Origin of the sequence: Mesorhizobium sp. AR07, from assembly GCF_024746815.1 — a bacterium.
Taxonomy (GTDB): Bacteria; Pseudomonadota; Alphaproteobacteria; order Rhizobiales; family Rhizobiaceae; genus Mesorhizobium.
Window position 1 is genome coordinate 115,344 of sequence record NZ_CP080527.1, and the last position, 55,791, is coordinate 171,134.

54 protein-coding genes and 9 pseudogenes (2 of these 63 running past the window's edge) are annotated in these 55,791 nt (G+C 59.3%); 37 read left to right on the forward strand and 26 right to left on the reverse strand.

The features are described from left to right. Together BPNPMPFG_RS35015 and BPNPMPFG_RS35020 are read right to left on the reverse strand one after the other, a co-directional pair. A protein-coding gene (locus BPNPMPFG_RS35015; protein ID WP_258598117.1) for an LbetaH domain-containing protein crosses the window boundary here: on the reverse strand, window positions 1-71 show its beginning. It extends 805 nt beyond the left edge of the window; 71 of the gene's 876 nt are visible here — the first part of the coding sequence; its start codon is at window positions 69-71; its stop codon lies beyond the left edge, outside the window. An 8-nt stretch (window positions 72-79) separates the two neighbouring features. Further along, on the reverse strand, window positions 80-1,171 hold the full coding sequence (locus tag BPNPMPFG_RS35020) for an N-acetylneuraminate synthase family protein (RefSeq protein WP_258598119.1): 1,092 nt from the start codon (window positions 1,169-1,171) through the stop codon (window positions 80-82). Window positions 1,172-1,486: 315 nt separating this feature from the next. Between BPNPMPFG_RS35020 and BPNPMPFG_RS35025 the strand changes: the two genes are divergently transcribed. The 3 genes from BPNPMPFG_RS35025 (at window position 1,487) to BPNPMPFG_RS35035 (ending at window position 6,038) form a co-directional block, all read left to right on the forward strand. Continuing rightward, complete coding sequence (locus tag BPNPMPFG_RS35025; protein WP_258598120.1) at window positions 1,487-2,296, forward strand: hypothetical protein; 810 nt, start codon at window positions 1,487-1,489, stop codon at window positions 2,294-2,296. Continuing rightward, complete coding sequence (locus BPNPMPFG_RS35030; RefSeq protein WP_258598121.1) at window positions 2,293-3,300, forward strand: hypothetical protein; 1,008 nt, start codon at window positions 2,293-2,295, stop codon at window positions 3,298-3,300. The genes BPNPMPFG_RS35025 and BPNPMPFG_RS35030 overlap by 4 nt, the downstream gene beginning before the upstream one ends. A 338-nt stretch (window positions 3,301-3,638) precedes the next feature. After that, entirely contained in the window at window positions 3,639-6,038 is a 2,400-nt protein-coding gene (locus BPNPMPFG_RS35035; RefSeq protein ID WP_258598122.1) for a CDP-glycerol glycerophosphotransferase family protein, read from the forward strand. Window positions 6,039-6,363: 325 nt separating this feature from the next. Here BPNPMPFG_RS35035 and BPNPMPFG_RS35040 read toward each other — a convergent pair whose 3' ends face one another. The 4 genes from BPNPMPFG_RS35040 to BPNPMPFG_RS35055 form a co-directional block, all read right to left on the reverse strand. Then, window positions 6,364-7,509 (reverse strand): capsular polysaccharide export protein, LipB/KpsS family, encoded by a 1,146-nt coding sequence (locus BPNPMPFG_RS35040; RefSeq protein WP_258598124.1) that lies wholly within the window; start codon window positions 7,507-7,509, stop codon window positions 6,364-6,366. 109 nt (window positions 7,510-7,618) lie between these two features. Next, window positions 7,619-8,734 carry a KpsE/RkpR family capsule polysaccharide export protein gene (locus BPNPMPFG_RS35045; protein WP_258598125.1) on the reverse strand — a complete coding sequence of 372 codons (1,116 nt, stop codon included), beginning with the start codon at window positions 8,732-8,734 and terminating at the stop codon, window positions 7,619-7,621. Between the two features lie 120 nt (window positions 8,735-8,854). Continuing rightward, window positions 8,855-10,009, reverse strand: a complete 1,155-nt coding sequence (locus tag BPNPMPFG_RS35050) for a Gfo/Idh/MocA family protein (RefSeq protein WP_319946028.1) — start codon at window positions 10,007-10,009, stop codon at window positions 8,855-8,857. Beyond that, on the reverse strand, window positions 10,006-10,950 hold the full coding sequence (locus BPNPMPFG_RS35055) for a Gfo/Idh/MocA family oxidoreductase (protein WP_258598126.1): 945 nt from the start codon (window positions 10,948-10,950) through the stop codon (window positions 10,006-10,008). Before BPNPMPFG_RS35055 ends, BPNPMPFG_RS35050 begins: the two co-directional genes overlap by 4 nt. Window positions 10,951-11,780: 830 nt before the next feature. Here BPNPMPFG_RS35055 and BPNPMPFG_RS35060 point away from each other — a divergent pair. After that, a pseudogene (locus tag BPNPMPFG_RS35060) lies at window positions 11,781-12,929 on the forward strand (IS701 family transposase); the annotation flags it as partial. Window positions 12,930-13,586: 657 nt separating this feature from the next. Here the strand turns inward: BPNPMPFG_RS35060 and BPNPMPFG_RS35065 are convergent. Next, window positions 13,587-14,020, reverse strand: a pseudogene (locus BPNPMPFG_RS35065) (carbohydrate kinase family protein); the annotation flags it as partial. A 599-nt stretch (window positions 14,021-14,619) separates the two neighbouring features. Here BPNPMPFG_RS35065 and BPNPMPFG_RS35070 point away from each other — a divergent pair. Then, entirely contained in the window at window positions 14,620-14,982 is a 363-nt protein-coding gene (locus BPNPMPFG_RS35070; protein ID WP_258598130.1) for an exopolysaccharide production repressor protein, read from the forward strand. Window positions 14,983-15,048: 66 nt separating this feature from the next. After that, window positions 15,049-15,294 (forward strand): hypothetical protein, encoded by a 246-nt coding sequence (locus BPNPMPFG_RS35075; RefSeq protein ID WP_258598132.1) that lies wholly within the window; start codon window positions 15,049-15,051, stop codon window positions 15,292-15,294. A 580-nt stretch (window positions 15,295-15,874) separates the two neighbouring features. On the opposite strand, the gene BPNPMPFG_RS35080 is transcribed toward BPNPMPFG_RS35075, so the two are convergent. Both BPNPMPFG_RS35080 and BPNPMPFG_RS35085 read right to left on the reverse strand, forming a co-directional pair. Beyond that, window positions 15,875-16,396 (reverse strand): hypothetical protein, encoded by a 522-nt coding sequence (locus BPNPMPFG_RS35080; protein WP_258598133.1) that lies wholly within the window; start codon window positions 16,394-16,396, stop codon window positions 15,875-15,877. Then, window positions 16,338-16,739, reverse strand: coding sequence for a DUF6946 family protein (locus BPNPMPFG_RS35085; protein ID WP_258598134.1), 402 nt, complete (start codon window positions 16,737-16,739; stop codon window positions 16,338-16,340). Before BPNPMPFG_RS35085 ends, BPNPMPFG_RS35080 begins: the two co-directional genes overlap by 59 nt. A gap of 74 nt (window positions 16,740-16,813) precedes the next feature. Here BPNPMPFG_RS35085 and BPNPMPFG_RS35090 point away from each other — a divergent pair. The 6 genes and pseudogenes from BPNPMPFG_RS35090 to istB all read left to right on the forward strand — a co-directional run. Next, a pseudogene (locus tag BPNPMPFG_RS35090) lies at window positions 16,814-17,452 on the forward strand (IS21 family transposase); the annotation flags it as partial. Window positions 17,453-17,615: 163 nt separating this feature from the next. After that, a complete protein-coding gene (locus BPNPMPFG_RS35095) occupies window positions 17,616-18,881 on the forward strand; it encodes a site-specific integrase (RefSeq protein ID WP_258598135.1) in 1,266 nt (421 codons plus the stop codon). Continuing rightward, window positions 18,878-19,867 carry a tyrosine-type recombinase/integrase gene (locus tag BPNPMPFG_RS35100; protein WP_258598137.1) on the forward strand — a complete coding sequence of 330 codons (990 nt, stop codon included), beginning with the start codon at window positions 18,878-18,880 and terminating at the stop codon, window positions 19,865-19,867. The genes BPNPMPFG_RS35095 and BPNPMPFG_RS35100 overlap by 4 nt, the downstream gene beginning before the upstream one ends. Next, window positions 19,864-20,868, forward strand: a complete 1,005-nt coding sequence (locus BPNPMPFG_RS35105; protein WP_258598138.1) for a tyrosine-type recombinase/integrase — start codon at window positions 19,864-19,866, stop codon at window positions 20,866-20,868. Before BPNPMPFG_RS35100 ends, BPNPMPFG_RS35105 begins: the two co-directional genes overlap by 4 nt. Before the next feature lie 79 nt (window positions 20,869-20,947). Next, a pseudogene (locus BPNPMPFG_RS35110) lies at window positions 20,948-21,850 on the forward strand (Mu transposase domain-containing protein); the annotation flags it as partial. A gap of 15 nt (window positions 21,851-21,865) precedes the next feature. Further along, entirely contained in the window at window positions 21,866-22,630 is a 765-nt protein-coding gene (gene istB / locus BPNPMPFG_RS35115) for an IS21-like element helper ATPase IstB (RefSeq protein WP_167458560.1), read from the forward strand. Here the strand turns inward: istB and BPNPMPFG_RS35120 are convergent. Together BPNPMPFG_RS35120 and BPNPMPFG_RS35125 are read right to left on the reverse strand one after the other, a co-directional pair. Next, window positions 22,565-23,086 (reverse strand): DUF6946 family protein, encoded by a 522-nt coding sequence (locus tag BPNPMPFG_RS35120; RefSeq protein WP_258598140.1) that lies wholly within the window; start codon window positions 23,084-23,086, stop codon window positions 22,565-22,567. The genes istB and BPNPMPFG_RS35120 overlap by 66 nt on opposite strands. Window positions 23,087-23,246: 160 nt before the next feature. Then, window positions 23,247-23,503, reverse strand: a pseudogene (locus BPNPMPFG_RS35125) (transposase); the annotation flags it as partial. A gap of 131 nt (window positions 23,504-23,634) precedes the next feature. Here BPNPMPFG_RS35125 and BPNPMPFG_RS35130 point away from each other — a divergent pair. The 3 genes from BPNPMPFG_RS35130 to BPNPMPFG_RS35140 all read left to right on the forward strand — a co-directional run bounded on the left by BPNPMPFG_RS35130 (window position 23,635) and on the right by BPNPMPFG_RS35140 (window position 26,109). Beyond that, a complete protein-coding gene (locus BPNPMPFG_RS35130) occupies window positions 23,635-24,096 on the forward strand; it encodes a phasin (RefSeq protein WP_258598143.1) in 462 nt (153 codons plus the stop codon). Window positions 24,097-24,993: 897 nt separating this feature from the next. Further along, window positions 24,994-25,455, forward strand: a complete 462-nt coding sequence (locus BPNPMPFG_RS35135; RefSeq protein WP_258598146.1) for a hypothetical protein — start codon at window positions 24,994-24,996, stop codon at window positions 25,453-25,455. Between the two features lie 252 nt (window positions 25,456-25,707). Beyond that, on the forward strand, window positions 25,708-26,109 hold the full coding sequence (locus tag BPNPMPFG_RS35140; RefSeq protein ID WP_258598147.1) for a hypothetical protein: 402 nt from the start codon (window positions 25,708-25,710) through the stop codon (window positions 26,107-26,109). Between the two features lie 6 nt (window positions 26,110-26,115). Here BPNPMPFG_RS35140 and BPNPMPFG_RS35145 read toward each other — a convergent pair whose 3' ends face one another. From BPNPMPFG_RS35145 to BPNPMPFG_RS35160, 4 genes are all read right to left on the reverse strand, one after another. Further along, window positions 26,116-26,436 (reverse strand): hypothetical protein, encoded by a 321-nt coding sequence (locus tag BPNPMPFG_RS35145; protein WP_258598202.1) that lies wholly within the window; start codon window positions 26,434-26,436, stop codon window positions 26,116-26,118. Between the two features lie 360 nt (window positions 26,437-26,796). Then, window positions 26,797-27,045, reverse strand: coding sequence for a cold-shock protein (locus BPNPMPFG_RS35150; protein WP_258598149.1), 249 nt, complete (start codon window positions 27,043-27,045; stop codon window positions 26,797-26,799). Then, window positions 26,939-27,403, reverse strand: coding sequence for a cold-shock protein (locus BPNPMPFG_RS43315; RefSeq protein WP_413776913.1), 465 nt, complete (start codon window positions 27,401-27,403; stop codon window positions 26,939-26,941). The genes BPNPMPFG_RS35150 and BPNPMPFG_RS43315 overlap by 107 nt, the downstream gene beginning before the upstream one ends. 66 nt (window positions 27,404-27,469) lie before the next feature. Continuing rightward, a complete protein-coding gene (locus BPNPMPFG_RS35160) occupies window positions 27,470-27,715 on the reverse strand; it encodes a hypothetical protein (protein ID WP_258598152.1) in 246 nt (81 codons plus the stop codon). 225 nt (window positions 27,716-27,940) lie between these two features. Between BPNPMPFG_RS35160 and BPNPMPFG_RS35165 the strand changes: the two genes are divergently transcribed. From BPNPMPFG_RS35165 to panD, 10 genes and pseudogenes are all read left to right on the forward strand, one after another. Then, window positions 27,941-28,900, forward strand: coding sequence for an NUDIX hydrolase (locus tag BPNPMPFG_RS35165; RefSeq protein WP_258598153.1), 960 nt, complete (start codon window positions 27,941-27,943; stop codon window positions 28,898-28,900). A 66-nt stretch (window positions 28,901-28,966) separates the two neighbouring features. Next, complete coding sequence (gene nadA / locus BPNPMPFG_RS35170) at window positions 28,967-29,941, forward strand: quinolinate synthase NadA (protein WP_258598155.1); 975 nt, start codon at window positions 28,967-28,969, stop codon at window positions 29,939-29,941. Continuing rightward, a complete protein-coding gene (locus BPNPMPFG_RS35175) occupies window positions 29,938-31,482 on the forward strand; it encodes an L-aspartate oxidase (protein WP_258598157.1) in 1,545 nt (514 codons plus the stop codon). Before nadA ends, BPNPMPFG_RS35175 begins: the two co-directional genes overlap by 4 nt. After that, on the forward strand, window positions 31,479-32,333 hold the full coding sequence (gene nadC, locus BPNPMPFG_RS35180; RefSeq protein WP_258598158.1) for a carboxylating nicotinate-nucleotide diphosphorylase: 855 nt from the start codon (window positions 31,479-31,481) through the stop codon (window positions 32,331-32,333). Before BPNPMPFG_RS35175 ends, nadC begins: the two co-directional genes overlap by 4 nt. A 157-nt stretch (window positions 32,334-32,490) precedes the next feature. Further along, entirely contained in the window at window positions 32,491-33,432 is a 942-nt protein-coding gene (gene bioB / locus BPNPMPFG_RS35185; RefSeq protein ID WP_258598159.1) for a biotin synthase BioB, read from the forward strand. Next, window positions 33,429-33,662: pseudogene (locus BPNPMPFG_RS35190) on the forward strand (8-amino-7-oxononanoate synthase); the annotation flags it as partial. The gene bioB and the pseudogene BPNPMPFG_RS35190, both read left to right, overlap by 4 nt. Window positions 33,663-33,730: 68 nt before the next feature. Then, on the forward strand, window positions 33,731-34,366 hold the full coding sequence (bioD, locus tag BPNPMPFG_RS35195; protein WP_258598160.1) for a dethiobiotin synthase: 636 nt from the start codon (window positions 33,731-33,733) through the stop codon (window positions 34,364-34,366). Continuing rightward, window positions 34,366-35,625, forward strand: a complete 1,260-nt coding sequence (locus tag BPNPMPFG_RS35200; RefSeq protein WP_258598162.1) for an adenosylmethionine--8-amino-7-oxononanoate transaminase — start codon at window positions 34,366-34,368, stop codon at window positions 35,623-35,625. The genes bioD and BPNPMPFG_RS35200 overlap by 1 nt, the downstream gene beginning before the upstream one ends. Beyond that, complete coding sequence (gene bioZ / locus BPNPMPFG_RS35205) at window positions 35,622-36,605, forward strand: 3-oxopimeloyl-[acyl-carrier-protein] synthase BioZ (protein WP_258598163.1); 984 nt, start codon at window positions 35,622-35,624, stop codon at window positions 36,603-36,605. The genes BPNPMPFG_RS35200 and bioZ overlap by 4 nt, the downstream gene beginning before the upstream one ends. Window positions 36,606-36,675: 70 nt before the next feature. Beyond that, window positions 36,676-37,128: an aspartate 1-decarboxylase gene (panD, locus tag BPNPMPFG_RS35210; RefSeq protein ID WP_258598164.1), complete on the forward strand. Its 453-nt coding sequence runs from the start codon at window positions 36,676-36,678 to the stop codon at window positions 37,126-37,128. 431 nt (window positions 37,129-37,559) lie between these two features. On the opposite strand, the gene BPNPMPFG_RS35215 is transcribed toward panD, so the two are convergent. Beyond that, a complete protein-coding gene (locus BPNPMPFG_RS35215) occupies window positions 37,560-37,745 on the reverse strand; it encodes a hypothetical protein (RefSeq protein WP_258598165.1) in 186 nt (61 codons plus the stop codon). Between the two features lie 732 nt (window positions 37,746-38,477). Here BPNPMPFG_RS35215 and ald point away from each other — a divergent pair. Both ald and BPNPMPFG_RS35225 read left to right on the forward strand, forming a co-directional pair. Next, the gene (ald, locus tag BPNPMPFG_RS35220; protein ID WP_258598166.1) at window positions 38,478-39,593 is read left to right on the forward strand and encodes an alanine dehydrogenase; all 1,116 of its coding nucleotides are present in this window, start codon (window positions 38,478-38,480) and stop codon (window positions 39,591-39,593) included. Between the two features lie 606 nt (window positions 39,594-40,199). Continuing rightward, window positions 40,200-40,658: a Ros/MucR family transcriptional regulator gene (locus BPNPMPFG_RS35225; protein ID WP_258598168.1), complete on the forward strand. Its 459-nt coding sequence runs from the start codon at window positions 40,200-40,202 to the stop codon at window positions 40,656-40,658. Window positions 40,659-40,907: 249 nt separating this feature from the next. Here BPNPMPFG_RS35225 and BPNPMPFG_RS35230 read toward each other — a convergent pair whose 3' ends face one another. The 4 genes and pseudogenes from BPNPMPFG_RS35230 to BPNPMPFG_RS35245 form a co-directional block, all read right to left on the reverse strand. Continuing rightward, window positions 40,908-41,120 carry a cold-shock protein gene (locus BPNPMPFG_RS35230; RefSeq protein ID WP_258598170.1) on the reverse strand — a complete coding sequence of 71 codons (213 nt, stop codon included), beginning with the start codon at window positions 41,118-41,120 and terminating at the stop codon, window positions 40,908-40,910. Window positions 41,121-41,756: 636 nt separating this feature from the next. Beyond that, the gene (locus BPNPMPFG_RS35235) at window positions 41,757-42,143 is read right to left on the reverse strand and encodes a hypothetical protein (RefSeq protein WP_413776914.1); all 387 of its coding nucleotides are present in this window, start codon (window positions 42,141-42,143) and stop codon (window positions 41,757-41,759) included. Window positions 42,144-42,317: 174 nt separating this feature from the next. Then, a complete protein-coding gene (locus BPNPMPFG_RS35240) occupies window positions 42,318-42,656 on the reverse strand; it encodes a hypothetical protein (protein WP_258598173.1) in 339 nt (112 codons plus the stop codon). Between the two features lie 231 nt (window positions 42,657-42,887). Then, window positions 42,888-43,022 (reverse strand): annotated as a pseudogene (locus tag BPNPMPFG_RS35245) (phospholipid N-methyltransferase PmtA); the annotation flags it as partial. 587 nt (window positions 43,023-43,609) lie between these two features. On the opposite strand from BPNPMPFG_RS35245, the gene BPNPMPFG_RS35250 reads away from it, so the two are divergent. Further along, window positions 43,610-43,864 carry a WGR domain-containing protein gene (locus BPNPMPFG_RS35250; protein ID WP_258598203.1) on the forward strand — a complete coding sequence of 85 codons (255 nt, stop codon included), beginning with the start codon at window positions 43,610-43,612 and terminating at the stop codon, window positions 43,862-43,864. 202 nt (window positions 43,865-44,066) lie between these two features. After that, the gene (locus BPNPMPFG_RS35255) at window positions 44,067-44,363 is read left to right on the forward strand and encodes a hypothetical protein (RefSeq protein ID WP_258598174.1); all 297 of its coding nucleotides are present in this window, start codon (window positions 44,067-44,069) and stop codon (window positions 44,361-44,363) included. 728 nt (window positions 44,364-45,091) lie between these two features. Here BPNPMPFG_RS35255 and BPNPMPFG_RS35260 read toward each other — a convergent pair. From BPNPMPFG_RS35260 to BPNPMPFG_RS35270, 3 genes are all read right to left on the reverse strand, one after another. Beyond that, complete coding sequence (locus tag BPNPMPFG_RS35260; RefSeq protein ID WP_258598176.1) at window positions 45,092-45,349, reverse strand: hypothetical protein; 258 nt, start codon at window positions 45,347-45,349, stop codon at window positions 45,092-45,094. Window positions 45,350-45,949: 600 nt separating this feature from the next. Next, a complete protein-coding gene (locus BPNPMPFG_RS35265; protein WP_258598177.1) occupies window positions 45,950-46,150 on the reverse strand; it encodes a hypothetical protein in 201 nt (66 codons plus the stop codon). A gap of 61 nt (window positions 46,151-46,211) precedes the next feature. Continuing rightward, window positions 46,212-46,412, reverse strand: a complete 201-nt coding sequence (locus tag BPNPMPFG_RS35270) for a hypothetical protein (RefSeq protein WP_258598180.1) — start codon at window positions 46,410-46,412, stop codon at window positions 46,212-46,214. Window positions 46,413-46,802: 390 nt separating this feature from the next. Between BPNPMPFG_RS35270 and BPNPMPFG_RS35275 the strand changes: the two genes are divergently transcribed. Further along, complete coding sequence (locus BPNPMPFG_RS35275) at window positions 46,803-48,464, forward strand: MFS transporter (protein ID WP_258598205.1); 1,662 nt, start codon at window positions 46,803-46,805, stop codon at window positions 48,462-48,464. A gap of 100 nt (window positions 48,465-48,564) precedes the next feature. Here the strand turns inward: BPNPMPFG_RS35275 and BPNPMPFG_RS35280 are convergent. The 3 genes and pseudogenes from BPNPMPFG_RS35280 to BPNPMPFG_RS35290 form a co-directional block, all read right to left on the reverse strand. Further along, window positions 48,565-48,722, reverse strand: a pseudogene (locus tag BPNPMPFG_RS35280) (integrase core domain-containing protein); the annotation flags it as partial. 15 nt (window positions 48,723-48,737) lie between these two features. Then, window positions 48,738-48,833: pseudogene (locus BPNPMPFG_RS35285) on the reverse strand (IS6 family transposase); the annotation flags it as partial. A gap of 231 nt (window positions 48,834-49,064) precedes the next feature. Further along, window positions 49,065-49,436 carry an XRE family transcriptional regulator gene (locus tag BPNPMPFG_RS35290; protein ID WP_258598181.1) on the reverse strand — a complete coding sequence of 124 codons (372 nt, stop codon included), beginning with the start codon at window positions 49,434-49,436 and terminating at the stop codon, window positions 49,065-49,067. A gap of 746 nt (window positions 49,437-50,182) precedes the next feature. Here BPNPMPFG_RS35290 and BPNPMPFG_RS35295 point away from each other — a divergent pair. From BPNPMPFG_RS35295 to BPNPMPFG_RS35325, 7 genes are all read left to right on the forward strand, one after another. Further along, the gene (locus BPNPMPFG_RS35295; protein WP_258598183.1) at window positions 50,183-50,566 is read left to right on the forward strand and encodes a hypothetical protein; all 384 of its coding nucleotides are present in this window, start codon (window positions 50,183-50,185) and stop codon (window positions 50,564-50,566) included. A 52-nt stretch (window positions 50,567-50,618) separates the two neighbouring features. Next, window positions 50,619-51,176 (forward strand): FMN reductase, encoded by a 558-nt coding sequence (msuE, locus tag BPNPMPFG_RS35300; RefSeq protein WP_258598185.1) that lies wholly within the window; start codon window positions 50,619-50,621, stop codon window positions 51,174-51,176. A gap of 174 nt (window positions 51,177-51,350) precedes the next feature. Continuing rightward, window positions 51,351-52,676, forward strand: a complete 1,326-nt coding sequence (locus tag BPNPMPFG_RS35305) for an LLM class flavin-dependent oxidoreductase (protein WP_258598207.1) — start codon at window positions 51,351-51,353, stop codon at window positions 52,674-52,676. 70 nt (window positions 52,677-52,746) lie between these two features. Then, the gene (locus BPNPMPFG_RS35310) at window positions 52,747-53,676 is read left to right on the forward strand and encodes a TauD/TfdA dioxygenase family protein (protein ID WP_258598186.1); all 930 of its coding nucleotides are present in this window, start codon (window positions 52,747-52,749) and stop codon (window positions 53,674-53,676) included. 28 nt (window positions 53,677-53,704) lie between these two features. Then, window positions 53,705-54,796: an ABC transporter substrate-binding protein gene (locus tag BPNPMPFG_RS35315; RefSeq protein WP_258598187.1), complete on the forward strand. Its 1,092-nt coding sequence runs from the start codon at window positions 53,705-53,707 to the stop codon at window positions 54,794-54,796. A gap of 166 nt (window positions 54,797-54,962) precedes the next feature. Next, a complete protein-coding gene (locus tag BPNPMPFG_RS35320) occupies window positions 54,963-55,640 on the forward strand; it encodes an ABC transporter permease (RefSeq protein WP_258598188.1) in 678 nt (225 codons plus the stop codon). Next, window positions 55,637-55,791 carry the 5' portion of an ABC transporter permease gene (locus tag BPNPMPFG_RS35325; RefSeq protein ID WP_258598189.1) on the forward strand. Its footprint extends 670 nt past the window's final position, so the window shows 155 of its 825 coding nt (coding positions 1-155); it begins with the start codon at window positions 55,637-55,639; its stop codon lies off the right edge, out of view. The genes BPNPMPFG_RS35320 and BPNPMPFG_RS35325 overlap by 4 nt, the downstream gene beginning before the upstream one ends.

Consider the following 55,791-nt stretch of genomic DNA (forward strand, 5'->3'; position numbering starts at 1 on the left):
AAAATGCGGCTAACGACGCGCGCATGCCCCCCGGCCCCGAGGAATACCAAGTGATAGCTGGCCTCGCTCATCTAACTTCTTATGTACTGATTGCATCGTCAATGTTGACGTCGTCAGTCGCGGCACGACCAATGACGTCAAAGATATCCCCTGCCGGGCGTCCCTCGGATGAGCGTTTGAGCGCTATATCCTTGTGCGTAAGGATCTGACCAGCCCTGATCGGGCGCGCTGCAACGATACGCTTGCGCGCAACGCCACGCAGAGCCAATTCGTTGTCAGATGGATTCTTCTGCCCGCTCCCCAGCGCATTAGCAGTAGCTTTGATACGATCCATCATGCGCGCGAATTCCCGTTCGTCAAGCGATGCACCGTGATCGGGGCCTTCGGCCAATTTGTCATATGTGATGTGGCGCTCGATCACAGTTGCCCCGAGAGTGGTCGCCATTATTGCGGCAACGTCGTCCGTTGAGTGGTCCGAGAATCCGATTGAAACGGGGTGAAATACTTCCCTAAGTAAGACGATTGCCGACATATTCAGCGTCGGGTGATGTGCGGGATACTCACTCGTGCAATGTAGGAGGGTAAGAAAGGCCGCTAGCGTGCCATCTTCTTGCAAAGACCTGCCCGCTTCCGTGATCATGTCAATGGTGGGAAAACCCGACGCAAAGGGATCGGAGCCGCGTCTGTAGCAGAGCTGCCCATAAGCGATTGCGTCAACCGATCGGCGGATTTCATCTACGGTCGCCATCCCGGTGGAGACAATCATCTCGACACCCTTCGACGCGACAAGCAGCAGTAGCGGGAGATTGTCCATATCGCCAGAGCCGACCTTGATCGTACGGCAACCGAGATCATCTATGAGGAAACAGGCGCTATCCTCGTCAAAAGGCGTGGCTAGAAATGCAATGCCGATTTCGTCGCAATATGCCTTGAGGGTGCGAAAGTCGTCGTAGCTGAGTTGCAGGGATTTTAGCATATCAAACTGCGAACCGGCGCCGACGGTTTGTGTTTGGTACGTGGCGCGGCGCGCACTGGCGGTCACCAGCTTGGCGGCATCAAAAATCTGAAATTTAGCGTAGTCAGCTCCGAGACGCTTGCACGCATCAACCATTTTGAGCGCAATATTGACGTCGCCATCGTGATTGACGCCGATCTCGGCGATGACTTTCATGCTTACGCCCTTTCGAAATAGCCGCACCCTCCCATGCCTGCCTCCAGTAACAAAGACAACAGCAGATGCACGCCGCAACTAGCGTACCCTAGGGACACTGTGATATAGGCCAAATCCGCACTAACAGTCCACCGACATTCACATCGCTCCTATTATCATTCCCCGGCAAGGTAGTGGCCGATGCCGTTGTCCGCGTACAGGATTCTGTCGTTGAGCCTCTTAGCCGTCATTGTTAGCGCGCCTGCGCCCGCGACCGTGCAAGGCTCCCGGGGAGTGTTCAATTTCCCCCTGCGAATGCTCAACGGAATGGAGACAATGCGGCTCGATGCCGACCGGATCGGTGCCTATCGTGGCTCGGCAACCGACAATAGCGGCAGATTCCTCCTCTACACCGAGCGCTCGATTATCGCCGACATTCTCAAGGTTGGTCCAGGCGGTCGCGACAATGCTCTGACGCGGGAGGATCTCGCCCAGCACGAAAATGAGACCGACGGCTTGAACGCCGTCTACACCGTCGGCCAGAGGTTCTCGGGTCTTCCGCTCGCCGGCTGGTATACGCCGGTGTATATCGGTAAGTCCAAAGAGGGGAAAAACGGGCTTGACGCCACGGCCCAACTGATCCTAACCCGGCATCAGTCTTCGCAACGAATCAACAGGCCAGATTCGCTCAATATCGACCCAACATTCGATGCGCGCCGGAGCGCGCCTATCGCGTATTACTTCGATCCTGCGACGGGATTCAGGCCGATGATTTGCAAGGGTTGGCCACAACCCTTTTGCATTTGGACACGGACAAACTACGGCCCACTTTATGTTGCGCGAGAGATCGTCGGTGACGACACACTCCTCGATATCGATGCGACAGACATGGTGCCCCCCACGGGTCGCCTATTGCGGCTCCAGGTATCCGCCACGTCGACCGGCGGAACGGGTGATGTGATGATCATGACGCTGCCACGAGAATCGTCGGGGCTCAATGTCGTTACGGTTGCGCGTCAAGGAGATGTGGTGCGCGCGGAGATAGAGTTTAGTGTCAACTCTCAGCGTCACTTTACGATGCGCGTGCCGCGTGGCGTGCGCGTCGATCTAATTGCACTGGGGTTCTCAATGCTCCAGCCGACATGATTCGGAAAAACAAAGACCAACTGCGACGGTTCATCACCTCCTTCGTCCGTGATCAAGCGCGTGCGGGAGCGCTGCCGAAGCCGTTCCAGGGCGCCCTGCGCGCTATTACAACCTTTCCTTCGTCAGCCAACACCGACATTCGTCCCATTGGTGTTGTTCTAGGTGTGGAACGGTTGATTTGGCATACGGTTGAGCACGCTTATCCGGAATGGGACTTGCTTTTTGCAAGCAATCAAACCGATCCCGATGGATGCGTGAGCGAGATCATCCGCCTAGGAGCAACCGCGATCGTCGGACCGTCCGCTCGCCGCCGCCATGTGGTCGCGTTGCGCGACAGCGGAATCAACATTCTGCGTCTGTCGCCTGCACCGTTGCCGCGGCTTACCTATCAGGGCCGGCATGCCTATGGGTACGTTCTGGAACCGTCAACATCTTGGATGTCGGCCCGTCGCTTAAGCGAGATGGAAGTCGTACTTACGAATGGCTTAGGCCTTATGACATCCGCGATGAGGGCCGACGCCGCCTTTGTCGCGGCTCGAATCGCACTCCCGGATCCCATAACGCCGACCACTCTGGTTATAAACACGCCTGATACGCCGCAGCTTTCCGACCAGGGTCATATCCCTATTGACTATGAGGCTATTGGAGCGGGAGCCCCCATAGAAACATTCCAGGTTAGTCGAAACAGTTACTGGTCGGACGACTCCCTCGACCGTTTTGACTCAGCTCTCTGCCGAGCTTCTACCGTCATGACTAATAATCATCCCCTTGCCGTAGCTGCGCTACTTAGAGGATTTCGGCCGCTGGTATCCCGGCGCATCTTTATGTCAAGGCTAAATGTTTATACAAATCCGTTGATGGAGCGACGAATTTCCATAGACGATCTGTCGCTCGTGAGCCAAGAAGAACTCGTTGCTGTATGCGTTCTTTGGGCAGCTCGTTACATATGTGAGGGAACTCTAATTGATCCTGTCGATTTTTTCATAGAAAAGCCCGCGACGTGAAAAGCCCTGCTATCCGCCCATCGGGTGAAGACGGCGGCGCCGCTAGCATACGAGCCGATGTCCCTTTGCATAGGCTCGTTCATCGCGCCGCTGTCTTTGACTACGCCGTAGTAGCTCGCGACCGGGCTGCCATAAAGGCAATTGGCGAGAAACGGAAGGACAAAGGGGGTTTGTTCCTGAATTCGCCGTCACCTATTGCGCTTGAGTCGGCCGAACTTGTGTTTACTCGACGCCTCGGTCGCCTAAAGCACGATCCCAGTACAGCTTCGGCGGTTTCACCCCATCCCGCCATCGCAACTTTTCCCGCTTTGTCAGCGAACTCGGTTCAACGGAAAAGATTGGACGAAGAGTTTCCGCTATCCTCCCGGAAGCGCGTGGAAGGCGGCGGTACTCATCGCGTCGCGATGGAGAACGGTACTCTCGACGGCCAATTTCCCATTGCTTTTGCTCAGCTTTTCAATCCGTCGGCTGGCGCGGTTGACCCCTCCGAATACGACGGAATAGTCTTAGCTCCAGTCATACGTGTAGATCAATTGATCGACACTCTGATGAACGTCGAAGACTGGGAGGCGAGGCTAGCTTTTGTCGCGGCTTCCCTTCTCCCCCAGGATCCGGCCGATCGTTTCGCTCGCGCCCGACGTATCCGTGCGGATCGCATAATCGCCCGTCTCCGACTTAACGAGGGCCATCTGCAAACGCTGCGTGCCATGGCTGATGCTTGTTATTATTCGGAGGACCAGCGCAGCGAATTCCTAATCCTGCAGATATTGGTAATCGCGGGTGATCTGGGGTTCGTCGCCGAGCGCTATTTGCGGCTAGAAATCCAGGCGATGATGTCGCTTGTCGCGATGACACCTGAATGCTTCAATTGGAGCGAGGGCCGCATAGTCGCAGTCGACTGGAAGCCTCTTGATGCTGATTTCCTGATAGTCGACGGCCCCCTGCCTCAGGCTTTGGGGGCATCTCTTCCGATTGACACATTATTTGCTCCGCGCAGTCTGCGCGATGCGCCAGGCCTCGCTGAACGCGCGTCTCTTGTCGCCACAGTCGCCGGTCCTTATTCGGAAGCTGAGGAATTGCTGTCGGCTGAGACAGCACGGCTGTCTAAGACAATTATGGAGCGGTATACTGCAATTCTTCAGGGGACGCCTCTCGCCCCTCTCGCGGATCTCATGCGTGAAGCTGCGATACGCGTCGATGATGTTTTGTTCTCCTCTATGATTCCTGTCTGGGCGGCGCAGCAAGCCATCCTTGCACGCAGTCCTAAGCACATCACCATCGTAACCGATTCGATTCCTTTCGCGGTGTGCGTGGCGAAAATTGCGCAAAATATCGATCCCGGCATCGCCATCGATATCCGCATGACGAAACCTGTCGAGACAGACTATGACGACGTCGACATTGCTCCGACCCATCCTGCGGAATCGGCTGCGTCTGACGCCGTCAGATGGATCTCGGACCTAGGCCTTCTAGGTGAGGCTTCGGATACCCGTCCGATATCGTCCTCGAGTGCAACTCTTTTCGCAGGCCGCCCGTTTGATCGAAACTACATTGTCGATCTCAAGGCGCTAATGCCGCTCGCTCTCAACAGTGGCCCTGTGCATCTTGTAAACACAACATCTTCTCGAACACAGGCTGGCAAGGCTCCTATCTCAGTTGCAGATGTTCTTCCTTTCTCCCGTAAGATTACCCACTGGGAAGAGCCGGAGCGTCAGGCCAGATTAATCGCCGGGGATAAAATCCCTGAAAGCCTAAAGAACCACGGATCAAATATTATTTCCTTCCTACTTGAGGGATATGATGAAAATCTGCGCCCCTATATTATCTTTTCTGAGCCGCAATTGCGACGTCTACTTGAACGAGTTCTACCTGCCACACTCATCTCAGCAGCACATGTGAGAAGTATTGTTCGCATTACCGCCCCAGGTCGACTCATCTGCTTGCCAGGACGCGACTGGCTTTCTCGTATGCTCGCCGCCGACATCCGAGCACGAATGCCATCCAGTGTGAACAGCTTCGATGTCCAGACTGTCTTTATTGGGCCAAGGCGACGCTACAAGCCAACGAACTGCGACGTACAAGTCGTGATCGACACTCATTCGGCGCAGCTCATGAGGGCGTTCTTCGGGCTACCGCCGGAACGAATCTTGATCGGAGGATCACCGCGTTACAGCGCTTCGCTCAAAGCGGCCCGGGCTGAGAAGCCAGGACCGGGACGCTACCGCATTCTGTTTACGGCCTCTCCGATTATGGATCGGTGCCTGCCCGTAATCGCTGCGCTGTGCAAAATCATGGAAGTGCACCGGGACGCCCAGCTTATCATTCGCACTCACCCTAGCTCAGGACCCGCAGATATCACACGTATGTCCACACTCACCGCTGCTCTCGGATCGAGCGCCGAGATCGAGAAGGATGGATCGCTCGCAGCATCGCTTGCTTCTGCGGACATTGTCGTGACGCGCTATTCTAATACTGGCCTTGAGGCAGCAATGCTCGGTAAGCCGGTTATAGCCTCCGACTTTCACCAGGAGCGACCACCGATCCCGCTCGACGAGATGGGCGTGGCTATTAAGGCAGCAACACCGGACGCCTTGCGCGATGCGATCTTCGATATACGCAATGGCGGACCTGCCGCAATGCAGTTCTACCGTACCTGTCAAGAATACTTCAGGATGAACCCTCAGATGCTTGATGAAGACTCAGAAATATCCCTGTGGAAGGCAATCTCTCTGCCATAGTGTATGATTATGGTAATCGAAATTTGTCTTGATTGTTGACGGCCTACGTCGTTCCGAGCGACGGTGTATTCATTCATCCATTCGGCGCATGTGCCGGAATGAGGAGCCGCCCCCGGTCGCCTCCTTGGTCCATGGCTCTCGTGTGGTCAAAATGAAAGCAAAGCTATCGGTTAGCGCTGGTTGATTCTTGCAGGCGGCAACCGGGATCAACTGAGGTGAAACTCTATCGCGACCGCTGTTTTCAATGAAGGCGAATATCGAAGTGCGATCGATGGCGACGAACGCGTGCAGTTCGCCTATAAAGATCCGACATGATTTGGGTGCTCTATGAACTCTTGTTGGGGCTGAACTCCTGGTTCAAAGCTTCTCTGTCCATGATTGACGGCCGCGGCAGGCCGGTCGTCAAGCGACTCGCTACGCGCCAAGCGAGACGCTCCATAGCGCCGGCGCCATAAAATGAGCCGGGGATGACAGCGTGCGTGTAGATGCGCATTCGTAGGGTTGCGACGCTACGCGGATCGGGGGAATGAGGGGATGTCCAAATCTTCATGAGATCGCGGCAGTGCCGGGCGAGTCCGTTGCCTTCGTAGAAGGCCTGCCCAAGGATATCTGTCTGAACGCCGTGATGGAGACCCGAGAGGCCCGAAGTCGAATTGATGGTGATAAGTCCGCTAGACGCCTTTACGGCTTCCCCCAACGGCACGTCGCAAACGACATGCACTCGCTTGGCATTGACGTGGCAGCTTAAACTATTAGCCACGATGGAACGATGGTCCAGATGCCCCGCGTCTAAGGGATGAATCTTGAAAAGCAGATGCTCCTCAGGTGGCGCGTGGTGAGAGAAGGCTGCCAAGAGCTCTTTGATCATTGTCTCGACACGCCATCCCTCCCCGTTGGCTACTAGATTGGCATCGTCGTGAACTTGAAGTGCCACCACGCGATAAGGCGTGCCAGCCTTGACGAGCTCCCTCAAAACACGCGCGTCCGAACGCCGATGGAGAGCCCGTCGCATCCATCCAAGCGGCCAGCACAAGGCCTCTTTCGCAAGCCTTCGTTTGCGGTGCCAGGTTCCGCCCATGATGGGAATGAACGCACGGAGCCATAGGATTTGCGCAATGGCGAACAACGTCTGACGTAAGCCATGGCAGCACCCTTCGTCCGGCTCCATAACGTCAGAAAGATCTAGATGATCTCTTCTCTCGACATTTGGACTCATGCGAAGAGGAGAATGGTGATGAGAACCGTTCCATTCGCATGTCACGAAACCGGGCCGGATGTATCCCTCTTCCAGACAAAGCACGGGAACATTTCTGGCGCGGAGAGCATCAAAGAAGATCTTGTGTCTGTAACGATCAACACCAAAGACGACTGCGGCATGCCAGGGCGGAACTCCTAGTTGTGCCTCGACGTCGCCTGGTGACAATGCCAGCGCGCCGCCGAGGCCGAACAGGTGATCGCCTGGGTTGAACATGCAACGCTCAACCACAAACCCGCGGCCACGCAAAACTCGGGCGAGATTCGCGAAGAAGGGCCCGACAGGCCCTCCGAGAAGAAGGATTGAACAGGCGGATACCGCAGCGTTAGCGGCTGTCACGGTAGTCACGCGCCAGAGACAAAAGGAAAATCAGCACAAGATAAATACCGATCCCCGAGGCGGCAACAATCGCCGGATGAAATATTGGGCGCGGGAAAGACGGGTCTTGTGGGAGTGAGGGATCTGCGGTGACGACGATGTACTTCTGCTTTTGCGTAGCCTCTTGCTGCGCCGCCCTGAGCGACTCGAGCGCTGTCGCATAGGACTTCTCGGCCAGGTCACGCTCGATCTGGAGTCGCTCGAATTCAGACAGCATCGTAGCCATTGCTGAATTCTTGCCGGTGATCTTTGCCCGCTCCTCTTCTATCTGTTTGGCCAGAGCTTGCTCGCGCAGCCGCATCAGCCGCATGCGCGCCTGAACATCGGTCGTCATGTTCTCCATCTGAGAGATGTCAGCTCGCGTCTTCGCCAAGTCGGTCTCGAGCCCGCTGATGATAGTGAGTTGAGACTCAACCGCCTTCTCGGGATCCACCTGGAGATTAGCATTGCGCCATTGCATAATATCAAGACGAGTTCGGCTAACACGATCTTCAGCTTTCCTCACCTCGCTTTCCGCGAAGGCTACGAAATCGAGCTTGGCGCGCTCGTTCAGTTTGTTTACGAACTCGTCAGTGCGAAGGATTAGGGTCGTCGCCAATGTCCTCGCATCCTCCGGCGAGAACGCCTCTGCACGGATGGTCACAATTTGCTCGACGTTGGAGATTTTCACTTGAACCATAGAAAGATAGTAGGCTAATTTCTCTTCGGTCGAAGCATTGTCTGGCAGACGAACGATCCAATCGCGATCATGTTTTGCAGCACCGGTGCTGAAACCTGTTGCGGCGTCTATCTTTTCAAACAGGCCCGTCGACTGCAAATAACTGCGGACTGCATAAATATCGTTCGATCCAGCTAGTCCGACACCGAGGTTACCCGCAAGTGCTCCAAGTCCTGAGATTGAGGACTGCCCATCTCGTGAGCGTATCGCGAATGAAACCTCTGAAGCATAAATCGGCGAGGCTGCGATTTGTGAGTAGATAACGGCTGCTAAGGTGGGCGCTACCGCAACTGTCAGGAAAAGAATAAGCCGTCCCCATGCGAATTGCTTATGTTGGCTGGACATCGTTCCCGACCGAGTGTGGCTGTCAGGCTCAATATAGGTCGAAGGGTCTCGAGGCTCTCCCACCCCGTTTCTGACTTGCAATGACATACACGATGTCCAATTTTCACAGGGAGGAACACATTAGGGAATGGAAAAACGAGCTGCCAGAGAGGCCGGATCAATAGTATCAATGCAGACCGAATTGCAGCTAACGTGGGAGGCTCGAGCCGCCGCGTAAATACGCATCGTTTGAATGGCAGCGTCGATTCCCGAAATCGGAGGATGATCCCCCAACGCATCGTCCATCGCGCTCTGGGCATAGCCAAGAACAGCCTGTTCGCCATTATGCCGCCAGAGAATATCGTTTGGATCTAGTGCAGTGGCACTGGGGGAGAAAGGAGATGCAAACAACGGCGTTCCGTAACGAGCAAGCGGGCGGTCCAAATCTGCTCCGCGACGTCGGCGAAGTGTCCAAGGACCGAACTCTTCGGTCCAAGTCAGTTCGCCCTTTGAGAAAGAAATCGCTGCTCCCCCCATAAACCCAACATCATCACGGGTGTCAATAAAAGCAGACGCTCCATTTTCATAAACAATCATTAAACTTGCGCCCGGATCATTAAAACGCATCCCACGCGGATTGTCGGCGGGCTGGGTTTCGGTAGCAAAGACATGGGTCGCTCTTGCATCGATCAGCGTGTTCGCCAGATCTATCCAATGGGTGCCGACGCAGCCCAGTGCCCCCCCGCCAAATCGTAACGTAACAGTTTTAATATCGCCCATCTCCTCCTTCAGATGACGTACGCGCGCGTAGGCGTCGCAATAGCGTCTCCCATGATTGACTATGACGCGAACGCCTTTGTCCTCCGATCGGAGCTTGATATCGATTGCTTCATCAACGGATTGAGAGACAGGCTTCTCAATTACGATGCGCCTGAAGCCAAGGCCGATTGCCTCTATCGCGAGCCTATGATGAAGGTCTGCCGTAGTGGCAATGACGAGGAGATCCACATTATCGGACGGAAGCTCTGCGAGACTGTCGCAGCGAAGCGAAGCAAGATCAGGATTCAACTGGATTGCATGCGGCTTGGCGGAGGGATCAACAAGTCCCACGATAGTGCACCTACGACGTAGCGCTGCAGTGACGTGGCGCGCGCCCATCAGACCGAGCCCAACCACCGCCACTCGTGCACCCTCTACCACCGGGGGACTGCCGACCCGGCGGTGGTCAGGGCCACCTATTCCTGCGAGAACTGAAGAGTGCGATGCAACGTCTATTTTTAGGATCTGAGAGGTCACAGGGGATATCCAAAGACTGTTGCGAGATGACGAAGGTGCCAAGCTTGATATGCAGCTGTGGCCAAGCGGGCTGCAGGGTCGCCTGAGAGGAAAGCCTCAACCTGTCCCTTGAGACCAGGTTTGAGATTGGAGTCATCCCTATACAATAACGGCACATCTTGCTCGGCGACTGACGGCCCTTCGACCATCTTCAAAGTCTCAAGCGGCATCAGTATGTACCGTCGCCGAGGAACACTCATCGCAATGCGCCAGCGTCCCACCGAGGCGTAGTTGCCGTGGTATACATAACGTGTTCCTGTTGATGTAAGACCGCTTCCCACGAATACCGAGTGCCCTGGATGCCATGCAATCGCAGGATCCACCGGCTGGGACGCGACGGTGTGTAGCTCGACGGAACGGCCACAGAGATAGAAGAGAAGATCGAAGACATGAGAGGCATTGGCATAGCCCCAGCGCGCCTTAATTGCTGCGTTGGTGTCAAGCGATTCGATTCGCGGAACCGGTTCGTCGAATTCAATGCTTGCGGAGAGAACCGATCCTTCTTCGGCCAATCGATTGCGGAGCGTATTTACGCTCGCCAAAAAACGGCGATTGTAACCAACGAAGACGGAGGTCACTCCGCTAGCTATACGCGGATGCCGAAATATTGCCTCCATCTCAGCCGCCTCAAGCGCGCCCGGCTTTTCCACGAGAATCTGAGGACATATATCAGCGAGAAGCGCCGTAAGCGGGGCAAGGGTATCAACGGGGGTCGCGACAATGGCAAAGCTAGGCATAGCAACTTCGCCACGGAATGCTATGCGTACGGCGTGGCCCACTCCATCCGAGATACCATCGCAACCGAAGTCGCGCGCAAAGACCGCAGTTCGCTCAACGTCCCTTCCGACAACAGTAAACGGTATATCTATATTTTTAAGGACCAAGGCGTAATCGCGCGCCATGGGACCAGTTCCGACAAGCCAAAGCATGGATTAATTACGCCACTTTTCAAGTGACCCTTTTCTTGCCCATCGCTGCATTTATGAAAGGCTTTCTGACCCGCGCGCCATGCGGTACGGCGCCGACGGCCTGACGTCGAAGAGTCCGGCCGAGCAATCGGCGGCATGAAGGTGGGTCATGCTCATCCGTCGATCAAAATACGCCGCCGCAAGCGTGAGCTTCCCGAAAAAGTCTCCCACGCGTCGACCATAAATCTTCGTAAGCGGCACACTATCCAGCTGGTCATCCCAGTTCTCCCCCCTGGTTTCGAAGTACTGATCCGTAACCCGTTTGGTGCATTCGAGCAGAAATCGGCTGCACTGAGATACGCATACGTCTACGCGTTCCGATCGGCGTCCTGTCCCATTCGTGCTCCCATCCGACAACACAAGAGAACGTCGTGGGCCATAGAGTTGGGAAACTGCTAGTCGCGACTACTCACGGACAATACTTCGAACATGTCGGATTCATGTAAAGAATACACGAAGTCCTGACTCACAGATAACCAACGCTTATTACGTGTAGCTAATGTTGTTACGTGATACCCAAAGCCATTCTCGCGTCGATGCTTACACTTTCGATTGCGCCGGGGTTATGGCAATCAAGATTTGCTAAGTCAAGCTTGTTTCGAACAAGATAATATGAGATTTGTGTGCCGCCTAAATTGCCGCCATGTCCTTACTGCTATCGGCAAAAAGCAATCGAGAAAGAGATAAGTATTACAATTGCATTTCATGGGTGAAGTACTTATTTCTTCGATTCCGTGACGGGCGGCCAAAAGGGGTTATTGGCGATGGTTCAATCGATTGAAACGACATTCGAGATATGGGCCTCGTCACTACGCGAGGTGAAGGCCCGGATCAGCGGGCTTTTCCCTCAGGAACGCGTGGCGATTTCGGCAGGACTGTTCCTAGAAGGCCTGCTCCGGGACGAGCATCGCAAGACCGGTTGGATGCGAGCCGAGGCTGCGGGTGACCCCGGGCCGTGGCGCCAACAGGCCATTCTCGGAAGGGCAAAATGGGACGCAGACGCCTTACGCGACATCGTGCGCGAATACGCGCTTGAAACGCTGGCCGACAACGAAGCGGTCCTCGTGATCGACGAGACGGGTTTCATCAAGCAAGGCAACACTTCGTGCGGAGTAGCGCGGCAGGTCGACGGCTCGACTGGCAAGATAGCCAACTGCCAGATCGGCGTGTTTGCGGCCTATGCATCCAGGCACGGGCATGCTTTCGTTGATCGCGCGCTGTATCTTCCGAGGGCCTGGACGGATGACCCTGCCCGCTTGGCGCGGACCCAGGTGCCTGCCGGCAAGACTTTCGCAACAAAGTCCCGCCTGGCACTGGATATGATCGCACGCACCGTCGCTGCCGACGTACCCTTAAGCTGGGTAGCCACTGACCGCATCTACGCTAGCGTCGACATCGAAATGACCCTGCGAGGCCGGTGCAAGGGCTATGTGCTCGCCGTTAACGCTAACCATCATTTCGCTTCCCGAAATCGCTTCTTCCCATTAGGCGGCACGGCCGAAGATATCGCAGGGAATCTCGACCCCTCCCTCTGGCGGAGCTTGCCCCAAGGAGAGGCGCTCCAGGGCTCGGAATCATGGGCTTACTGCCCGTTCACTGACTTGGACGTCGCGGAATACGATAAAACGCGCTCCGGGCTCTGGACGCCAGGGCTCTTGATCCGACGCGATGCGAACCACGCTCTCTGCTACTTTTCAACCTGGTCTCCAGCGGGAACCGAGATCGAAACACTGGTCGCAGTGCAGCAATGTTGCAGGATTATCGAGGAAGGCCTTCGCACGGCGAAGAACGAACTGGGCCTCGACCATAACGAAACCCGCTCTTGGCACGGATGGCATCGCCACGTCTCGATGGTCATGCTCGCATTCGCGATGGTGTCGACCGTTCGTCACAAGGCAAGCCACGAGTCCCCGGGAGCGGTCGGAAGGCTCATGGGGACTAGTCGCCGATTCGAACGCCTGCTGAGGACTCCCAGGAAGCCGAAACCGGGATCGCTCGGGGCCGTCGCCGCCCTCCCACGGCAAGATCATTCCAGTGAATGTCGCCGCAAGCCCTTCCCGCCGGTCGAAAAGCAATAGTAACGTGAGGTTCAAACCTGAAATTATCCGTGAAAAGGAGCTCTCAGCCGCCATTCGAATCGAGGCCGGAAGGCCGGATTCGCCTGGATCGGCAGAAATGAAGAGATGGTCATGCGACAAAATGCCGTAACCGGTGTGCCCCAGTTCACGATAACGACCTGGCCGAGGGCGACGCTACTAAACGCTCGCGGAGTCGGGTTTGTGACTTGGGCGACGTTCGGTCATCCTTTGGGAGCAAACCGTTTGGGGCTGGGATTCCAGTGAAACAGTCCAGAAAGTTCGAGAACTTCACTACAGCTGAGCTTAGCGTCGAGCCTTCCTTAGCTGAATCAAAAGCAACCACCGTGCACCGGACGAAAACGCACGTGCCTGCCTTTTCGAGCTCAAACACACTGAGAGCCTGCGAAGGCTGGGCCGCGAACCTGCCGTTTACCTCAGACAGCCTTCAGCACCCCTGCTTGCTCGGTCTCGCGGCAGCGGTAGCTGTCGTGCGGGCGGGTCCCACAGATAACCCACGAAATGGGTGATCTTGGTGATCTTGGCGCCCGAAGCCTTGTCGGCCTCGCCATCCCACGGTCCGGGCTCGAGGCAAGCGCCCAGATATGTGTTCATCGAGCGCGCCGTCGGAGGCTCGCCCTTGAGTGTTTTGGGGTCGAAAGCGACGCCCTGGGCATGGATGTCGTGTGCACAGATTTCGCCGAGCAGATCGTTGGAGACCTTGCCGAAGCTGGCGACGTCTGCCGCCGTGTTACCGCGCTGCCGCGGGAGGCTTTGATCGCCGGGCCCAAGCGGCTGTAGAGCAGTTCGGCGCGCTCCGTGTCGATCAGGTTCATGATGATGCCGTTGGTCTCGAGGAATTCCTCGTCGGACTGGGCGATGACGTCGACAATGGCATTGCTGATGCAAGGCACGTCATAATCCGGCATCAATGTCTCCGCCAAAAACCAGCGGGCTTCTTACCCCGCCGGCCAGGAATGGGTCTAGCGATTCGTTGGGTTCTCGTTCACGAAAGATGCGGTCCATGGAGTTCTTTCGTTTCGGAATTTTGGTAATTGGTCCTAGCGAGGAAAGCAGGGCGATGGAAAGTTTCAAGGTCGAAAAGATGGACGGCACGAAGATCATCCGTAGCGTGTCTGTCGAGGCACAGAGCCATGTTCACGCAGTGGTGAAAGCGATCCCGCGACCGCTCAAGCCTGGTCGAGTACCCGGTAGGCCGTGGATACGCGTTACCGACTCTGATCGTATGTCCAGAGAGTTTTCCAGCGGAGACTAGACCGAGCCATGTTGCTCCCCTCGCTCATGAGCTTATCGATATTGTTGCTATTGTCGTGTGGAATGCTGACGCTTGGAGGAAAGCGCGGTTACGATTTGTTCGACGATGGGAAATCGGGCCGAAGCGGAGATGAGACGTGTGTGTTCTGGATCGTCATAACAGTCTTCGCGATAGGATTTGCCACTTGGTGGAGAGTCTAGTATCCTCAGAACGTAGCAGTCATTTTACTTTTTCGAATGATATACCATCCCATTGGAGAAATATTCTCTGACCATCTTGCCGCCGACTGGAAAAGATGAGACGATAGGCAATGAGATTGGGGCAAGCAGACCATTTTTGGGCAGGAGTTTGGAGGGGAAAATGTATTTTCCAAGGTTTTTAGTTAGCGCGACAGTTGTATTGGCAGGTCTTCTGATTTGGACATATTATGTGACCGGATCGTGTTGGTACTCATTGATTTGGACTGCACTCGGCGCTTTGGTGCTGCAACTTGGATACTTTCTGGCTGTTGGTTTCCTCATTTTTCGCAGCGGCGCGGCAAAACTGGAACAATTATCTGCAAGAGACGAAGAACGCGTCAACCTATTTGACGGGACGGGATCGTTGTTCCATTAAATTGAAAATCCGATGTCACACCTGATCTTCCGGGAAATCCACCCACTCGATCCAGGAGTTACGATCATGCGCAACTACGTGCTCGGAGTGAGCCTGCTTGGCCTGACCGCCTTGGCCGGTCTTGCGGCGGTACAGACCGCAGTGCCACAGGCCATCAATGTCACGGCCCAATGCACCACCGACGCCACCGGTCTCAATGGCCGTCGAGCCGCGTGCGACAGCCAGGTGCAGAGGATCACGGCCCCGCACGGCTATGTACTTGCCAAGGAGACGGCAAAGGGCGGCCTGAGCTCTGGCAACGACTCGGAATAGGAATGTCGCGTCCGGTTCACCGAACAATATCGAGGTGATCCCCGGCCTGCCGCAGCCGCGGAGTATCGAATTGCAGATGCATGCCCGTTCGCCGAGTGGCCACGCTTCCGACTGGGGCTGGGCGGTCTGCTCCTACAGCGTGAACATGATCCCGCTACCGCCCAAGGCAGCCAGCTAACCCCCTGCTCGCGGGGCAAGGGGCGCTGCCTACGGGACGGAGTGTCGGCTGCGCTCCGTCCCACAATCATTAGTTCCTGATCAGACGTACCACGACCTAAATCATACATTTGCGCTCGATCTGCTACTCTACCGGACCGTCTAAGAAGTACGGCGTGCTGCAGAATGCGGCCACAGTTCCATCGCATCAGCTGTTCCCTCTGGAGGTTTTAACCTTCACACCTAAAAGGGCCTCGGTTTTCCGCCTTCGTCACTGTCTGCAACGCGGCGCGATCGCCGCTTCAGCCAACATCAATGCCCCCGACCGGGCTCAAGGCTGCCACCACCACGCCGGCGGCACACTCCCTCTTGGCCGCTCCGCAATCGCGGAGCGGGTTAGTCCAAGGTTTCTCATCTTACGGCACTACGCTGCCACAAGGTCTCGCCCGACAGGGTTGAGAACGAAGTTGTTGCGATATTTTTCAAACAAACTCTCAACTTGATCGACCCGGAAATAGCGCTCGTCAGCCGTCTTGCTGGTTGGTTTATCCCTGCGCGCGAGGGCGTCGGAAACGTCTCTCGGGATCAGGTAAATTGCCCTGCCATTTGTTACATCTGGCAGAAGGATAACGATTGCAAGCCAATCGAACTGATCGAAGTCGTCGTAGGTGACGTAGGACGGCCCGTGTTTGAACGTTCGAGATTTTACAGACACCCTTTGCGGGGAATGCCCGACTGGCTGAGCGATGACATCATAGCCAGGCCAGTTGTCAGGAACTTTGAGAGCCGGCACTCCGGCAAGGGTCAATTCAGCGGCGACCACCATCTCGCAGGCGTCACCCATCTGCTTTGACGTGTACAGTCTCGTTTGCAAGATGATGGAGCCTTCAATGTGAGAGATGTTCTGGATTTCCGGTCGCCCAACCCAACCGAAGGCGTCGGCCACTTTTCAAAACGATGATGATTGGTTGGTCTGGTCGAGCCGACATGCCGAAAAGGCTGGCAAACCGCTCGAAGTCAGCGAACCACATCCGGGAGACGGAGAAGGAATGTACGATCATCGCCGCTTCGTCCGTCTTGAACCGCTTCGCATCCAACAATGCTAATGAGGTTCGATGCAGCAGTTGGTAGCGCACGTCCGATGGAGGTACGGCGTCTAAACCCAGCAGATCGCGGATTTGAAGCATGCGAAGTTGCTTGCCAACTGAGGGTTCTGCGTGTTTCGGGTGATGGCGGGCAGTGATTTCGGAGGATGATGGGCGCGCGTTTCGCGCGATGATGGGCAGCATTTTTGCGGGCTCGTAGGCGGGTCTGGTCGGCAGACTAACGATAGAAGCCCCTTCTGGAATGAGGGAGGGGCGAGATGCCGACGGAACGACTGACCATGCGCCGAATACGGGATGTTTTGCGATTGAAGTTTGGCCAAGGGCTGAGCGAGCGGGCGATTGCCGCGTCTCTCGGTCTCGGCAAGGGAAGCGTCGGCGCCTATGTCCTGCGGGCGCGGCAGGCCGGACTGGGCTGGCCCTTGCCGGGCGGTCTTGACGACGACGGTCTGGAGCTCCTTCTGTTTCCGGCGTCGCCGACGGTGCCGGATCCGGATCGCCCGATCCCGGATTGGGCAATGATCGATCGAGAACTGCGGCGCCCCGGGGTAACCCGGATGCTGTTGTGGGAAGAATACCGGGCGGCCCATCCCAACGGCTTTGCCTATACCTGGTTCTGCGTCCACTTCGATGCCTGGAAGGGCCGCGTCCGCCCGACGATGCGGCAGACGCATGTGGGTGGCGAGAAGGTCTTCGTCGACTTCGCCGGGGACACGATCGACGTGATCGACCCGGTGACTGGCGAGGCGCGGGCGATGAAGCTGTACGTTGCGGCGATGGGGGCCTCGAACCACACCTATGCCGAGGCCGTCGCCACCGAGGGGCTGGAGGACTGGATCGGCGCCCATGTCCGGATGTTCGCCTTCCTCGGCGGCGTGCCGAAGGTGGTGGTGCCCGATTACGTGCCCGGGCACGTAATCGGGCTTTTGTGTCCCGCGCGATTATGTTCCCTGCCGCCGACAAGACGTTGCTTTTGAACAGTATTGTCGACCTGCACGACACATAGCGTGAAGGAAGCCCAGAGCGCATCTTCTGTTTCCCGTAACTGGAATGGAGGTTGCCATGTTGGAACGCTTTTTCGTCAAGCCGCAGACGGTCGATCGGATCAAGGATTGCTGGCTTGGACCGCAAATCGAGCTGTATGTGACCGCACTGTGTGAGCGGGGATATGCCGCCCGCACCATCTATCGGCGGGTTCCGATATTGACGGCGTTCGCGGATTTCACCGCGATCCGCAGCATCGAGCAGATCGAGCAGGCGGAAGCCCTCATTGATGCATTCGTTGCCGACTGGCTATCCGCTCGGCGCGCGGGCCGATCCGCTGATGCATGTCGACGCGACCGCAACCTCGCTCGTGTTACTGTGCGGCATTTCTTCAGCCTGGCCATATCGAAGACCGAGTACCACCCTGACAGGACTGCACTGGACAACCCATTCGCAAGGCGGGTGCCCGGCTTCTTCGATTATCTCAGTGACGAGCGCGGCCTGCGCCCCGGTTCCCTTCGTCACTACCGGCACTATCTGCGCCGATTCGAAGTGTATCTCGACCAGATTGGATGCTACGACCTTGGAGCACTGTCATTGCCCGTGGTCACGGGATACGTCACGACGATGGCCCAACAGTTCGGGCCAAGGTCGATGATCAACCTGGCTGGCACGCTGCGGGTTTTCCTGCGATTCGCACACAGAGAGGGTGTTCTGCCGCGGGACATCAGCAAGCTGGTCGAGATACCCCAGCATTATCGGCTGGCTGACATCCCCCGATCGATCGGCTGGGATTCCGTCCAGAAGATGCTCGATCAGGTCGATCGCCGCACCGTCGTTGGCCGACGCGATTACGCCATGCTGTTGCTGATGATCTCCTATGGCCTGCGCGCCCGCGAGGTCGCGATGTTGACGCTCGACGACCTCGATTGGAAGCGAGACCGGCTGCATGTGCGCGAGCGCAAGGCCGAGCACAGCACGACCTATCCGCTGGCGCCCGTGGTCGGCGAAGCGATCGTAGACTATCTCAGGAACGGGCGCCCCGAGGTGCCAGGCAGGCAGCTTTTCTGGCGCCACCTGGCCCCACGATCGCCGCTGACACAGTCAGCGGTGTCGTGCATGGCCACTAAATATTTGCATAGAGCAGGCATCCCTGTATCTCGCCCTGGTTCCCATACGCTCCGACATGCGTGCGTTCAACGGTTGGTGGATAGTGGCTTTCCGCTCAAGACCATCGGCGATTATGTCGGGCATCGCGCTGCCTCCTCGACCATGATTTACGCGAAGGTCCAGGTCGATGGCTTGCGTGAAGTAGCTCTGGGTGACGGGGAGGATCTGCAATGAGCCCGCGTCTTCCCGAGCCCTCAAGCCCGATCGCGCGCCATATCGTCGCTTTCGTTCGCCACAAGCGCGCGCTCAACCGGCGCTACGACGTCGAAGACAAGGTGCTGCGGATGCTCGACGGCTATCTGAACGTTCAAGGGGTGACGAGCATGACCGAGATCACGCCGGCGCTCCTCGATGCTTTTTTCCTGAGCCGTCCGCGCTCGCGGCCGAGAAGCTTCAACCATCTTATCGGCGTCGTCGGCCGGCTGTTCGAGTGGATGGTCGAACATGACGTTATCGATCGCTCTCCTGTGACGATGAAGCCACGCCGGCGAGGTAATCCAAGACCTCCCTGCATCCTGGATCTGCGGACCGCTCAACAGCTCATCGATCGCGCCGCCGAGCTGCCGGATCAGAACAACGCCCCGCTTCGCGGTCGCGCCTATGCCACCATCTTCAGCCTACTGTTCGGGCTTGGTCTGCGCGTAGGCGAAGTTGCGCGCCTGCGCTGGCGGGATGTCGATCAGGGTCGTAACGTCCTAACTATCCGTGAGACGAAGTTTTCCAAGTCGAGGCTCATTCCCATCGGGCCGCACCTGGCGCAGCGCCTCTATGCGTTCATGGCATTGCGATCACAGCACCTGGTTGCGGTGACTGCCGACACACCGTTGTTCTCTTTCCTGCGAGGTCGGCCTGTGAACCCGGGCACGATCAGTATCATTTTCCGCTCGCTGGCCGATCAACTGGACATAGCGATCCCGCCAGGAGGAACTCCGGCTCACGTGCATGATCTTCGGCATAGCTTTGCCGTCGGGCGGCTTCTGCGATGGTATCGCGACGGAAGCAATGCCAACGACAAGCTGGTCAAGCTGTCGACTTTCATGGGGCACGTCGATCCCGCCTCCACCGCGGTCTACCTCACCATTACCGCCGATCTATTGGAAGCCGCCGGTCAGCGCTTCGAGCGCTTTGCTGCGCCGCTATCGCGTGGAGGTCGGCCATGAAGACCGTCGGCAGTCTCATTTACCAGTTTTTTGAACACCATCTCAAAGCCGAGAAAGGTTTGGCGCCGACCTCGATCCGGAGCTATCGCGATGGGATCCGACTGTTCCTTCTCTTCCTGGCCACGAAGAACCGACGCCCCATCAGCAAGCTCGAATTGACCGATCTCAACGCCGACAATGTGCGGGCCTTTCTAGCCCATCTTGAAGCCGAGCGCGGCAACAACATCCGATCACGGAACCACCGGCTCGCAATGTTGCATGGTTTCTTTGCTTATGCCGCGGGCCAGGAACCAATGGTGCTGCCGGAGGCCGAACGCGTCGCCGCCATTCCGAGGAAGCGTACGCAGCCAGCGGCCACTTATTACATCGAGCGCGACGAGGTCGAACGACTCTTTGACGGACTGCCGCGCGACGGGAAGTTGGCCACCCGTGACAAGGCGCTGCTCATGTTCATGTACAATACCGGAGCTCGCGCAACAGAAGTCATCGGACTGACCGTCAATCAGTTGGCTTTGACCTCCTCGCCGCGGGTGAACCTGCACGGCAAGGGCGACAAATGGCGGGCCTGCCCACTATGGCCCGAGACCGCCCGCCTGCTTGGCAAGATGCTGCGTGACCTACGCCAGCCGGCCACGCCGGAAAGTTCGGTCTTCCTCAATAACGTCGGCAAACCGCTGACGCGATTCGGCCTGTACAAGCTCGTCCGGCGTCATGGTTCGGACATTCGCATCGGTAACGGGCAGAGGTCCATTTCTCCGCACGTCTGGAGACACACGACAGCCGTCCATTTACTCGAATCCGGTGTCGACGTGAACGTCATAAGAGGTTGGCTTGGCCACGTCAGCCTGGATACGACCAACCGATATGCCGAGATCAACATCAAGATGAAGCAGGAGGCGCTTGAGGCTTGCCAGGTGCCTTCAACTTCTTCGGTGGGACCGCCCCGAAGACCAGTCTGGCAAAGCGAGCCAAAACTTCTCGAATGGCTCGCCGGCCTCTGATCGTTATGTGCCCCGCCGTCGGCGAGAACACTGGATCAGCAGGCGGCAGGGCACATAACCGCGCGGGACACAAAACCCTGACAACCTCAAGGCGGCGGTGGTCAAGGCCGACCGCTTCGATCCCGGGCTGAACCGCACCTATGCCGAGATGGCGGCGCATTACGGAACGGCGATCCTACCCGCCCGACCACGTCGGCCCAAGGATAAAGCCAAGGTCGAGGTTGCGGTCCAGGTGGCTCAGCGCTGGATCCTCGCCCGGCTGCGCAATCGCCAGTTCTTCTCGCTGACCGAACTGAACGCGGCGATCCGGCGGCTGCTGGACGAGTTGAACATGCGCGTCATGCGCGGCTACGGCGCCAGCCGCGCTGATCTCTTCGCCACGCTGGATCGGCCGCATCTGCAACCGCTGCCTGGGGCCCCCTATGTGTTTGCGCGCTGGAAGCGCTGCCGCGTCGCGCCTGATTACCACGTCGAGGTGGACAGTTCGTGGTATTCCGTCCCCTTCGGTCTTATCCGGCAGGAGGTGGATGTCCGGGTCTGCGGGGCCATCGTCGAGATATTCCATGGCGGCCGCCGGGTGGCCAGCCATCCCCGCTGCCCCGGACGGCGCAGCCATGTGACGCTGCCCGAGCACATGCCCTCGGCGCATCGCCGTCATGCCGAATGGACCCCGGCCCGGGTACTGGCGACAGCCGCAAGACTTGGCCCGTCCGTCATGGCCTTCTGCGAGACGGTGATGGCTGATCGTCCTCACCCGGAGCAAGGCTTCCGCACCTGCCTTGGTGTTCTGGCCCTGACCAGGAGCTATGATGTGGCGCGCCTCGATGCCGCCTGCCGGCGGGGGCTGTCGATCCGCGCGCGCTCCGTCGCTTCGATCCGCTCGATCCTTCAGACCGGTCTCGACCGGGCCTTCCTGGACGAGGCCCCCGAGGAGCGCCCTCTGCAACACGCCAATATCCGTGGCCAAGGTTACTATCATTAAAAGGAGACTGACCCTTTGCTGACTCACCCCACCTCCGAGCAACTGATGACGCTCGGCCTGACTGGCATGGCCAAGGCGCTGGATGAACAGCGTCAGGCCCAGACCACCTTCGAGCCGCTCGGCTTCGAAGACCGGCTCGGCCTCCTGGTCGACCGTGAAGCCGCGGACCGCGACGCCAAGCGCCTGATCGCTCGGCTGAAGTTCGCAGCCCTCCGGCAGTCGGCCTGCGTCGAGGATCTCGATTTGCGCACCGCGCGCGGCATTGACCGCGCCGTTATGGCCCATCTGATCGATGGCAGCTGGATCCAGCGCCACGAGAACTTGCTCATCACCGGCCCGACCGGCCTCGGCAAAAGCTGGATCGCCTGCGCGCTCGGCCACAAGGCCTGCCGCGATGGCCGCTCCGCCGCCTACCATCGCGTGCCGCGCCTGTTCGAGGCGCTCGCCATCGCCAGGGGCGACGGGCGGCATGCCCGCATGCTGAAGGCCATCGCCCGCGTGGAGGTGCTGATCCTGGACGATTGGGGGCTATCGGTCCTGACCGCCACGGAACGACGCGACCTGCTGGAAATCCTCGAAGACCGCCATGAACGCGGCTCGACTATTGTCACCAGCCAGTTGCCCGTCGATCACTGGCACGAAGCCATCGGCGACCCGACCCTCGCCGATGCCATCCTCGACCGGCTCGTCCACAATGCCCACCGCCTCACCCTCTCAGGTGAAAGCCTGCGGCGGCGCGGGGCAATCACGAAACCACTTGACCAAACCGGCCAGGCCTGACTCCATGCAAGGGTCGACCAGCCTTGCCCGCGACCGCGAAATGGCTGCCCACGATGGCGTGAAACACCTGCCCGAGATCGCGTGAAATCGCCGCCCACATTCCGCGAAATGCGCAGGTTCTGCAAACCACTCGCCGACTGTTGGCCCGAATGGTTCCTTGACCTTGCCTTCAATGGTAGCCGCGCACGTCTCTTCGCCAAAGCGGATCAAAGCGAAGACATCGCTTTGGCTATCACGGCCCCCACCGGCCAACGGCACCTTGTGCTCAGGAAACGCAGCCAATAGCTCAGCTGGTTTGTCGAACATTGCGGCGATTTCGGACGGCAGACCCTTCGCCTTTTCCCAGCTGTGCGCGAGCGTTCGAGCCGAATAGCCCATTCGCCAATGCTTGGCGGGATCAGCCAAGAACGCCTGCCAGCTATCCGGCCCTGAGCTGGGAACATAAATTTGCGACATGCCGTCAAGCCTCTCGAACTATGCGGGCCATGGCTATCATAATCAGATCATAACTCAGTTGATGTGATTGTTAGAATTGGAAGGTTTGGCTTCACGAAAACCAGGGCTAGAACAATCAAGCTCTTGCGAGCCCGCGGGGTGAGCAGAGAATGCGCGCGACTTACATCCAGGCATCTGCGGAAGCGAGGGATTTCTCCCAGTGCCTGGCGAGCCTGCGGCACGCCCCAGCCGTGCGAATGTGCGCTCCGCGACCGAGCGGCGCGGCAGGATCCCGAAGCCTCTGGCTTTATCCGTCCGCGTGACGATCTCCAGGGTGAACGTGCCAACCTTTTGCATCGCGCCCTTAAGCTTCGGTCCGACATGGCCGCCGTCGGCGAAGACGTGTCGCAGCCACGGCCAGCGTTCGAGAAGGTTCTTGGGGGTATTTGTGTAGCGCCAGGCACAGCCGCTCGCGCAAATTCATGGCAGCTTCATAAATCCGTTGCGGCGATTTCGTACATGAAGGAGACGGCTTTGTTTTGAGGCCGCCCCTGGAAAAGGATGGAACAATGTCCAAGATCATCGGGAATACCGAAACGATCGAAAACGCCGGCTCCCCTGCCTTCGACCCCTCCAAGTCTGTCGAGCAAATCCGCGCTGTCGCCGAACAGGGCATTGAGCGGTCGAAGGAGGCATTTTCCAAATTGAGCTCGGACGTCGAAACGACTCAAAGGGCTTTCGACTCCACCTTTGAAATGGCTAAGATCACCAGCAACGAGATGCTCCTGAAGACGATTGCCGCTCTGCAAGCCAATGCCGAAGCCGGCTTCACGCACCTCGAAGCACTGGTTGCCGTGAAGTCGCCGTCCGAGTTTTTCGAACTGCAGACCGCATTCCTGCGCAAACAGATCGAGAAGTCCGCCGAGCAGTCCAAGGCCCTCCAGGCATTGATGTTGAGAGCTACCGAGGACGTATCCAAGCCGATCAAGGATGCCTTTGAGAAAGCTTTGAAGGAACGCAAGGCCGCCTGATTCTTTCAGGCAACCCGAGACCGAAAGTCAGTACCTCGTCTACTGGGGCACCTCGCGCTGGTCTTCTTCCATTTGGTCGGTCGGCTTTGTCTGCCCGACCTCATCGCAGTGACGTCGTCCTCACGGTTTTCGGCGCTTCTTGGTTCTCCCCGCTGTAGGCGGACAAGCCGTGCGATTTTTTCATGCAATGAGGTGGTGCGCGGCAAGTTGGGGAATGCCCCGCTTGTCGCCGTCTCGACAATCGCGCTGCGCACCGCTTCGGGGTCTCTGCCAATGCACCAAGGTCGACAGCGACGTGTTCCCGCCTGGAAGCTAGGGTACATTGCCGCGACTACCCTTCGCGAACAAGAGCGGCTAGCCTCAACAAGCCCGGAGCACGCCGGGGGACGGCCCAGCGCCGGCCCTGCTGTTCGACATACCGGCGTCGATGAGCACAGGGTTGCCGAGATTAGCGTGATAGGCATTGACGAGGATGCGGTTATGCGGGCTTGCCGGCCGTCCCTCCGGACCAGGTCGACACTTTGCTGATCACTCATGCATCCCGACCATATCAACGGCGTGCTGACCTTCTGCCAGAAGGCGTAGTCGGTAGCGGCGACGACGAGCTCTGCATCGGGAAATAGCACCTCGCCGGATCGCACTCTGGGCAACGGTAGGAGGAATTGCGCTTGTGGAGTACCTCGTCGATCGATGTAGGATCCATCGACTTTCATAGATTGGCCACCTGTCAGCAACCAACATAAGCATTGCCGCGCGCCCTATGGATTCGCGAAATGATGATCGCTCGTCGGCCTCGGCGTCAAGCAAACATGTGCGGGTACGAACGGAACCATTCACCTTGCGGAACAGCAGCAGTTGAGCAATGCTCGCCACTAGAGCATACCGTGGGGGCAGTAGATGGCCGAAGGGGCTTACCCAGGCGAAGGCGCCGACACAGCGCAGATCATTCGGCTGGCAAGTGAGTATCGTGAGGCTGCGCACAGTCTCCTCGCCCGTAAACTGAATGGGCTATCCTTGGCGCCGTGCCGGCTTGTCGCTGTTCATGCCATTGAACTCTATTTAAACGTTTTTCTTCGGGAAGCCGGCGTTCATGCTGCCGAAATACGTGGCTTCCAGCACGACCTTTCCAAGCGCGTGGAACGTGCGAAGAAGTCCGGTCTGGTTCTGCGCAAGCGCACGCAGCAGCATCTCGAGCAGATGACATCCGCACGGGAGTATGTAGTCACCCGGTACGGTCCGGAGATGACGAACACGTTGTCCCAAGTGAATCGTCTGATGGCGACTTTGGATGAACTGGACAAGAGGATTTCGTCCCTTGTTAGGTCAAAACGCGGCGATGGCTCGACCTCGAAGAATTAGCAACGTTCGCCGGCCCTATGCTTGGATCTTTGTCGGTGCCTTGGAGGACACGGGGATTGGAAATTGCTTATGGCAGAAACTCATCCGATCTGGTGATCGCGGTAAGCGCAATCGGCTCATCCGCCGGCTGCAACATCAAGAGCAACATCAAATGGCATCGCGACCGGTCATGATCTGGTACCTGCCAGCATTCTGCCAGTTCCTTTAGCGATTACTAATATGCTATATGCAAAAATGTGAGGGGTTAATTCCATGGGGCAGTCGCAAAGGCATATTGCACTGGTGTGGCTCATCCTGGCTGGCGATGCGGAGGCCCACGATTGGTACACCGGCAAGACTGATCCCATTCTTCATTATAACTGCTGCGGCAACAAAGACTGTCACCCAATCGATTCCAGCGACGTCAGGGCGACCAAAGACGGCTATTACGTCAGGCTAACTCGTCCCACCTACATGAATGAGCCACAAGGAGGGGAGTGGTTTATCCCCAGAGAGCGCGTCCAGGCGGCGCCGGATGATCGATACCATATCTGCGAGCGTTTGATGACGTTCTATCGGACGGTCACTCCACATATGAACTACGAGACCTTTCACAGGTTCAGATGGACGTGCTTCTTCGCACCAATGGGCACAGGTTCGATCGACGGGATGTAACCGAGCCTACATCGCGTTTGCAGGTGCGAAGAAGCAGTTTTCGTGCTCCTCGGTCGGATGCAGGCAGATGTGGAAATTGTCGTCGCCGGACGGAATGACCACGTCGTATGGCACGAAGTAGCGATTCTGATGAGTGACTTTCCGATGGTCGCCTGGTCGCAAGATGATCTCATAGCCATCGGGTCGCGGTGTTACTGTTTTGCTGGGAATCTTACCGCACTCTCCGGTCACCGGGTCGCCGTGACAGCAGGCCGGTGGATAGGTCCAGCTATCAGCGCTATGCGCAAACGCAGAGACATCCTTGAGCGCGGCAGCCGCGACGATCACGCCTGCCAAGCCCGCTATGCGTCGTGTTCCGACCGCATTCACCAATGGTCCCCTAAGCGGCGGCTAAGGTCGTCACAGCCTTTATACATCATAAGGCGGCACTAATGTAGGCCGGAAGCGTCTATGCTAAGACCGGCAAGGGACCGGGTGCGTGACACTCAAATGCCAAGCCAACGGCATAGTTCACAGTACTGGGGAAGATCCAAATGCGAAGCTGCTGGACCATTCTTGCTGCTCTGTTTGTCGCTCGTACCGCCTTCGCCTTTCAGTGTGAGAGCATAGCGGCCGTTGCGCCCCAGCCCAGCCAAAGTCTCGGTGAGACTTGGCCGATATCGGCATCTTAATCGGGCTCAATTTTTACTAGGCGAGGCGAATGCTCTGGACTTCCAAGCCTTTCTTGCCTTGCCCGCATGCGACAACCACCTTCTGTCCCTCCACCAGCGCACTGAGCCCTGAACGGGTCAGCGTGCTGGCATGAACGAAGACGTCCTTCTCACCGTTGTCAGGAGCTATGAAGCCGAAGCCCTTTTCGGGTTTGTACCACTTGACCGTGCCTCCGCTCTCTGGCTGCGCGCCCGTCTCGACGATGGTCGCTCCAGCGACGCGCATATGTGACGGAGTTTTCGCGATCTGATCGCCGATCTCCAGCACCTGCGCGACTTGATGACCTTTTGGACTTTTTTTCGACCGTGACCTTCAGAAGCGTCCCCTCGGCAACATCTCGGCTTCCGGCCGCCTCCAACACTCGGACGTGCAGATAGGCCTCCGTGCCGTCCGACAGTTTGACGAAGCCAAAACCCTTGGCGGCTGTGAACCACAACACCTCGGCGTCGACAGGGTGCGCGGTCACGGTCGCCGGGCGCTGAAAATAGCTTGGCTCGGAGGTCCGTTCCGAAAAGGAAACGGGGTCATCGTCGTGGCGATGCCCGCGTGGCTCGCGATGGTTTCGATATTTGCCCATGATCATCTCGACTGGCTTGGATGGCGAACTACGCTACCGTCAAGATAATCTCAATCGGGCGACGCGTTTATGTCAAATGGCCATGATGGCCGCAGCTGTGCCCGGCCTATCGGTCGACTTTGAAACTAGATTCATTTCATCTGAAACAATAGGGCCGGCGAGTCGATTTGTTGACTCGTACAGGTTGTGCTCGAATGCATTGATGGCGGCGCGGGCGAACTGGATAAGAATGTCGCAATGTCGATCGACGAGCTTTGCAATCGGCGTGGTATAGGCGGTCAGCAGACGAGCGTCGTCCCGCCTTTTTCGAACGAACATCTGGCGGCGTGATCGCGTTGGAGTTAGCAACCGCACTCGATGGACGCTTCCTTCCCCAACGTTACCAACCACGGCTGTCGCATTTGGCACATTTTTGTGTAGCCGCCAAAAGCCAAAAATCGCCACGACGCGTGGTGTTGACGGGCCGACAATTATCGTACAAATACCGAATTAAATCGGTTCAGCCGCCTACGCGGCAATGCTTGCCCAACCACTTCGGGGACCATGGACGATCGCGCAAAAGGCATCAGGAAAGGCAAGGCCTCAGTTAAGGCCAACGACGTCAAAGCCGACCTGATCGCCGTCGTTGTGGCAATGAACGGTGGGGGACCTTGTGTTCTCACCGTTGGACAGGAAGCCGCGCTGCCCTCGGGGCCATTCGAGCTTGCTCATCGTTCGCCGCAGTCGGGCCTCAGGGGATGGGTGGAACAACAGACAGGCCAGCCGCTCGGTTATATCGAACAGCTCTACACCTTCGCCGATCGCGACCGGATCGGCGGTGAACAGCGCGTGATTTCGATCAGCTACCTCGCGCTCACCCATCCAGACAAGGCTGGCGGCTCGGCCGGGCGCCACTGGGGAAGCTGGTACGACTATTTCCCGTGGGAGGATCACCGCTCCGGCACACCCGCGGTCGTGGACGAATTGCGGCTGCGCCTCATCGAATGGGCAGACGGCGCTGACGACGGCGCGACGCGCCTCGACCGGCGACGGCGGGCAGCGATCGCCTTCGGCTTCGACGACCGCCATTGGAACGAGGAACTTACGCTTCAACGCTATGAGCTGCTCTACGAGGCCGCCCTGGTGGAGGAAGCGATGCGCGGCGGATATTCGGCGGCGCCCACCTCGGTATCTGGCAAATCGATGATCGCCGATCACCGCCGCATCCTGGCAACGGCTATGGCGCGGCTGCGCTCCAAGATCAAATACCGGCCGGTCGTGTTCGAGCTGATGCCGCCGCTCTTCACACTTCTGCAGCTGCAGCGAACCGTGGAGGCGCTCTCCGGCAGGCTCATCAACAAGCCAAACTTCCGCCGGCTCATCGAGCAGCAGGACCTCGTTGAGAAGACCGGTGAGACGACGGCGGAAACCGGCGGCCGGCCCGCGCGCCTCTACCGCTTCCGCCACAACATTCTCGACGAGAGGCCCGTGGCTGGGACAAAATTGCCGCTTGCGCGGGCTTGACATCGCTTATAGTCACAACGAATATATAGATCACTTATATTCATGTAGACTATAACTGGAGGCTCGATGAGCGCCGTCCTGCCTTCGGGCGCGTCCCTGTACGACCGCGTCCGGCGCGTCATCCCCGCGATCGAATGGCCGGTATTTGCCAGCGATATCGATGCTATCCTTGCGCTGAAGCGGCAGCGAAATGCCGTCATCCTGGCGCACAACTACCAGACGCCGGAGATATTCCATTGCGTCGCAGATATCGTCGGCGACAGCCTGGCGCTTGCCCGCAAGGCGATGTCGACCGAAGCGGATGTCATTGTGCTGGCCGGGGTGCATTTCATGGCCGAGACGGCAAAGCTGCTCAATCCGCAAAAGACGGTGCTCATTCCTGATTTGCGCGCAGGCTGTTCGCTGGCGGACTCGATTACCGCCGAGGACATCCGGCTGCTGCGGCAACGCTATCCGGGCGTGCCGGTCGTGACCTACGTCAACACGTCGGCCGAGGTCAAAGCCGAGTCCGACATCTGCTGCACGTCAGGCAATGCGAAAGCCGTCGTGGAATCGCTTGGTGTTCCCAGGGTGATCATGCTGCCGGATGAGTATCTGGCCCAGAACATCGCCGCCCAGACCGACGTCGAAATCATCGCCTGGAAAGGGCATTGCGAGGTACATGAGCGCTTTACGCCGGCCGACATCCGCCAGCTGCGCGAGGACCATCCCGGCGTGACGGTGCTGGCGCATCCCGAGTGCCCGCCGGAAGTGGTGGCCGCAGCCGATTTTTCCGGGTCGACCGCAGCGATGTCTGACTACGTCGAAAAGCGAAAGCCGCCCCGCGTCGTGCTGCTGACGGAATGCTCGATGAGCGACAATGTCGCGCTCCAGCATCCGGAGCTCGAGTTCATCCGGCCCTGTAATTTGTGCCCGCACATGAAGCGGATAACGCTCGCCAACATCCGCGCCGCACTCGAAGAGAACTGCCATATCGTGACCATCGAGCCTGGAATCGCCGGGCGCGCGCGACTTGCCGTCGAGCGGATGCTCGCCGTATGAGTGCGGATGTGCGCAGCTTCTTTGGCCGGCCCATCATCATTGGCGGCGGCATTGCTGGATTATTGACCGCGCTTCATCTGGCGCCAGAACCCGTGCTTGTTTTGTCCAGGACGCCGCTCGGATCTGAAGCATCGAGCGCGTGGGCACAGGGCGGGCTGGCTGCCAGTCTTGGCGTTGACGACGATCCGGCGCTGCACCTCGCCGATACGCTCGCCGCCGGGGATGGGCTGTGCGACGCAGACATCGCAAGCCGCATTCTCCATGCGGCTCCTAACGCGATTGAGGCCCTGGAAAACCTTGGGGTCCGCTTCGATCGGACGCCTGAAGGAGCACTGCGCCTTGGCTTGGAGGCCGCGCACCGCCGCCGGCGCATCGTTCATGCCGGCGGCGACGGCAGCGGACAGGAAATCATGCGCGCGCTGGTCGCCGCCGTACGAAACGCTCCGTCGATTGTGGTGGTCGAGGGTGTGGAGGCGCGGCGGCTGGCGGTGGAGTACAATACGGTCCGGGGCGTTTGGGCAAGCTGTTCGATGAGCCCCGTGTTCCTGGGTACGGGACGGGTCGTCCTCGCGACCGGCGGGATTGGCGGCCTGTTCCACGACTCGACAAACCCCCTCGGCAGCTGCGGACAGGGGCTGGCGCTCGCGGCGCGCGCGGGTGCTGTCCTTGCCGACCTGGAATTCATCCAGTTCCATCCGACCGCGCTTGACCGGCCGGATCGCCCGATGCCGCTGATCAGTGAAGCGGTTCGCGGTGAAGGCGCTGCGATTGTCGACGAAACGGGCCGACGTTTCCTTAAAGACTTGCATGACGCGGAACTCGCGCCACGCGACGTGGTGGCGCGCGCCATCTGGACCCATCTTTCGAACGGCCACCGGGCCTTTCTCGATGGACGACAAAAGCCCGGCCCGACATTTGCGCGGCAGTTTCCGACGATTGCATCAACCTGCCGGCGCGCCGGCATCGACCCGGAGCGCGACCTCATTCCGATACGGCCGGCCCAGCACTATCACATGGGCGGCATAGCGGTGGATCGGGAGGGACGCTCCTCCGTTGCCGGACTGTGGGCTTGCGGCGAAGTCGCCTCGACTGGACTGCACGGCGCCAACAGGCTTGCCAGCAACTCGCTGACCGAAGCTGTGGTGTGCGCGCGCTGGGTCGCCGAAAGCGTGGCGGGATCTGCGATCGGCGTCAGAACACGATCGACGGCACGCGAAATTCCTGCGCCCGATTCAGTCTCCTTGCGCCCCCTCCTCTCACGCACCCTTGGCGTGAAGCGTGATGGCGAGATGTTGCGCGAGGCCATTCGGACATTGCTTCCGCTGGCCAGACGCCACAATGCGGCGTCCGATCCCGCCGCAGTGGGACTGATGATCGCGGTTGCCGCCTTGCTGCGCCAGGAAAGCCGCGGCGCTCACCACCGCACGGACTTTCCCGATCGTGCTGCCACCGCCCGCCGCTCCAGGCTCAGGCTTGACGAAGCCTTAGCGACAGCCGACGAACTCGCATGTTCGTCAACGCTTGAAGAGGTCGAGCCATGAACCTCTCGCCGCTTCCCGCAATCATGCTCGAGCCCCTGGTGCGGGCAGCGCTTCTGGAAGATCTCGGCCGGGCCGGTGATCTGACGACCGACGCCATCGTTCCGAAGGACCTTCGGGCAACGACCGTGCTTTCGGCACGACAGAGTGGAGTTGTCGCGGGGCTCGATCTGGCGATGCTCGCTTTCAGGCTGATCGATGAGAGGATCGAGAGTACGCTTGAGTGCCCGGACGGCGGCGAGGTGGCGCAAGGACAGACCATAGCGTCGGTGAGCGGGCCGGCTGGAGCCATTCTCACCGCCGAACGCACCGCGCTTAATTTCCTCAGCCATCTGAGCGGCATCGCCACGGCGACGGCATCGATCGTCAATGCCATCCACGACCACAAGGCGAAAATCGTCTGCACCCGCAAGACGACGCCCGGTTTGCGGGCAGTCGAAAAATACGCGGTGCGCGCTGGTGGCGGCGCCAATCACCGTTTCGGCCTCGACGACGCCATCCTGATCAAGGACAACCATATCGCCATGGCCGGAGGAATCCGCCCGGCCATTGAACGAGCGCGTGCGAGTGTCGGCCATCTCGTCAAGATCGAGGTCGAAGTCGATACGCTGGCCCAGTTGGAAGATGTCCTGGCTCTCGCCCCCGACGCTGTGCTGCTCGACAACATGTCGGTCGAGGAATTGCGCCATGCGGTATCGATGGTCGCCGGTCGATGCATCACCGAAGCATCGGGCAGTATCACCGCCGCCGCGGCGCCAGCAGTCGCCGCGACCGGCGTCGATATGATCTCCATCGGCTGGCTAACCCACAGCGCGCCGATCCTGGATATCGGCCTTGATTATCGGGACTCATGATCGACTACAAACGGACGGCAGCGGGCCGATAAGCCTTCCAGTCGCCGTCAATCCGCCAGCAAAGAAGCCGTAACGCCGGAACCCAGGGAACAGGACAGGGATGCACGCATCGAATTCGACGAAGACAATGCCACAGGCGCAATGCAACGATGGCGGGATGTGGACCCTGGAGAAGGCTCGGGCTGTCCACGACGCTCCCTTCAACAATCTCCTCTTCCTCGCGCAAACCGTCCACCGCGAGAATTTCGATCCCAACAAGGTCCAGCTCAGCCGGCTTCTCAGCATCAAGACCGGCGGCTGTCCGGAGGATTGCGGCTATTGCAGCCAGTCGGCCCATCATGAAACTGGCTTGAAGGCGTCGAAGCTGATGGAGGTCAGGCGCGTCATCGCCGAAGCGACCAAGGCGCGTGATGCCGGCGCCACCCGCTATTGCATGGGCGCCGCCTGGCGCAATCCCAAGGCGCGCGACATGGATGCGGTCGTTGCGACGGTCGAAGGCGTCAAGGCGCTGGGCATGGAGACCTGCATGACGCTCGGCATGCTCGATCTTGAGCAGACCGCTCGCCTGAAACAGGCTGGTCTCGACTATTACAACCACAACATCGATACGTCGGAACGCTACTATAGCGAGATCATCAGCACGCGCAGCTTTGCTGACCGGCTCGAAACACTCGAGCTTGTCCGCCAATCCGGCATCAAGGTCTGCTGTGGCGGCATTGTCGGCATGGGCGAAGAGCCGGTGGACCGGATCGACATGCTGGTGACGCTGGCCAACCTGCCGGCACATCCGCAAAGCGTTCCGATCAACATGCTGATCCCGATCGCCGGCACCCCGCTGGCCGAAGCCAGGCCCATCGAGCCGATCGAATTCGTGCGCGTGATCGCGCTGGCGCGCATCATGATGCCGAAATCACATGTGCGTCTTTCGGCGGGCCGCACCGCCATGACCGACGAGATGCAGGCGCTGTGCTTCTTTGCCGGCGCCAACTCGATCTTCGTCGGCGACACGCTGCTGACGGCGGACAATCCCGGCGAAGACAAGGATAGTCAGCTGTTCCGGCGTCTCGGCATCGAGCCGATGGAACGCGAGGCGCAATGAACGATGCACTTCTTGCCCGCTATGACGCATCCTTGCGCGGACTGGCGCGCAACGATCGCCTGCGGACGCTGTCGCCGCGCGCCGGGCTCGACTTCTCGTCAAACGGCTATCTCGGCCTTGCCTCTTCCAAAAGACTTGGCGAGGCGCTTGCGGCGGCGATCACGCGGGGAACGCCGGTCGGCGCCACCGGGTCGCGGCTGTTGCGAGGCAATGCACCTGAGCATGTCGCCGAACCGGAGATTTCCGCCATGGTCGAGGCGCTCGTTGAGGTGTTGGCCCAAACATGACCGGAGGCGGCATGACCCAACGCATCGTCATCACCGGAACCGACACCGGAATTGGCAAGACCGTGTTTGCGGCCGGGCTGGCCGGCCTGCTCGACGGCTTCTATTGGAAGCCGGTTCAATCGGGTCTCGACGGCGAGACCGACAGCGAGGTGGTTGCGCGGCTTGCTGGCCTGCCGTCGGGGCGCGTGCTGCCGGAAGCCTACCGCTTGAACAGCCCACTTTCGCCGCACCGTTCGGCCGAGATCGACGGCATATCGATCGAGGCGGCAGATCTTTCATTTCCGGTCCTGCCGGCGCCGCTGGTTATCGAGGGCGCGGGTGGGCTGATGGTGCCGCTCAACCGGCGCACAAGGTTCATCGACATCTTCGCTGAGTGGCAGCTACCGGTCATTCTGTGCGCCCGCACCACGCTCGGCACCATCAACCACACGTTGTTGTCGATCGAGGCCCTGCGCGCCCGCTCCATCCCGCTGGCGGGCATCGCCTTCATCGGCGATGAGATGGCCGATACGCAACGGACAATCGTGGAATTCAGCGGTGCGCCGCAGCTCGGCAGGCTACCGCACCTCGTTCCGCTGACGGACAAAACGCTGAGAGACGCAATGATTGCCGGCTTCGCCTTCGCCTCGATTACAGGAGATGACTGATGTCGCATGTCTGGCATCCCTTCACACAGCACGCGCTTGAGCCGGTGATCCCTGAAATCGTCCTGACCGAAGGCGCCTATCTCCACAAGGCTGACGGCACGCGCATCCTGGATGCGATTTCCTCCTGGTGGGTTGTCACGCAAGGCCACCGCCATCCCCGCATCATGAAGGCTATCGAGACGACCGCGTCAAGCCTCGACCAGATCATCTTTGCCGGCTTCACGCACGAGCCAGCGGAGCGCTTGGCCAAGGCGCTCGTCGGCCTCGCTCCCGCCGGTCTCGACTGGGTGTTCTATTCCGACAGCGGCTCGACCTCAGTCGAAGTCGCGCTGAAGATGGCGCTCGGCTATTTCCGCAATATCGGCGCCCCGCGCTCGCGCATCGTCGTCATGGAGCACAGCTATCATGGCGATACGATCGGCACGATGAGCGTCGGCGCCCGCGGTGTGTTCAACGCCGCCTACGAACCCTTGCTGTTCGAAGTCGACACCATCCCCTTCCCGGCCGCCGGGCGCGAGCAGGAAACGCTGGATCGGTTCGAGGCTGTCTGTCGCGACCGGCGCGCCGCCGCTCTGATCGTCGAGCCGCTCGTGCTTGGCGCCGGCGGCATGCTGATGTATCCGGCCTGGGTTCTGACCGAATTGAAGAAGATCGCCGAGGCCTCCGGCACGCTGCTGATCGCCGACGAGGTGATGACCGGCTGGGGTCGCACCGGGACCATGTTCGCCTGCGAGCAGGCATCCATCTCTCCGGATATCCTGTGCACCTCGAAGGGGCTGACGGGCGGCGTGATCCCGTTGGCCGCCACGCTTGCGACCGATGCCATCTTCCAGGCCCACTATTCGACGGACCGGAAGAAGACGTTTTTCCACTCGAGCTCCTACACCGCCAATCCGATTGCCTGCGCGGCAGCACTCGCCAATGTCGAGATCTGGCATGACGAACCGGTGGCCGAGCGTATCGCGGCCCTGAGCGCGCGACAGGCCGCCGGGCTTCGGCGCTTTCGCGACAATCCGTTCTTCACCGACAGCCGGACGACCGGCACGATCGCAGCCCTCGATTTGCGCGCCGGCTCAGCCGGTTATCTGGCCGAGATCGGGCCGAAGCTGCGCGCTTTTTTCCTCGAGCGCGGCCTGCTCGTGCGCCCGCTCGGCAATGTCCTCTACCTCCTCCCACCCTATTGTTTCACCGGCGACGAGCTCGAGCGACTCTATGACGCCATTGAGGAGGCGGGCGAACGCTTCGGTTCGAGGCCATGAGCAGATCATCGCGCATTCTTGGGTTTGGCCATCATGCGCCGGCGCGCAGGGTCGAGAACCCGGAAATCGAGAACAGTCTCGGCCTCGAACCCGGGTGGATCGAGCGGCGCACCGGAATTCGTTCGCGCTTCTGGGCAACGGACGAAGACACGCTGTCTGGCCTTGCCATGTATGCCGGCGACATGGCGCTGGCGAACGCCGGTATTGATCGCTGCGACATCGGTCTGCTGTTGCTTGCCACCTCGACGCCCGACCACCTTCTGCCGCCCAGTGCACCTCTGGTCGCGCACAAGCTCGGCCTTGGCCGCGCCGGCGCGGTCGATCTGACGGGCGCCTGCGCCGGCTTCATCTATGCGCTGATGTTCGCCGACGGCTTCACTCGCTTACATGGCAAACCAGCGCTGGTCATCGCCGCCAACATCCTTAGCCGCCGCATCAATCCAGCCGAGCGCGCAAGCTCGGTCCTTTTCGCCGATGCCGCCGGCGCCGTGGTTATCCGTCCTTGCGATAACCCAGATCGGGGCATTCTCGGCGCCTCGGTGGATTCCGACGGCTCGCGCTACGGACTGATCCAGATCCCGGCAGGCGGAAGCAACATCCCGTTCCATGACGGCCTCGACCTTGGGCAAACCCGCATGACGATGACCGACGGACGCGAAGTGTTCGCCAAGGCTGTCGAGATGATGACCAATTGCTCGATAGGCGCGCTTGCCGCTGCCGGAGTGCGATCACATGATGTCGGCCGGTTCGTGCCGCATCAGGCCAATGCTCGTATCTTCGATGCGGTCGGGAGAAACCTTGGAATAGCCGATCAAGCAATCGTCAAGACGATCGCCGAATACGGCAACTCTTCCGCCGCGACAATCCCGCTGTCGCTGTCGCTGGCCAATCAGACGGAGCCGTTTCGGCCGGGCGAGAAAATCCTGCTGGCAGCCGCAGGGGCGGGTCTCAGCGGCGGCGCGCTCGTCGTCGGAGTTTAGCGGGGCGACCGAGCCGCCAAGAGCACGGCAAGAACCTGACCGTGTATGATCGATAGGGACAAAAGAACCAATGCGAAAACTAGTCGCCGGCAAGCTGCACGGCATCTACGTCACCGAGGCGAACCTCAACTACCATGGTTCGATAACGCTCGACCCTGATCACTGCGAGGAAGCAGGGATCCTGCCCATGGAATTTGTGGAGATATGGAACAAGAATTCCGGTGCGCGGATTTCGACCTATGTCATTCTTGGCGAGCGCGGCTCACGATGCTGTATCCTCAACGGAGCGGCTGCCCGTACCTGCCAGCCCGACGACCAGATCATTGTCTGCAACTCCATCTATCTGGACGAAGCGCATATCACTTCGCTGAAGCCGCGGATTGTCACGTTCGACCAGGACAACAACATACTCGACCGCCTGAGCTACTCCGTCGATCTCGACGCCGATGGCCGCTACACCTTCTCCATTCTTGACGAGGCGGATGAGGCTTTGGCCATTCCTGCCCTGGTCTCCGGGGCGTGACACCCGCCGTACATGTGAGAAAGTCTCCGTCCCGTTGCAACTTGCCCAGCGCTGAAGAGGACCTAAGCCTCACGGATCTGCGTCACTCCAGCTTTGAGGAGAGGCGCGCCGCGCCTTTCGCAACAGAGGGCTTCGAGAGATGGCGCAATGTCCGCATCTCCACGCTGAGCCAACAGCAACGCGGCTCCAGTATGATTTTGCGTGTTTCACCGCTGTCTGAGGTCGGTGGCGGTGGCGGTGCAAATTCTTGCTGCTTTTACGGGCCGGTTCCTTGACGACCTGGCTTTTCATGATCTAGCCGCTGTCGATCAAGCAGGTCGCATGGCCAAGACGGCCGCAAGCAGCATTGAAATGGCCCTTCGGCGATGTGTTCCGCCCGCCGGCGCAAAGGCTCACCAGCCATCAACGTCTCCCCAAATCCGGTGCAGACGTCAGCGTTCGTCAATCGGTGGCTTGCCAGCAAGGCCGAGCCTGGCGCGCTGGTCATCGGCGACATTTTCGGCGGGAGACTGTGTCTTGAACCGAAGAACTGTCAGTTTGCCGTCCTCGACAATATGAACGACCCATCCCCCACCGGCGCGTTTGACGCGCACGTCATTTGGCTCGCCAACCACCATCGCTGCCCCTCATTTTCGTCGCCCTGGACCGAGACTGGAAGGCGTTCCCCGCGCAGCGAAAAACACGAGAGCTTACGCAACGTCAAGCGCAGATTTTGTGATAGCTGACGCCTTGCCGATTTGACGGCGAAGAGGATTTGTTCCCGGAACGTCCGACCGCGCGGCATCTTGCGCTCGTATCGATTTAGATGCCCAGATCTTGAATGTTAATGCAGGCTTAACTACCCGCAGCCAATGTGATTGAGGACGCGTATTCAGTCCGAGTAGCGCCGCAAAAACCCGCCGCTCGTGCCCAAGAGCGGCGGGTTTTTCGGCTGTGAAACGCTGGCGCGGAGAAGGCGGTGCAATCTAATCGCTGCGCCGCCGACAGGTCGCGACCGGCGGGCAGCAGGACATCGTCGGCAGACGTGGTTTTCACAGCAGCGCGTCACGATCGCCCTAGTTTTGCCGAGCCGTCATGTGCAGCCATGGCGTTCACGCCGGACTGAATCCGGCGCTCATCTTTCTGCAAAGTCCCAAAAGAATGGCGATATCGATCCTGTCGAGAATGGCGATATCAATCGTGTCGAGCGGCAGTTTTCGTGAATCCTGCGAATATCTCACTATTTCGCGCAACGATTATCGAAACTGGGCTGTTCGCGCAAGCGCATTCGCAAACACCTGCACAGCGATTCGTGGTTCACTCCATCCATACAGGGTACGAGCCCAAAAGGGCCGGATCAGGAGAAGACAATGCGCGTCGGCTGCCCCAAGGAAATCAAGAACCACGAATATCGCGTCGGCCTCACGCCGGGCTCGGTTCGCGAATATGTCGCCCATGGCCATGAAGTGCTGGTCGAGACCGGCGCCGGCGCCGGCATCGGCGCCGATGACAACGCCTACCGCGCGGCTGGCGCAACGATCGCCAAGACGGCTGCCGACGTGTTCGCCAAGTCGGACATGATCGTCAAGGTCAAGGAGCCGCAGCCCAATGAATGGGCCCAGCTTCGCGACGGCCAGATCCTGTATACCTATCTTCACCTTGCTCCGGATCCGGAGCAGACCAAGGGCCTGCTCGCTTCCGGCGTGACCGCAATCGCCTACGAAACCGTGACCGACGACCGTGGCGGCCTGCCGCTGCTGGCACCGATGTCGGAAGTCGCCGGACGCCTGTCGATCCAGGCCGGCGCTACAGCACTGCAGAAGGCCAATGGCGGCCGCGGCGTGCTGCTCGGCGGCGTGCCCGGCGTGCTGCCCGGCAAGGTCACCGTGCTCGGCGGCGGCGTCGTCGGCCTGCATGCGGCCCGGATGGCAGTGGGTCTCGGCGCCGACGTCACCATCATCGACCGCTCGATCCCGCGCCTGCGCCAGCTCGACGACCTCTTTGCCGGCCGCGTCCACACCCGTTACTCGACCGTCGAGGCGCTTGAGGAAGAGTGCTTTTCGGCCGACATCGTTGTCGGCGCAGTGCTCATTCCAGGCGCCGCGGCACCAAAGCTGGTTTCGCGCGAAATGCTGTCAGGCATGAAGAAAGGCTCGGTGCTGGTCGACGTCGCCATCGATCAGGGCGGCTGCTTCGAGACCTCGCATGCCACCACTCACGCCGACCCGACCTACGAGGTTGACGGTGTCATCCACTACTGCGTTGCCAACATGCCGGGCGCTGTGCCGGTCACTTCGGCTCATGCCCTCAACAACGCAACGCTGCATTACGGTCTGCAGCTCGCCGACAAGGGCCTGAAGGCGCTGGTCGACGACCACCATTTGCGCAACGGCCTCAACGTCCATAAGGGAAAGATCACCAACCGCGCTGTCGCCGAAGCACTCGGCTACGAACTGGTCGAGCCGAAGGCGGTGCTCGCCGCCTGATTTCAACAAAAAGAGTTTCCTCCCGTCGCCCGCCGGTTCGTTCCGGCGGGCTTTTTTTGGCGACGATTGGCCAGAGGCGTCTTCCCCTCTCCTTTCCATCAATGTCGCGGTGCAGCTCGTCGGGGCGAAGCCTGGTCGAGGATGAAGCTGAACGCCCCTCCGCCGGCTCTTCCAGATGCTGGGTACCGAGCCCCTCCCCGTGAGCACGCGCCTTGGCGCCCGAGGTGCTTGTTCAATCGTTGCGACCAGATCCCAGATCATTGTGAGTTCGATCCTGCTGCTTTACAGGCGGCCAGCTCTGCTCTCGGGGTAGCCATTGTCGAGCGCGCCGGACATGATTCTCCGAATAATCTATTCCGATCTTCAGCATAGAAGATATCTAGAACGGGCTTGGCGGCGTTTCAGGATCGCCTCCTCATCACATCGAGCATGGACGCTCCAACCGCGGTCGGATCAGCACGAGCAAGACGGCGGGATGCGTCGCTATTGACCACGGTGCAGGACGAGCATGGCAAAAGTCTTGCCGGGGCTTTATTGCATTCAACAGCAACCGCCACTATGTAGCGACACTTCGCCAGCTGTCTTTCAAGCGACCCGGAGAGTTCCATGACAGAAGAAGCGGACAACAACATCGACGTCCTCATCGAGCTCACCGCCGATGTCGTCTCAGCCTATGTCTCCAACAATCCGGTCCCGGTAGGTGAACTCCCTGCCCTGATCGGCCAGGTTCACACAGCGCTGAAAGGCACGGCCGGCAGCGTTTCCGCAAAAGAGCCGGAGGCTCTCGAGCCTGCAGTCCCGGTCAAGAAGTCGGTGACCCCGGACTACATCATCTGCCTTGAGGACGGAAAGAAATTCAAATCGCTAAAGCGCCATCTGTCGACCGACTATGGGCTGACGCCGGACGAATATCGCGCCAAATGGGGTCTATCGGGAGATTATCCGATGGTCGCGCCGAATTACGCCGCTGCGCGCTCGGCGTTGGCTAAGACGATGGGGCTCGGCCGCAAACCGAAAGAGCCGGAAACGGAGCCGGCGAAGACCCGCAAGAAAGCCGCCGCCTGACTTTATCTCTCGAGGTTCGTTGTGGCGCGCGCAACAGACAAAGTCTGCGCGGAATATGAAAAGGCGGGGAACCAACCCCGCCTTCCCTTTCAAACAGCTTGGGTTCCCCAGGATTCGCGCCGGCTTGCAGCAATCTCCTGCTCCAGCGTTCCGGTCGAGCCTTGTTCTCGCCCGCTTCTTATTGGGCGGCCATCAGTCAGTCCTCGCCGTACCGCGTCCATCCGGCGGTTGCCAGCAGGCAGGAGAAAATTAGCCAGCTTTGCTGAGGCTGCCAGCTGAGGACTTGCCCGTGCGGCGGTCCTGTTCGACTTCATAGTTGATCTTCTGACCATCAGCGAGGGTCGAAAGGCCCGCTCTTTCAACGGCGGAAATGTGGACGAAAACATCCTGACTGCCATTGTCGGGTTGGATAAATCCAAATCCCTTGGTGCTGTTGAACCACTTCACGGTTCCGGTCGCCATATGTCTGTTCCTTTGTAACAATTGCAACGTGGGCAGGCCGTTAGGCCAGTCCCGATTCATAACCGAAAATCTGGAGTTAGGCGCAGCAAAAACGAAAAATTTGCAAGGCCGGTTTGATCGGCCGGCAGCAACTCGCGCGCTTCATCATGACCCTATCATCGTCCTGCGTTTCCGCCGCTCACATAGCCCAAAACAACCGCGGGATCTGAAGCCTGGCAGAGCCATATCATATGGCTATGATCTCCTCCGAGGACAGCCGTCCGGCGCATTGGCCGCAACACATAGTCCTGCAGGTGACCGTAAACCTTTGCAATTAGGATGCGCCAGGGTCTCGGGTCACGGCAGGTTTCTTGGTCCGAAGGTGATGCCAGGGTGGTTCGGATAGATCCCGCCGGAGCCCGTCGCGTCCCGCGTTCAACGTGAGCAGTTTGAGGACGGGGACGAAGCCGGGTCTCACTGCCGAGAGGCTGCTGCTGGCCGCCGTTCGCGCGCCTGCTTGCTTATCGCCGCCGCGCCATCTGCCAAGAACGTTTTCGATAGCCGGTGAAATTGACGAGTTGGACGCCAGGCACACTTGCAACCGGACATGATTTCTCCGCTGCTTGGCCCGCAAGGTAGGAAGCGGCGCTCAGCCGGTTAGAAAAGGGCGAAGTGACCTGAGCTCCGAAGCTTCGCTAGCAGGATGATGGCCGTTCCGCAGGGGTCAACCTTCGCTTGCTCACGTAACGGAGACGCATCCCAGGCAGCCAACTCTGCCACCAAAAGGGCGGTGTCGCCGTTTACCGATGCGCATCTAAGTTGTCCATTCTTCTCCATCACGATTATTGCCGTGCCGGTCACGCCATATCCAATCGCAGCCATGCGCTGAACGCAGATATCGCCGTCGACACGGACATCGAAAAGAACCGATCCAGCGGTTTTCTGCGCGGCGTCAGCCACACGATCATAGAACGGCCGATGCAGGCCTTCGATATTGCCGAGTGACTGCTCAAACAACGCCAATTCAACATGCTCCGCCACCATGGCTGCGAAAATGCGCGCCGGCTGGCTCAATGGACAATAGGCCAGGGCTGACTATCCACACACCAACCGCGCTCCCGATGCCTACATCGCAACTGCGTTTGACCGGCGCTACTTCGCTTGTCCGCGGCATGCCCAAAGCCGTTGCAGCGCCTCCTCAAACAGATTGCGCAGGCATCAGAGCCGAAGATGGCCGATAGGACGGACGACCTTCTGGAGTATCACTTCGTTTGTCCTCCCAAGCGCCGCCGCCCTTTTCCCAAGAACCTCTTTGTCTTCGCTAAAATAGCCAAAGTTAAATTTCGAGCGTTTCGGCTTGGCGGAAATTAGGGTCTCGGTGGATAAATCCGCATGGCTTTTGGGGTACTGGCAGGAAGACCGATGCGCGGGCGTGGATGGATCAAGGCATTGCGTCAGGACGACGCTCGGCAGGTGCGTGCGCGCATTGCGGAACTGGAGCGCGACCTCATGGCGACCACACCACAAGGGCGCCATCGACGTTTCGAAGCCGGACATGAACTCCGCAATGCGAAGTTCCGCCTCGAATGCCTGGAGGAATGCATCGCCGGAATATCGGAGAGAGGTGCGCGTTAGCGGGAGCTTCGCCGCTCTCAATCTGCCCTGGTGCGACTGGTCGGAGGGGAAGCCCAATGCAGACAACCATGTTCTGCCTGCTCGTCATCGGCACTCTGGCCTATGTCGTCTACCGCTGTACGAAGAAGTTGGTCGAGGACGTGCCCGATACCTAGCCATGCGGCGCGCCGTATGGATCGAGGTGGGCATGAGTGCGCCCACACCTTTCTTATCCTTCTGCCAACATTTGAAGAATTGCACTTCTTCCTCAAATTTCTTGCCAAGTCGCTCTTTCAATCGAAAGACCATATCTGCTCCCTTTTCCCGATCCTGAATCGGAGCGACTTTTTGTCGAAGTTTTGCTGCATAAACAAGCCTGACTGTGAGGGCTGATTGCCGCGCGGGAGCTGCGAACCGCCCTCGCCGGCTGGCACGCCCTGTCGATCGAAGCGACAATGGCTGCCTTCAGCCGCGTAGCATCGGCAAGCCCCAGATATGGTTCGAGGCGAAGTCCACGCCTTGTTGCGCCGGCGAACTTCCTGACCAGCGCAGCTCCTACAAAGCCCACTCTTGTCGGCGAGCTTCGGCGTTAACGGCAGCACATGCGACTTGCAACCCTTGCTTATAGTCTGGAGAGAGCCTGACGCCGGTATCAATGCAAGAGTTTAAGTGCCGGTTTTCGATTGGACACTCGAAATGGGGCGCGTCGGTGTTCGCTGTCGCAACGAAGACCGCGAGATGCTCAAAGCGATCATGAAACGCATCATCCGCGAATGGCGAAAGGGCGTGAGCGCTGACGCTGGTGCCACTGATCCATCAAGATGAAGAATCCATGGCGACGGACCGATTCTTGAAAGTCGTTGGACGCCGCTTCCAAAGGAAGCGAGACTCCGGCCATGGAGAGAGAGGAGACAGGCTCGGTTCATCTTCGCCGCATCGATCCGGCGCAGAACATGCGGCGCTTCTATACGCTCGCGATCCAGCCTACCCTGTTTGGCGGCGCCTCCGTGATCCGCAACTGGGGCCGGATCGGCACGAATGGCCAATCGATGATGGAGACATTCGACAGCAGCGACGATGCCGATTCCGCGTCGAAGCGACTCGAACGCTCGAAGCGCCGACGTGGATATCGCGATAACGGCGCCGCCTGAGGGCGCAGCTTGCTTGCGCATGAACTGTGCGAAGCTCCGTTTTCGGTCCCTCTCAGAGGAGATGACGAGATCGTGTCGGAAGAACGCGATACCACCAGACGCGCAGCAAGCTCCGCTACTGTTGGAACTTTTCATGGGAATCCGATCCGAAATGAGGGATGAATCCGAGGAAATATCGAACACCCTCATGTGGACTTGCCGCATGATCCTGGAAAGCGGTACCGAGGATCGGCAGCGTATCGCGCTCGCCTATCAGGAAGCGCAAACCCTGGTTGCCAGCATCCCGAGGGACATTGGCGATGCTCGCCCGCGCATCGCGGCCTGCATCAAGCGGTCTGATACCTATAGGGCGGTGGACGATATTGCCTGCTTCGGTTGGACGCTGACGGCCATTGAGGAGCGGGTGGACGAACGAAACCTCTCCACCTGGCGGCAGCTCCGCAAGATCATTGACAAGATCCTCAGGGAGCTGCCCTTGTCCAAGCCGGCAGTGCATTGATGGGCAACGCGATCCCCTCATCTGCCCGATCGGAGTCGCCCTTCGTTCAAGTGACCTTGCCTTCGATGCCGAGATCGATGTCGGTCGCTAGCGCTGCCTCCACCTTGGCGCTGACAACCGCGCAAGCGCTCGAAATCGTCGAGAGCATGATCGAGGCAGGGAGACGGCTCCAAGCGGCGTCACCGTCATGCGGAGCTCGATGTCGTAATCCGCGCCGGTCCACATCAGGATGGTGCTATAGCGATACCCAAGCGCTGACCCTCATATTCGAGATCGAAAAAGCCGATCAAGCGATGATGGTTCACCCTCTTGTTAGAGCTGGATGACCGCCTATGTAGCCAGATCTTGCGAGCCGCACGAGGCAAAGCCTTCCTGCCGGCATCCTGCTTTTCAGGTGACCGCCGCATTGCATTGGGCACGCACACAGGGGACCAGCACGAACATTCCAGGCGCAAATGTGGGGGAAGGAGGGAGCATCTCCGTTCTTGCATAGCTGCACTGCACAAAATGTGTTTGCGCATCGCACAATTTTTAGCCATTAAGCCTACGGCTGATGCACGCGATGGTCTCCTCCCATTCCATCGTATCAGCTGTTCCTCTGGAGGTTTTAACCTTCACACCTAAAGGGCCTCGGTTTTCCGATGGCCCTATTTTTTTGGCGGTACCATTACCTTCGTCACTGTGCGCAACGCGGGGCGACCGCCGCTTCAGCCATCAGACTTTTGGGGTCATTTCGCCCTGGCGGAGACGACCCCTCCCGACAGAAGCCTGACCTTTGCCAGTCTTCTACGGGCAAGCGTTCGCGCCAAAAGTTCAAAGCCGCGTCCGTAACATTCAACAATGAAAGCCAGCGTCATCAGATCGAGCAGAAAGTCGTCGATCGCATGTCTTTGTTCAAGCTGAAGCAGCAGGGCGCGCGTCTCTTCGATCGCGGCCCGGCAATCGTCTGCGTCAATCAGCGAGTCAATCCTGTCGAAGATCTGCAAGCGTCCTCACTCTCCCCAAGACATACTCAGCGCATCCAACGCCGCTGGTGAGTGAGTTTCCAACGAAAGAACATGGTCGCGGCTCGCGAAAAGGCATCGCTCAGCATAGTGCCCTTTGATGAAGCATAATGGGTGAAACGACAAGCGAGAATCCGGGCTCCCACTACTACGCACCTTGGATGACGTGGGTAAAGCAAGATGAACCGGTCCGGGTCTGCTTAAGCGGCTCTTGGCCGCAAAACTCTGGTTAGGTTCCATCTTTGCGTCTTTGGCGGAATCTAATGCTTCTCGCCGGCTGGCGAGATGAGCTCCCGAATCGTTGATACGGTCTGCTTGGCGTCCAACGCGAGCTCAGCCGGCTTTTGCGCTTATGTCGGAGCGCCAAAACCGACCGTTATGTCGGCAGCGCCTTAATCAATTTGAACGGGAGACGCCGGATTGGCTTTGGAAGCACGTATAGGACAGCCCCTGGCCTAGTACCGAAGGGCATGAGGCGCCGGCCACACAATGGGTGAAGGCAGCCTGGCCGGGCGTATCAGACACCAGCCAGGGAAACCGGACTTGCGCCGCGCTTCGCTACTTGGATTTTCTCGACGAAAACTAGCGCGCCGATTGCTTTCTGGCAATGGCGACAGCGCAGAGGAAAGCCAAAGCAGCGGTGTCACACGCCGTTCGAGAGTGCCCTTTTGCGAACAGTACGGCATCCGCAATCGGGAGCGTCAGGCCATGCTTTTTAGCGAAACAGGTAAGCTCATAAGGCTGATCGTCATCTTGATTGCCAATACCAAGTTGGTAGTCCATCGATCATTTCCTCCCGTGTTCGCGACTATCCCCTCTTTGGGCCCAAAAAATGATTAGCTGGCTATGCCAGGCTCTTGTAAAGAGCATCTTCTTCGAAAATGCCCATACCAAATAGGTCCATAGCTCGCGCGGCCAGTTGCTCCGCTTCAGCAGAACCTGCGCGGATTCCTTTTTCTTGGCAGATCCGATCATAGACCCGCTTCAGCAACGCGAGGTCGTCAGGGTAGGCTATGCCGCTTGGGGATTTTTCCGAATTGGTCATCGCTCTCTCCCTGTTGTAACGCGAAGCGCGATGATCGCTCAACCGACGATGCCCTTCGGCTCCTTATCGCCGATGTAAAGCGTCCTACTTCCTTTTTGGCCAAAGGCCTAGAAACAAATGAGGTCGTCGAAGAAACATTGCACCCGAGAACTCCGGGACAATCTGGTCCGCTGGATCCCGCTCCGTTCCTCAGTGGCGCTGCGATCGTCCGGCTCTCCTGCTGGCGCCGTGCAGGCATTGGTCGGCGGCAAGAGCTCGAAGTTCCGCTCCAGGGAGCGTCGGCGCGTAAGAATTCGCGATTGGGATGATCTCTCAGTTACCAGCCGCCACGATCCAGTCGAGATTGCATGCGAGACACCTGCCAATATTCGGAAAGCAAAGGCTCGCAAAATGAGTGGGGTGGCTGGATCACATGAAGATTTGGCTGCACCAACGACTTTTGCGCCGCTCGGGAATCCGACCTTTCGGTCGATCTGGCTCGCGACCCAGGTTTCCAGCCTCGGCTGGTTGATGCAGACTGTTGCCATCAGCTGGCTGATGGCGACGATCTCGACTTCCGATCTGATGGTTGCGCTGGTGCAGGCTTCATCGAACCTGCCCGCTTTCATCTTGTCCGTCTTCGCTGGGGTTCTCGCCGACAATTACAGTCGGCGCCGGGTCATGTTCGCCGGCCGCTGCCTTATGGTGATAGCCTCTGCAATGCTCACTGCGTCCGTGGCGCTGGGCTTTGTCAGTCCGTGGATGATCCTCGGCTTCAGCTTCTTGATCGCAAGCGGCGGCGCTCTCAACGATCCTGCCTGGCAGGCCTCGGTTGGCGATATGGTGCACCGACGCGATGTTCCCGCTGCCGTCACCTTGCTCTCCGTCGGCTTCAACACTGTGCGGACCGTGGGCCCGGCTCTCGGCGGCATCGTGGTTGCCTCGTTTGGGCTTTTGGCAGCTTTTACCGTAACCACCCTCACCTATCTGGTCCCGCTAGGCACCATATGGCGCTGCAAGTGGAAGGTTCGCTCTTCACCTCTCCCGCGCGAGTCGATGAAAACGGCGATCTATGACGGGCTGCGCTTCACGGCGATGTCATCGGAGATCAAGGCGGCGATCGCCCGCGGAACCCTCTTTGGCCTTGCGAGCATCGCCATCCTCGCGCTGCTGCCGCTGGTTGTCCGCGATCATTTGGGGGGAGGACCGCTCGCCTATGGCACGCTCATGGCCGGCTTCGGCACAGGCGCCGTCTTCGCCGGCCTCTCCAACAGCACATTCAGACGGAGCTTATCGCAAGAACGGCTGATGAAGCTCTCCTGCGTCGCCTGTGCGGCATGCTCCCTTTCCCTGGCACTGACCTCTTCCATTGCGGTGGCGGCAATTGCGCTCGCCTTGGGCGGCGCGGGCTGGGTCACCGCCTGGTCCGGGGTTGGCGTGAGTGTGCAGCTGGCCAGCCCGCGCTGGGTCGTGGGGCGCACCATCTCGATCTATTATGCCTTGATAGATGGGGGCATCGCCGCCGGCAGTTGGGTATGGGGCACGGTTTCCCAGAACTATTCCCTGACCTTGGCGCTGGAGGGTTCCGCTGGAGCCCTGTTGCTCGTCGCCGCAGCGGGCGTCCTGTTTCCTCTTCGCGAGCGCCGCGAGTCCGAGCCCGATCCTTTGGAGGAATTCGACGCCCCAGCTGTCGCTCTCAATTTGAAGCCAAGAAGCGGGCCGATCGTGGTCAAGGTCGAATATCTGATAGCCGAGAGAAATCTCGAGGCCTTCCTCGACCTCATGCGGCAGCGGCGTCATGTCCACAGCCGCGTCGGTGCTCGGAATTGGACGCTCCAGCGCAACCTTCAGAAGCCCATGCAATGGACAGAAACGTTCCGCACGCCGACCTGGACGGACTACCTTCGCCTCAATCATCGTCTCACGGAAGTAGACAAGGAACTGGACGAGCGTGTCTTCCAGTTGCACGCGGGGGAGCAAGTGCCTCAAATGACGCTTTCGATTGAGCGGCCGACAAGCTCGGCCCGCAAACCAGACCAGTCAATCCTTCACCTTCCCCGTCATCGAGCCTGACCTTTCAATATCTGGATAAGGAGGCTGGGGGCTTCGACATTCCGAAGACTTGAGCCGCGCGCGCTGTTGTCGTCGCCGCGCCATCGGGGCCAGGGACCAGTGAAAGTGAGTTGAACAGCGTCTCGTTCAACAGTTCGTCGCGGCGGCCGTCGAAGCCCTCGATGGAGGCATTCTGCATCGGCTTGCCAGGCACGATGTAGTCCCATTCGACACGGACCCGGCCCATGCCTGGATGGCGTTCGGGGTGAATTCGCTGCCCTGCGTGGCCCGTTATCGTTTTCGCAGCGGCACATGCGATTTCTCGGCGCGATCGTTCAGTCCTTTGTGCGAGCGATGCTCAACTTGCGGCATCACCTGCCGCCTTGCCGCCATAGGAGGATCACTACTATCTCCGCCGCGAGGACGACTATCGCCGCGAGTCCCCCGGACGCGGGCGCTGACGCCCGACGCCGCCGTGGTCGCGTTCATGCGGCGGGGGATTGCGATTTCCCGGTCGACCTCGACCAGCCCGCCGACCGTGCCACGCTCTTCTGGATGGCCTTCCAGGCGCTCGCCGGCGTGGATGACGGTGTCCTGCGGTTGCGCGCCCTTCTGTTTCTCTCAGCCCGACAGCTTCTGCGACCGGGTCTGCCGCGCTACACGCCGGGTAGCTTCATCTTTTTTCCGGATGGCTGAGGTCAACTCGTCATAGTCGACGCCGCGCTTCTTCAGCGCCCTGCGCGCATCGTCGATCTCGAAGCCCAGCAACTCGAATACGGTCATATTGAGCTTGGAAGCGATGCGCTCGATTGTCTTGAGGGTCGGATTTCCGATACCGCGCAGCATCGTGTAGTAGGTCCCTCGCGCCAAACCCGTCTTGGGGAGGAAGGCCTCCATCCCACCATTATCGATCTCAAGCTGCTGGAGGTGCAGCGCCAGCATTTCATTGAGGATCGAATGATCGAGCGGCTGGGGCTTGCGGACGGGCGACATGAATGGACGAACTCCGGAAAGGCACCTGCGCCTGCGGAGACAATCAATGCCGCAATGCGATTATATTGTATAGTGAATGTTCTCAGAATGCGGCACGGCGCGTTGGGGTCAAACCTCCTAAGCTTCGTCATGCGCAAACTTTTTCAATTTGCACCGCCTCGAGACGGCCACCGCCGTGTTTAGGGGGTGCTGTGGACTGACACGGCCTCACCTGTCGGGGCAGCGACAACATACAAGATAGTGAGCGGACTCAGTTTCGACTCAGGTGCGAGTTCTGTCTGGTACTGATGCATTAGTTCCCGCGCGACACCGCATGCCGACGAAAAAAGGAAGGCCCGCACGATGCAAAGCAGGCACGCCTGTAGCCTATGCATGGACCAACGCTACCTTTCGACACGACGGAAAACCGATAAGCCTGCTGACGATAGGATGGGCCTTCCTGCTCCTCTCCAGGCTTCGCATAGCGAGTTCTTCTTTGGAGCAAGCCCGCAGCCGGACCGCGCGGCGTCAGCGTCTGTTCCTACCACCTGGTCCGAGGCTCGGGTTACGATGTGTCCTGTTTTACCGGTCAACAATCGAAGGTGTGCGCTCGACCGCGGATCGGTCCTGGCGACTTCCCGACCTCGACGGGGATCGCGGCCAATGCGCCGACCCCCCGCCAGCGCGTCGATCGTCGTCGCGCCGACCGATGTCTGACCAATGAGTCGACGTAATTTCGTCAGTTCGCCTCGGATTCATCGCGCAGGATGAATTTCGAGAACGCTGCAAGCTGCTCTTCCCCGGTGCGCGAGGTCGCCGCCGCGATAGTGGGCATGCACACAGAGCCAGAAGACGACTTCGTCAGAAAGTCCGGCAAAACAGGGCTTTTTGCAGAATGCGGCTCAAGATCGCCACCGCCCGCGGATACAAGTCACATGATGCCCGACGCAGAGATCGTCACCGGCCCCGTGATCATTGACAAAAGTAATCTCGACAAGGTCCGTCACCGCTTGATGGAAGCTGGCCGTCAGATACGCGATCGCAATTGGCCTGACCCGTCTCAGTTTGCATCGAATGAACCAATTGCAGTCGATGTTCCGCAAACTCCATCCGATTGGGGACTGTTTTTTGAAATACGCTCTCTCTTTTAATTCATCGAATCGATAGAGTTGAGTGGCGCTGATCGCTTTGAGGAGCCAGGTAATGTCGAAAAAGTTCGCGATAGGGGTGTCGGGCAATCTTACTCGTCCTTCGAAGACGAGGGCGTTCGTCGACCACATAGTCGGGCAGGTAGCGAAGAAGATTGGCGCATATTCGGCAACCTTCGATATCGAGGATTTCGGCCCCTCCTTCGCACAGGCCAGACGGCTTAGCGACCTTGACCCATCGGCCCGAAACATCGTCGAGCAATTGTCGAGCGCCACCGTCCTGGTGGTCGGCTCGCCGACGTTCAAAGGCAGCTACACCGGGCTATTCAAGCATTTCTTCGATCTGCTGGAGCCGACCTCGCTTAAGGGAAAGCCAATCATCCTTGCGGCGACTGGGGGCGGCGAACGTCATTCCCTCGTCGTGGAACATCAGCTTCGGCCGCTCTTTGGCTTCTTCGAGGCGTTGACCATCCCGACAGGTATCTATGCCTCCGACCGGGACTTCGCCGATGGCGCTATCATATCCGAAGCCATCCGCAACCGCACGGAACAAGCCGTAATCGAAGCGTGTCGGCTGGTTGGAGAGACGGGCAGCATTAGCCTGGCCGCCTAAGCATTGTGCGGGCGGAAATGACGACGCTGGCAACTTGTTGGCCGACAGCAAAGCTGCCGAAATCCTGACGGATCGCACACTCCGGAAAGCGCCGTCCTCATCGTGAATTTCCATGTTGACTGAAAAAGGAGACTGAAGGTGAGCAAAGTTGGAAAGCTACGGCTTGGCGCCTTTATGTATCCAGCTGGCCACCATGTGGCGGCATGGCGCCACCCGGACACCGCCGCGGATGCAACGACGAGCCTCAGGCAGCGCATCGCATTCGCCCAGGCGGCAGAACGTGCGAAATTTGACCTGATCTTTCTGGCTGACGGGGTCGCGGCCCATACGGATAATCTCAAATCCCTCTCCCGGACTGACGAATGGGCCGTCGGCTTCGAGCCTTTGACGCTCCTGTCAGCGCTTGCGGTTGTGACGGAGCGCATCGGCCTGGTAGCAACAGCCTCCACCACGTTCAATGAGCCGTTCAACTTGGCCCGCAAATTCGCCTCGCTCGATCAGATCAGCGCCGGCAGGGCCGGCTGGAACCTCGTGACCTCGTCCAATCCGCTCGAATTGGAGAATTTCGGCAACATCAGCCAGTTCGCCCATCAGGACCGCTATTCAAGGGCGGAAGAGTTTGCTGATGTCGTGCTCGGCCTATGGAACAGCTGGGAGGATGATGCCTTCCTGCGCGACAAGGATAGCGGCCTGTTCTTCGACCCGGAGAAACTGCATATCCTCCGGCATCGCGGACGGCATTTCCGGGTGCGCGGACCGCTGACGGTCTCACGCTCGCCACAGGGTCACCCGATCGTCGTCCAGGCGGGCTCCTCGGAGGCGGGCAAGGAGCTGGCGGCCCGTACAGCCGAGGTTGTCTTCACCGCCCAGCGGACGCTCCAGGAGGCTCAGAGCTTCTATGCCGACCTCAAGGGACGCCTTGAGAAGTATGGCCGCCATCCCGATGATTTGAAGATCATGCCGGGTGTCTTTCCGGTGGTGGGGCGAACCGAAGCCGAGGCGCGCGAAAAGTTCGAGGAGATCCAGTCGCTGATCCATCCCGACGTTGGGCTGGAGCTCCTGTCGAACCTCTCCGGCGGTGTCGATCTTTCCGCCTATCCCCTCGACGGTCCGCTGCCGGACCTGACCGAGACCGAGCGCGGCAAAAGCCGCCAGCAATTGATCATCGATCTCGCCCGGCGAGAAAATCTCACCATCCGTCAGCTCTACGAGACCATCGCCGGGGCACGCGGCCATTGGCAGCTTGTCGGGACGGCTGAGACCATCGCGAACGAGCTCGAAGAGCGGTTCAACAAGGGCGGCGCCGACGGGTTCAACATCATGCCGCCGACCGTGCCCGGCGGGCTCGACGATTTCATCGAGCTGGTCATCCCCGAGCTGCGCCGCCGCGGCCTGTTCCGCACCGAATATGAGGGCCGTACCCTGCGCGAGAACCTCGGGTTGAAGCATCCCGCTCATCGTGCCCCTCACCGCGAGCCCGGCAGCCAGGCGGCCGAGTAATCCATTCCCAGTCAACCAACCCGGCAAAGGGCCGAGCCACGCCGGCGGTCCAACCAAGGAGCAGACCGACATGACCACATCAACCCAAGCCACCGCATACGCATCCTCGCTGACGATCAAACCGGTCGCCGGCCGGATCGGTGCCGAGATCGCCGGCATCAAGCTTTCGGGCGACCTTTCCGACGAGACGATAGCAGCCGTCAATGCCGCTCTACTGCAGCACAAGGTGATCTTCTTCCGCGACCAGGATCAGCTGACCGATGCCGAGCAGGAGCGCTTTTCCAAGCGCCTCGGCAATCTCGTTCCACATCCGACCGAGCATGTACGCAACGGCACGACGTCGATCCTCGAACTTGACGCGTCACGAGGTGGCCGCGCCGATGCCTGGCACACCGACGTCACCTTCGTCGATGCCTATCCCAAGATTTCAATCCTGCGCGGCGTGACCATTCCCGAGGTCGGCGGCGATACGGTTTGGTCCAACACAGTGGCGGCCTACGAGAGCCTGCCACCGGCGCTCAAGGCGACCGCCGAACAGCTGTGGGCGACCCATAGCAATGCCTATGACTATGCCGCACAGCGCCCGCACGCCACCGAGGTCGATCGCCGCCACTATGAAGAGGTTTTTGCTTCCACCGTCTACGAGACCGACCATCCCGTGGTGCGGGTCCATCCGGAGACCGGGGAGCGCTCGCTCATACTCGGCTCCTTCGTGCAGCGCTTCGTCGGCTATTCGAAAAGCGATTCCGAGCAGCTCTACGCCCTCCTCCAGTCTCATGTCCTGCGGATTGAAAACACGGTGCGCTGGCGCTGGCGAGCGAACGACGTCGCCATTTGGGACAACCGTGCCACCCAGCATTACGCCGTCAACGACTATGGCGACCGCGCCCGTGTCGTGCGCCGCACCACTCTCGACGGCGACGTCCCCGTGAGCGTCGACGGCCGCCACAGCGTCACCCGCAAGAAGCTAGTTCGCGACGCCGTCACCCGCGCCGCCTGACCCTTCCCTCAAGCCAGGATTCTCACTCATGAAATTCGCGCATATTGCTGCCCTGATTGGCGGCCTTCTCGCCACCGCTCCCGCGTCGGCCGAGACCCTCATCCGCATCGGCTATCCCGGAACCGGCATCGACGACCGGCCCTATGCCTATGGCGACTACATCGCCGTGGCCAACGTGCAGCAGCTTGTCGAGGCCGAGTTCAAGGACGTTCCAGACGTCAAGGTTTCCTGGACTTTCTTCCGCGGCGCCGGCCCGGCCCTCAACGAGTCGCTCGCCGCTGGACAGCTCGATTTCGCCGCCGGCCTCGGCGATCTGCCTTCGATCGTCGGCCGCTCGCGCGGCCTGCAGACGAAATATCTGGCCTCGGCCGGCAGCCATGATGCACTCTATCTCGCGGTACCCCCGGATTCGCAGCTCAAGACCGTGGAGGACCTGAAGGGCCATAAGGTGGCGCAGTTCCGCGGCACCAATTTGCAGATCGCCACCGACCGCGTTCTCGAGAAGCACGGCCTCACCGAAAAGGACATCCGCTTCGTCAGCCTCGACTCGAATGCCGCCACGGCCGCGCTCGTGTCGGGCAATGTCGAGGCTTCCTTCGGCGGCTCGGAATATCTCGACCTCGCCAAACGCGGCGCGGTCAAGATCATCTACTCGACCAAGAACGACGACCCGACGCTTGGCCGCAACGCCGGGCTCCTCGTCACCGCGGAGTTCGAGAAGGCCCACCCGGAATTCACGGCCAAGGTCGTGCGCGCCTTCGTCAAGGCCGCGCGCTTCGGCTCAGACGAGGCCAATCGCCAGGCAGTCTTCGAGCTCTGGTCGAAGGCCGGCCTGCCGGTCGAAAGCTTCGAGGCCGATTTCAAGGACGAACCCCTGGCCCATCGCCTGTCGCCTGTCGTCGATGACTTCATCATCGCGCGCTACAAGGACCAGGCCGAGCGCGCCAAAGCCTATGGCCTGATCAAGAAGGACGTCGATATCGACAGCTGGTTCGAGACCAAGTACCTCAAGCAGGCCCTGCTGGACCTCAAGCTCGAGAACTACTGGTCCACCTTTGACGCGAAGGGCCAGAAAGTGACCGCGGGCGAGGTCGAACACACCAAAGCGGCGAGCAACTAAGATGAGCAGTGGCCAAGCCGCGGCCCAGACCGGCCATGGGGACAGCACCGCCGGTGCTGCCCCCACTCGCCGGCGCATTCTCCCGGCCGCCGGCATCCTGGTTCTCGGCCTCGTGGTGCCGCTAGGGCTTCTGACGGTCTGGACTGTCGCCGCTCTGCTGGGCCAATTGCCGGAGCAGATCCTGCCGCCGCCGTGGATCGTGTTCGACACTTTGTTGGACGGCATCCAGGACGGCTCGCTGCTCTCCAGCACGGTGACGAGCCTTGAGCGCGTTGCGGAGGGATTTGGCGCCGGTGCGCTGGTGGGCCTCGTCTTCGGCACGGCAGTTGGCCTGTCGAAGACCCTTCGCGAATTCGTCGATCCGCTATTCCTCGCCCTCAGCCAAGTCCCGACCCTCGGCTGGATGCCGATCGTCATTCTGATCGTCGGCATCGACGAAGGCTTGAAGGTCATCGTCATCGGATGGTCGGCCTTCATTCCAGTCGTACTGAATACGTCCCAAGGCGTGCGCGACGTTCCGGAAGCTTATGTGGAGCTTGGCCGTGTGCTTTCGTTCAGCCGCTGGTCGAAACTCACGACGATCGTGCTGCCCTCCGCCGTCCCGTCGATCTTCACAGGGCTGCGAGAAGGCCTTGCCAACGGCTGGCAGACCCTGGTTGCGGTAGAACTCATCGCATCATTCGAAGGGCTCGGCTACCTGATGGCCTATGGCCGTCAGCTCTTTCAATTGGAACTCGTTCTTTCGGCCATGATCGTGGTCGGCCTGATCGGATTGGTGATCCATGGCCTGCTCACGCTTGCCGAAAACCATCTGCAACGCTGGCGTCCGGAGATCCCACGATGAGCCTGATCACGATGGCGGGTCGGGAGCGGCTGTCGCACAGCGCACCGATCGCACCGCCGCCCTTCCGCCTCACCGGCCGACATTTGCGGCCGCTTGCGGTGCCGATTGCGCTGCTCGCGATTTGGGAGTTGCTCGCCCATGCCGGTGCTGC

Coding starts and splice junctions, on each gene's coding strand:
- BPNPMPFG_RS35020 (WP_258598119.1), bottom strand. CDS start 1,171: ATGAAAGTCATCGCCGAGATCGGCGTCAATCACGATGGCGACGTCAAT.
- BPNPMPFG_RS35025 (WP_258598120.1), top strand. CDS start 1,487: ATGCGGCTCGATGCCGACCGGATCGGTGCCTATCGTGGCTCGGCAACC.
- BPNPMPFG_RS35030 (WP_258598121.1), top strand. CDS start 2,293: ATGATTCGGAAAAACAAAGACCAACTGCGACGGTTCATCACCTCCTTC.
- BPNPMPFG_RS35040 (WP_258598124.1), bottom strand. CDS start 7,509: ATGTTCAACCCAGGCGATCACCTGTTCGGCCTCGGCGGCGCGCTGGCA.
- BPNPMPFG_RS35045 (WP_258598125.1), bottom strand. CDS start 8,734: ATGTCCAGCCAACATAAGCAATTCGCATGGGGACGGCTTATTCTTTTC.
- BPNPMPFG_RS35055 (WP_258598126.1), bottom strand. CDS start 10,950: ATGGCGCGCGATTACGCCTTGGTCCTTAAAAATATAGATATACCGTTT.
- BPNPMPFG_RS35075 (WP_258598132.1), top strand. CDS start 15,049: ATGCGCAACTACGTGCTCGGAGTGAGCCTGCTTGGCCTGACCGCCTTG.
- BPNPMPFG_RS35085 (WP_258598134.1), bottom strand. CDS start 16,739: ATGCTGCCCATCATCGCGCGAAACGCGCGCCCATCATCCTCCGAAATC.
- BPNPMPFG_RS35095 (WP_258598135.1), top strand. CDS start 17,616: ATGTTGGAACGCTTTTTCGTCAAGCCGCAGACGGTCGATCGGATCAAG.
- BPNPMPFG_RS35100 (WP_258598137.1), top strand. CDS start 18,878: ATGAGCCCGCGTCTTCCCGAGCCCTCAAGCCCGATCGCGCGCCATATC.
- BPNPMPFG_RS35105 (WP_258598138.1), top strand. CDS start 19,864: ATGAAGACCGTCGGCAGTCTCATTTACCAGTTTTTTGAACACCATCTC.
- BPNPMPFG_RS35120 (WP_258598140.1), bottom strand. CDS start 23,086: ATGTCGCAAATTTATGTTCCCAGCTCAGGGCCGGATAGCTGGCAGGCG.
- BPNPMPFG_RS35130 (WP_258598143.1), top strand. CDS start 23,635: ATGTCCAAGATCATCGGGAATACCGAAACGATCGAAAACGCCGGCTCC.
- BPNPMPFG_RS35135 (WP_258598146.1), top strand. CDS start 24,994: ATGGCCGAAGGGGCTTACCCAGGCGAAGGCGCCGACACAGCGCAGATC.
- BPNPMPFG_RS35140 (WP_258598147.1), top strand. CDS start 25,708: ATGGGGCAGTCGCAAAGGCATATTGCACTGGTGTGGCTCATCCTGGCT.
- BPNPMPFG_RS35150 (WP_258598149.1), bottom strand. CDS start 27,045: ATGCGCGTCGCTGGAGCGACCATCGTCGAGACGGGCGCGCAGCCAGAG.
- BPNPMPFG_RS43315 (WP_413776913.1), bottom strand. CDS start 27,403: ATGATCATGGGCAAATATCGAAACCATCGCGAGCCACGCGGGCATCGC.
- BPNPMPFG_RS35160 (WP_258598152.1), bottom strand. CDS start 27,715: ATGTTCGTTCGAAAAAGGCGGGACGACGCTCGTCTGCTGACCGCCTAT.
- BPNPMPFG_RS35165 (WP_258598153.1), top strand. CDS start 27,941: ATGGACGATCGCGCAAAAGGCATCAGGAAAGGCAAGGCCTCAGTTAAG.
- nadA (WP_258598155.1), top strand. CDS start 28,967: ATGAGCGCCGTCCTGCCTTCGGGCGCGTCCCTGTACGACCGCGTCCGG.
- BPNPMPFG_RS35175 (WP_258598157.1), top strand. CDS start 29,938: ATGAGTGCGGATGTGCGCAGCTTCTTTGGCCGGCCCATCATCATTGGC.
- nadC (WP_258598158.1), top strand. CDS start 31,479: ATGAACCTCTCGCCGCTTCCCGCAATCATGCTCGAGCCCCTGGTGCGG.
- bioB (WP_258598159.1), top strand. CDS start 32,491: ATGTGGACCCTGGAGAAGGCTCGGGCTGTCCACGACGCTCCCTTCAAC.
- bioD (WP_258598160.1), top strand. CDS start 33,731: ATGACCCAACGCATCGTCATCACCGGAACCGACACCGGAATTGGCAAG.
- BPNPMPFG_RS35200 (WP_258598162.1), top strand. CDS start 34,366: ATGTCGCATGTCTGGCATCCCTTCACACAGCACGCGCTTGAGCCGGTG.
- bioZ (WP_258598163.1), top strand. CDS start 35,622: ATGAGCAGATCATCGCGCATTCTTGGGTTTGGCCATCATGCGCCGGCG.
- panD (WP_258598164.1), top strand. CDS start 36,676: ATGCGAAAACTAGTCGCCGGCAAGCTGCACGGCATCTACGTCACCGAG.
- BPNPMPFG_RS35215 (WP_258598165.1), bottom strand. CDS start 37,745: ATGGTGGTTGGCGAGCCAAATGACGTGCGCGTCAAACGCGCCGGTGGG.
- ald (WP_258598166.1), top strand. CDS start 38,478: ATGCGCGTCGGCTGCCCCAAGGAAATCAAGAACCACGAATATCGCGTC.
- BPNPMPFG_RS35225 (WP_258598168.1), top strand. CDS start 40,200: ATGACAGAAGAAGCGGACAACAACATCGACGTCCTCATCGAGCTCACC.
- BPNPMPFG_RS35230 (WP_258598170.1), bottom strand. CDS start 41,120: ATGGCGACCGGAACCGTGAAGTGGTTCAACAGCACCAAGGGATTTGGA.
- BPNPMPFG_RS35235 (WP_413776914.1), bottom strand. CDS start 42,143: ATGGTGGCGGAGCATGTTGAATTGGCGTTGTTTGAGCAGTCACTCGGC.
- BPNPMPFG_RS35240 (WP_258598173.1), bottom strand. CDS start 42,656: ATGTCCGGCTTCGAAACGTCGATGGCGCCCTTGTGGTGTGGTCGCCAT.
- BPNPMPFG_RS35250 (WP_258598203.1), top strand. CDS start 43,610: ATGGAGAGAGAGGAGACAGGCTCGGTTCATCTTCGCCGCATCGATCCG.
- BPNPMPFG_RS35255 (WP_258598174.1), top strand. CDS start 44,067: ATGATCCTGGAAAGCGGTACCGAGGATCGGCAGCGTATCGCGCTCGCC.
- BPNPMPFG_RS35265 (WP_258598177.1), bottom strand. CDS start 46,150: ATGGACTACCAACTTGGTATTGGCAATCAAGATGACGATCAGCCTTAT.
- BPNPMPFG_RS35270 (WP_258598180.1), bottom strand. CDS start 46,412: ATGACCAATTCGGAAAAATCCCCAAGCGGCATAGCCTACCCTGACGAC.
- BPNPMPFG_RS35275 (WP_258598205.1), top strand. CDS start 46,803: ATGAGTGGGGTGGCTGGATCACATGAAGATTTGGCTGCACCAACGACT.
- BPNPMPFG_RS35290 (WP_258598181.1), bottom strand. CDS start 49,436: ATGTCGCCCGTCCGCAAGCCCCAGCCGCTCGATCATTCGATCCTCAAT.
- BPNPMPFG_RS35295 (WP_258598183.1), top strand. CDS start 50,183: ATGAATTTCGAGAACGCTGCAAGCTGCTCTTCCCCGGTGCGCGAGGTC.
- msuE (WP_258598185.1), top strand. CDS start 50,619: ATGTCGAAAAAGTTCGCGATAGGGGTGTCGGGCAATCTTACTCGTCCT.
- BPNPMPFG_RS35305 (WP_258598207.1), top strand. CDS start 51,351: ATGTATCCAGCTGGCCACCATGTGGCGGCATGGCGCCACCCGGACACC.
- BPNPMPFG_RS35310 (WP_258598186.1), top strand. CDS start 52,747: ATGACCACATCAACCCAAGCCACCGCATACGCATCCTCGCTGACGATC.
- BPNPMPFG_RS35315 (WP_258598187.1), top strand. CDS start 53,705: ATGAAATTCGCGCATATTGCTGCCCTGATTGGCGGCCTTCTCGCCACC.